The following is a 49,438-nucleotide window of genomic DNA, read 5'->3' as shown; positions in this document are numbered from 1 at the left end:
GTCGCCGTCCGCCCGGCGGCGGCGACCACCCCGCCCCAGAAAGGGGATATTCGCATGATCCGCAGCATCGACCGGAGACCCGCCCCCATTTTATCGGCAGCCACGGCGCTCCTCGCGCTGACCCTGGCCCCCGCCTCTCTCCTTGCGCAGCCCGCACCGGTGCCGGCGGGGTTCAAATCGCTGTTCGACGGCAAGACGCTGAAGGGCTGGCGCGGCGATCCCACGATATGGTCGGTGCGCGACGGCGCGATCACCGGCGGATCCGATCACCCCATCCCGCAGGACACCTTCCTGATCTTCGGGAAACCCTATGGCGATTTCGAGGTCCGCTACAAATATCGCTGGCTGACCGACCAGGGCAATTCCGGATTCCAGTTCCGCAGCGCCCAGGTCGACGGCAATTTCGCGATGACGGGCTATCAGGCGAATGTGACGCCGATCAATGTGCCGCAGGAACGGTTCGGCATGCTCTACAGCGAGCTCAACGACCGGCAGGAACTCGCATTGCTCGGCCAGAGAGCGGAGATCTCGCGCCGCGCGGCCGGCGGCGGCGGGCGCGGCCGCGTCGTCCGCAGCGTCAGCGAGATGGTCAATATGCGCGCCGACATCCTCGCGTCGATCCGCCCCAATCCCGAATGGAACGAGGTGGTCGTGATCGCGCATGGCAACCATATCGTGTCGGCGATCAACGGCCTGCTGGTCTTCGATGCCGTGGACCGCGATCCGCTGGGCGCCAGGGAGGGTTTGTTCGGCCTCCAGGCCCATTCCGGCCCGCCAATGACGGTCCAGTACAAGGACATCGTGATCAAGCCGCTAAAGGCCGCGCCGAAGCTGGAGGGCCGCTTCCGCAGCACCCCCAGCCCCGCGCCCGAGCCGCGGCGGACCTACAAGGATTCGACGCGGGCGGCCCTGCCCGATGTGGCACTGCCCGAATGACAGGAGAGCAAAATTGACCCGAACCACCCACCATGCCCGACTGAAATATGCCGCGCTGGCCGCATTCGCGCTGGTTTCCACATCGTCGCTTCAGGCGCAGCAATCGACCGCCGTCACAAGGCAGGCCCCCGTCCCCAAAGGGTTCGTCCCGCTGTTCGACGGCAAGAGCCTGAAGGGCTGGCGCGGCGATCCGAATGTCTGGTCGGTGCGCGACGGCACCATCACCGCCAGCTCGGACAAGGGGCTGACGCACAACACCTTCCTGATCCTCGACAAGCCCTACGCCAATTTCGAGATCCGCCTGAAATACCGCTTCGTCACCCGCGTCGGCAATTCGGGGCTCCAGTTCCGCAGCGGCCAGGTCGAGGGCAATCACGTGCTCGCCGGCATGCAATCGAACATCACGCCCGCCAATTTCAGCGCCTGCGGCCTGCCGTCATGCGGCGAGGAGCGTTTCGGCATGCTCTATGAGGAATTGAACCGGCTCGAAATGGTGCTGCTCGGCCAGCGCGCCGTCATCACGCGGCGCCAGGCCACGACCGGCGGCCAGGGCGCGATCGTCCGCACAGTGCTCGGCACGACCAACCCGCGTGAGGCGATTATCGCGTCGATCAAGCCCTATCCCGAATGGAACGAGGATGTGCTGATCGTCCATGGCAACCGCATCGTCCATGTCATCAACGGCCTTGTCGCCTTCGATGCCACCGACAATGATCCGCTGGGCGCCAAGGACGGGCTGATCGGCATCCAGGCCCATGCCGGCCCGCCAAGCACCGCGCAGTTCAAGGATGTCGTGATCAAGCCGCTGACGAGCTTCCCCGATATCAGCCGCCGTTTCGTGACGAAGCCGGGGCCGGCACCCGAACCGGTGCGGACGCAGCTGAATATCAAGCTGGAAAAAGCGGCTGCACCAGCTGGTCAGTAAGAGTCACCCGTCGCTCCAGCGAAAGCTGGAGCCTATGCGATATCGCCGCATATTCGGAGCAATCGGACATCGTATGGACCCCAGCTTTCGCTGGGGTGACATCGAATTTACAAAGGGCCTGAGCCATATTTTCCGCATCTCCGCACGAACCGTTCGGGCGGAGATGCGTGCCGATCAATCCGGCATCGGCGTGTCGGGCAGATTGACCTTGGTCGAATCCTTGTAGGTCCGCCGCGGTTCCGGCGCCGGGCTCGGCTTGGTGATGAAGCGGCCGGTGATGTCGGGAAACGCGGTCAGCGGACGGATCACCACATCCTTGAACTGCACCGTGCTCGCCGGCCCCTTGTGGAGTTGCCAGCCGAGCAGCCCGTCCTTGGCACCCATCGGGTCGCTGTCGGTCGCGTCGAAGGCGAGATAGCCGTTGACCGCATGGACGAAACGATTGCCGTAGACGATCAGCACATCCTCGTTCCATTCGCCGGCGGGCTTGACCGCCTTCAATATCTCATCGCGCGAATTGATCATTCCGGAGACGGTCCGCACGATCCGGCCTTGCCCGCCGCCCGCCGCCTGGACGCGCGTGATCTCCGCCTTCTGGCCGAGCAGCACCATTTCCTGGCGCTCGCCAATCTCCTCATAGAGCATGGCGAAACGCTCGGGGGATTTGGTGATCGGCGTGACATTGGCCTGCATGCCGACCATGATGTGATTGCCCGCCACCTGCGCGCTGCGGAACTGGAGGCCGGAATTGCCGGCCTCGGTCATGAAGCGATATTTGAAGCGGATCTCGAAATTGGCATAGGGCTTATCGAGGATCAGATAGGTGTTGTACGCGATCGGGGTCTCGGCGCTGCCGGTGATCGCGCCGTCGCGCACCGACCAGAATGTCGGATCGCCGCGCCAGCCCTTCAGAGTCTTGCCGTCGAACAGCGAGGTGAAGCCCTTGGGCACCGGCGCCTGTTTGGCGTCCTGGGCATGGAGCGGCGCCAGCGCACCGGCGGCCAGCGCGACGAAAGCCGCCGATTTCAAGATCGTCCTGCGATGCGTAGCGATCATTCCATCCTCCCTTGTGATGTGGTCCGCCCTTTCGGCGGTCGGGTCATTTCGATCGCAGGCCGAACGCCTGGATCCGGTCGGTGCCGACCAGTGCGACGCCGTTCGCGATCGTCGGTTCGTTATATTTGCCCGATGTGAAGAGCTCGCCGTCGCCGGTCTTCCACAGCAATTTGAAGGTCAGCGCGTCGAAGGCGTAGAGCACCGGCTTGGGCGCGCCTGCGCCGTAGAGATTGGCGGTGCGCGGCGCGTTGTTGTCGAGCACCCAAACAATGGCGTCGCGGCCGCCATTGCTGGTGACGACCGGGTTTCCGGGATTCTTGAAGGTCTGAGTTTCCTCCATGCCGTCGACGCGCAGGAAAGCCGGCTTGTCCTTTTCGGTGACCAGCTTCACCCGCGCCAGCCCCGGCGGCGCGTCGGTCGTCAGATTTTCGCCGATCTTCTTGCTGCCGCTGACGAAGACATAGCTGGTGCCGCGCGCGTCACGATAATAGGCGGCGGTGCTGCGGCTCTTGGCTTGGTCGAATGCGCCGAGATCGTCGGAAAAGGGCTTGAACAGGTTGATCGGCCCGCGCTTTCCGAATTCGGGCTGCGGCTCGGGCGCGAGCAAGGACGTGTCCTGCGACGGATCGTCGGTGCAGGGCTGCCGCTTGGTCAGGCCGCCGGGCATATGGTCGCGATCGAGCAGATAGATATTGCCCTGCTTGCCGCCGCCCAGTGACAGCAGATTGGGCGTGCTCGTGCTGCCCTTGGGCAGGTCGAACACGATGACGCCGCTGCTGCCGATATCGATGTCGGTCTTCGAAGCCTGGCAATAATTATAGGGCGTATAGGTGCCGGCGAGCGTCAGCCCCTTTTGCCGGTCGTCGACGAACTGCATGATCGTCTGGCCCCAGGCATTGTCGCATTCGGGGCAGACGCCCGAAAGCCCATAGAGCCGGCCGGGGATAAGATTGGCGCCAGTCGAGACATGGATGCGTCCCTGCCGGTCGAGCGCCGGCCCGCCCGAGGCCCACATGCCGCCCTGTTCCTGCTGGTTGGTCTGGATAGAGGTGAAGGCGGTCGCCACCTTGGCGGCTTTGGTGTCCACCACGACCAGCCAGCCCACGCCATCGGGGCCGAAAGTGAGATAGAGCCGTTCGCCGTCCTGGCTGAGGTTGAGCCCGCCGCGCTGCGTGTAGCAGGGCGTCCGACAGACCGCGCGCTTGCCGTCGGACGAGAAGCTCTTCTTGTCATCGGTCTCGGCGACCCATTTGGTCGTGCCGTTGCGGTTCAGCCCCGGCTGGTTCATCGTCGCGGCGTCGAAATCGATCGGCCAGCCCGCCATCTCCTCGCCGCTGCGGATGTCGAGCGCATGGACCTGCCATTTCGGATCGCTGCAGCTGGTCACGTAGAGCCGGTTGGTCTTCGGATCGATCACCGGTGTGCTGAGATTACCCTGCGTCCCTTTGCTGCATGGCGTCTCGGTCAGGCGCTTGCGCCACAGGATCGTGCCGGGTGCCACGCCGTTCGCGGCCGCGGTGCTGATCGCATAGGCATAGCCGGTGGTGGTGACCGCATAGGTGACCGCGAAGGTCTTGCCGGCATGGTCTCCGCCGGTCATCCTGACCGCGCTCATATAAAGCGGCGCTGCGAACAGCCGCGGCGGCGTGCCGTTGAAACTATCGAGCTGCGGCGACGACCAGAGCGGGCCGAACTTCGCGCTGGCGACCGATCTGGGCGTCAGGCGCCGCTCGTTCGCATTCCAGCCGCTGCGCTGCGGATCATTGTGATTGGTGAGCTTGTCGAGCGGCGATGATTTGGTGACCTGGGCCGATCCGGCCGTCGAAACAGCCGACAGGACGACACATAACAGCGCTGTCTTAAGCTTCATCCGATACTCTCCTTGGCGGCACCGATCATCGCCCATCTTCGTGGGTCCGAATCATTGCGATGCATGGACTGTGCCAAATCCCGACAGCATAGGGATAGGCTGCTGGCGCGGGCTTTGCGGTGGAACGTTGGCGTTACCCGTGTCACCTTGTGAATAAGGGAACATAATGGGTGACAGTCGAAGGGAGCAGAGTGCTCCGTTCTCTCACTTGTCAGTCCCGCGAAAGCGGGACGTTTGCATAAGTCGCGCTCTACCTGTCATCCCCGCTTTCGCGGGGATGACACTGCGAGGACACCTAAGCGGAACCTATCCTACGCCAAGCCGAGCCCTTACCGCCCCGCATCCAGCTTCGCGTACAATGTCTTGCGGCTGATCTTGAGCGATGCGGCGGCGACGCTCTTATTGCCCCCGGCCCGTTCGATGGCGCGATGGATGTCCTCGATCGTCACGCGCCGCGACAGGGCGTTGCCCGTCACGAACGAACGGCGCCCGCCATCGGGCTGGAAATGGGTGCCGCGCAGCACGGGACCGTCCTCGAGGATCGCCGCGCGCGAGATCACCTGGCGCAGCTCGCGGATGTTGCCGGGCCAGCTATGGTGTGCCATCTCCTCCTCGAACCGCTCGTCGATCGCCAAGGCGGGCATGCCGAGCTCGGCTGCGGTCTTCTGCAGGAAATCGCTGGCCAGCACCGACAGGTCGTCCAGCCGTTCGCGCAGCGGGGGGATGCTCAGCGTCACCGTGCTCAACCGGTAATAAAGGTCCGAGCGGAATTTCCCCTCCTGGACCAGTTCGGCGAGCGAACGGTTGGTCGCGGCGATCACGCGGACATTGAGCGGGATCGGATTGTCCGCGCCGACACGCACCACCTCGCGCTGCTGAAGGACGCGCAGCAAGGCCACCTGCGCGGCCGGGCTGAGGTCGGCGATCTCGTCGAGCAGCAAGGTACCGCGATTGGCCAGTTCGAACTTGCCGATCCGGCGGCGGTCGGCGCCGGTAAAGGCGCCGCGCTCATGGCCGAACAATTCGCTTTCGAGCAGGCCCGAGGGAATGGCGCCGCAATTCAGCGTGATGAAGGGCTGTTTCGATCGCGGGCTGAGTTCGTGGATCAGGCTGGCCGCCAATTCCTTGCCGACGCCCGTCTCGCCTTCGATCACGACATTGGCATCGAAGCGCGCCACGCGCTCGATCATCCTGACCAGATCGTGATAGGCGGCCGACCGCCCCAGCATCTCGCGCCGGCCCGGCTCCTCGGCATCGGGATCGACCAGCCTCAGCGTCTTGCAGCGCCGGACGAAATTGGACGTGATCGCCTGAACCGGCAGCCGCTCGAACACCGATCCGCCAGCAATGCCGTCGGCCTTCACCTGCCGGAACAATGTCGCGAAATCCTCGACGTCGGTGAACGGGCCGCCATAAATAAGGCACAGGGGGCGCGACGACGCCCCTTCGAGCGCTGCCAGCATGCGGTTGATATGGATCAGCGAATCCTGGAGCCGGTCGCGGCGATCGCCGATCGCGAACTGCAGCGGGGTCAGCCCCGCATTGATGATATAGGCGTCGACACCGACCGCGGCGAAGCGGCGGATATCCTCGACATTGAGCACGAAGGCAAAGGTCGCCATGCCCTGCTTGCGCGCCGCGCCGAGCAATTCCACCTCATTCGACAGGCCATAGCCTTCCTCTTCGAACGCTTCGCGGATCTTGCCGTCGATAAAGCCGACCGTCGGCCAGTTGGTCACACCCTGCACGCCCATGCGCCGCAAATGGGCAAGGCGCGCATCGACATCGATCGTCGGATCGCTCGCCATCACCCCCGCGACCACCGGCAGGCCGCCGGCATTGGGCAGGATATGACGCCGCAGCAATTCCTCGGTCTGCTCATTGGCATTGCCATAGGCGAGCAGCGACGCGAGCGAGCCATGACCCAGGCTGCGATAGAGCCCGGCATTGAGCGCGAGCAGCAGGTCGGCGCCGGCCTCGACGACATATTCGGCGATCTGCCCCGACCCCGCCGACACGGCGAGCACCGGCGACCCGCTATGCTTTGCACCCTTTGCGAGATCCCGGACAAGACTGTGCATCGCCTGGCGCTTCCTCCCCGTTTATTGTCACCTATGGCAACCATGTTGTCACAGGGTTACAAAAGTGACAACCGGATCGTACGAAAAAATGGGCCGGCGCGGCTATATGCTTTCGTCACGGCATTTGGCACGGTCCATGCATTGTTTCGATCGAGCCACAAATTGGCGATCGAACCCGCAAAGATGGGTGAGGGAGGAACGCGATGAGCAATTTGGCACCAGTCTATGTATTCGCCACGCTCGATACGAAGCTCGACGAAGCGAGCTTCCTCGCAGACGCCCTCCGTGCGGAGGGGGTTCAGGCCGTCCTGATCGACGTCGGCACCCTCAACCCGCCAATGGCGCAGCCCGGCATCGATCGCGCCACCGTCGCATCCTTCCATCCCGATGGCCCCCAGGCCGTGCTCGGCCACACCGATCGCGGCACCGCGGTCACCGCGATGAGCCGGGCGCTGCGCAGCTTCATGATCGACGCCTATCGCGCCGGTCGCTGTTCCGGCGCGATCGGCCTGGGCGGCACCGGCGGGACCGCGATGATCGCGACCGCGATGCGCGGATTGCCGATCGGATTTCCCAAGCTGATGGTCTCGACCGTCGCGAGCGGCGACACCAGCAGCTATATCGGCACCAGCGACATCACCATGATGTTCTCGGTCGTCGACGTCGCCGGCCTCAACCGGGTCTCGCGCCAGATCTATCGCAACGCGGCCGCGGCGATCGCCGGCATGGCCCGCCTCGCCCCCGCTTCGGACGAAGGCCAGCGCGCCGTGGGCATGACCATGTTCGGCGTCACCACGCCGTGCGTCACCAGCGTCCGCGAGATCCTCGAGCCGATGGGCTACGACACATTGGTCTTCCACGCGACCGGCGTCGGCGGACGGGCGATGGAGGAACTGGCGGGCAGCGACATGCTCGACGGCGTGCTCGACATCACCACGACCGAGGTCGCCGACGAAGTGGTCGGCGGCGTCTTCGCCTGCGGCCCCGCGCGGTTCGACGTCATGCTCGAACGGCGCATGCCCTATGTCCTGTCGGTCGGCGCGCTCGACATGGTCAATTTCGGCCCGATCGACAGCGTTCCCGAACGGTTTCGCGGCCGCAATCTCTACGTCCACAACAGCAGCGTCACCCTGATGCGAACGACGGTGGAAGAGAATATCGCCTGCGCCCGCTGGATCGCGCGCAAGCTGAACGCGCATCCCGATGCCGGCTTCACCCTGTTGATTCCGGAGGGCGGTGTGTCGGGCATCGACAAGCCCGGCGCCCCCTTCCACGATCCCGAGGCCGACGCGGCGCTGTTCGCGGAACTCGAAACCGCCGTGGTCCAGGGACCGACGCGCCGCATCGTCCGCTATCCCCATCACATCAACGATCCGGCGTTCGCGCAGGCCATCGTCGATGAATACCGCAAGGTTATGCACTGAAATCGCCTGTTCCATTATTCGGAGGCTCTATGCGTTGGAAACGTCAGGAAATTCTAAGTCGGTTTCGCCAGAAGATCGCGGCAGGCATGCCGATCGTGGGCAGCGGAGCGGGCACTGGCATTTCCGCGAAATGCGCAGAACAGGGCGGCGCCGACCTGTTGATCATCTATAATTCGGGGCGATTCCGCATGGCCGGCCGCGGCTCGTTGAGCGGCCTGCTCGCTTATGGCAATGCCAACGACATCGTTCTCGACATGGGCAAGGAAATCCTGTCGATCGTCGAGAACACGCCCGTCTTGGCCGGCGTCAATGGCACCGATCCCTTTCTGCTGACCGACCGCTTCCTGCGCGAGATCACCGAAATGGGTTTTGCCGGGGTTCAGAATTTCCCGACCGTCGGCCTGATCGACGGATCGTTCCGGCTCAGCCTGGAAGAAACGGGCATGAGCTACAGCAAGGAGATCGACTTGATCGCCGCGGCCAATGCCGCCGACCTGCTGACCACGCCCTATGTGTTCGACACCGAACAGGCGAAACAGATGACGCGCGCCGGCGCCGACATCATCGTCGCGCATATGGGGCTCACCACCGGCGGCCAGATCGGCGCCAAGACCTCGATGAGCCTCGACAAGGCGGCGGAACTGGTCAACCAGATCATCGACGCGGCGCGCAGCGAGCGCTCCGACGTCATCGTGCTCTGCCATGGCGGGCCGATCTCCTCGCCCGACGACGTCTCGATCGTCCTCGAGAAATGCCCCGATGTCGACGGTTTCTATGGCGCGACGTCGATGGAACGCCTGCCCGCCGAGATCGCGATCACCGAGCAGGTCCGCAAATTCGCCAGCCTGCCGTTGAGGCGGAAATCATGACCCGTCTGCGCACCGGCCTCGTCCGCTGGTCGGTTGCGGCCGGTCTCGCCGCGATCGCGACGCCATTGGCGGCCCAGCCGACCATCGTGCTGATCGGCGGCAAGAAACAGGGCATGGCGACGGGAGAGCATGATTTCCCCGACGGCGTGCTCAAGCTGGAGCGGCTGATCAAATCCTCGCCCGATTTCGCGAAACTCAAGCCGGTGGTGAAGACCTATCCGGTCGGTTTCCCGAAGAATCTCGCGGAGATCGACGATGCCAGCGTCGTCCTGCTCTATTTCGGCCCCGTCGCCGGCGCCGACGGCAAGAGCGTCAATCCCGCCCAGGATCCCGCTGTCCAGGCGCAGCTGACCAAGCTCGCCGCGCGCGGCGTCGGCTTCGTCGCGATGCACCAGGCCTTCACCGTGCCCGACACCGCCCGTGCCGCACCCTTTGCCGAACTGCTCGGCGGCGTCCGGGCGTCGGGAAGCGATTATGCGATGGAGGCGGCGCCCGTCACCGTCGTTGCCAAGGGGCATCCCGTCACCAGCGGCGTCGGCAATTTCGACTATCTCGACGAATATTATTCGGCGATCGACTTCGGCACGGTCACGCCGATCCTCAGCGGCCGCGCACATATCCAGTTCCGCAAGTCGGGCTCGGTCTATGAGGAACCGCCCAAGGATCGCGTGATCGCCTGGACGCACGAACGCGCCGGCGGCGGCCGCGCCTTCGCCTTTGCCGGCGGCCATTATCTGGCGTCGCTCGATCAGCCTCAGGTCCGGACATTGCTGCTCAACGCGATCCTGTGGGCCGCGAAGCAGGATGTGCCGCAGGCAGGCGCGGCCTCGACCATCCCGACCGCGCCGCGCATGGGCATGGCGCCTCCGCCCGCCCCGCAGATCGTCGTGCTGCCCTATTCTGACGTGAAACCCGAGGCGCAGCCCTGGGGCAAGCTCGAATGGTTCGCGTCGCGCGCGCTGGGCAATTCGAGCAAGGTCACCATCGGCCAGGCGACGATCTCGCCCGGCAAGCAGAACCCGGTGCACTGGCACCCCAATTGCGACGAGGTTCTCCACGTCCTGCGCGGCCACATCATGCACCGCGTGGGCGACAAGGAATATGAGATGAAGGCCGGCGACACCGTCGTCATTCCCGAGGGCGTTCTTCACAACGCCCGCAATATCGGGACCGAAGACGCCGTGCTCGCGGTCTCGTTCAACTCCGCCGACCGTGTTGCGATAGGAGAATGAGGATGTTCTCGTCACCGACGCACCCCAAACACAGAATAGATACGGGCCGACGAAGATTGCGACAGGGACTGCCCTGATCCGATCGGCCGACCAACGGGATTTGAGTCGAAGTAACCACTGAAGATCGTTGCCGGTGAGAGCGTGATTCCACCGGTGGGCGGAGCTTTGCCTAGAAAAACCAAGGGGCGGCTCCGATAAAACAGAAAAACGAGATGGAGGGGATAACATGACCTGTAAAATTCATCGCAAAGACTATCTGAAATCCGTCGGACTGCTCGCGCTGGCACTGGGCTGGTCCTATCCGGCCCATGCGCAACAGGCCCCCGCCCCTGCCGAACCGGAGCAGGACGAGGCCGCGGCCACGGTCGACCAGGCTGATAGCGGCACCAATGCCCCCGACATCATCGTCACCGGATCCAGCATCCGCGGCGCGCCCGCCGTCGGATCCAACCTGATCAGCGTCGGCCGCGACGCGATCGAGGACAATGCGGTCCAGACCGTCCAGCAATTGCTCAAGACAGTGCCCGCGATCTGGGGCGGCAATGCCGCCGGCCAGGGCGGTTTCGCCGCCAATGACTCCGCCGGCGCCTCGGTGCCGCAGATCCACGGCCTGGGCGGCTCCAACAGCTCGAGCACGCTCGTCGTGATCGACGGTCACCGCTTCCCGCTGACCGGCATCATCCGCAACCTGCCCGATCCGAACTTCATCCCGACCAACGCGATCGAACGCGTCGAAGTGCTCGCCGAGGGCGCATCGTCGATCTACGGTTCGGACGCCGTCGCCGGCGTCCTCAACTTCATCACCCGCCGCCGCTTCGAGGGCGTCGAGGCCAATGCCCAATATGGCTTTGGCGACGACTACAAGAACTGGAACGCCAATATCGCGCTCGGCCATCGCTGGGATACCGGCGGCGGCGCGATCTTCTACAGCTATACCGATCGCGGCAATCTGCTCGGCGCCGATCGTCCGCTCACCCTGCCCGACCAGCGCGCCCGTGGCGGCAGCAATTTCGGCAATTTCAACTGTTCGCCCGCCAGTTTCCAGCCGGCAGGCAGTTCGGCAATCTATCTATACCCTTATGCATCAGGCACGCCCAACCAGCAGGCCTTTGCACCGTGCGAACAGGCTAGTTATACAGACCTGATTCCCCAGGAACGCCGTCATTCGGTGATGGTGAAGTTCGACCAGCAGGTTGGGGACCGCCTCTCGCTCAACGCCGACTTCGTCTTCTCGAGCCGCACCAACGTCCAGCGCAATTCGGTCACGATCGCGTCCAGCACGGGGGCCACGCCGTCCGCGCAGTTGATCACCGCGACCGTCTTTGGCCCCGGCAGCGGCAAGGGTGGTCAGATCAATCCGTTCTTCGTCGCTCCAGCGGGCCTCGATCCGGTTCCCCATACCGGCACGATCCGCTTCGACGCCAACGAACTCTTCCCTGAAGGTGCGCGCGCCAAGGGGGTCAGCGAGACCTTCTACGGCTATTTCAACGCCGAATATAAGCTGAGCGACAAATGGCGGCTCGGCGGCTTCGTCATGGCCGGCGTCAACACCGCCAAGACCACGATCACCGGTTCGCTCTGCCAGAGCTGCCTGTTGCTCGCGCTCAACGGCACCACCAACGCCAATGGCAACCTCACCCAGCCATCGATCCCCAACACCAATGTGCTCGTCACCAACGTGCCGCTGACGACGGCCAATGCCGTCGATGTCTGGAATCCGCGCGCCACCAACCGGACCTCGCCCGAAGTGCTCAAGCGCCTGCTCGACAGCCGCAATTACCAGGCCGCGCGCCAGGTGATCCAGCAGTACAACCTCAAGATCGACGGTTCGCTGTTCGAACTGCCCGCCGGCGATGTGAAGGTCGCGCTGGGCGGCGACATGACCAAGTACAAGATCGATACCGAGGTGGTCGAACCCAACAATACCGGCCCGTCGAGCACCGGATCGAGCTTCAACGCCTTCCGCTATCTCCGCACCGTCAAATCGGCCTATGCCGAAGTGCTGATCCCGGTGATCTCGCCGGAAATGGAAGTGCCCTTCGCCCGGCGCCTCGATATCAATGTCTCGGGCCGCTATGATCACTATAGCGATTTCGGCAGCATCAAGAATCCCAAATTCGCCGCGACCTGGGAAGTCGTCGAGGGGCTGAAGATCCGCGCCAACTATGCGACCTCGTTCGTGGCGCCGCAATTCTCGACCTATGGGCCCGACGTGCTCAGCGGCATCGACGGCCGTAGCGTCGACACCTTCTTCGGCCCGCAGAACGGCACGCTCAACGTGCCTCTCGACAAATATCCCGAGGCGCGCGCGATCCCGGGCTGCAACACGCCCGGCCAGACCACCTGTATCCTCGGCACCGCGTCGATCGCGGGCATGCGCCTCGACGGCGCCAATCCCGACGTGAAGCCGGCCGAAGGCAAGACCTGGGCGATCGGCGCGGACTTCGCACCACGCTTCCTGCCCGGCCTGACCGCCAACCTGACCTATTGGCACACCACGCTGGAGGGCACGAGCGGATCGCCGCCACTGTCGATCGTGATCAACTCGGATGCGTTCCACGATCTGCTGAAGATCTATCCGAACGGCGCCACCGCGGCCGAGATCGAGGCCTATCGCGGCGGACGCCGTCAGCGCTCTCCACTCAGCTCAGGGCCGATCTATTTCGGCCTCGATTTCCGCAACTTCAATGTCTACACCGTCTATGTCGAAGGCGTGGATTTCGATGTCCATTATCGCCACAGCTTCGACTGGGGCTCCATCCGCGGCGGCATCGCCGGCACCTACAAGACCAAGTTCGACCAGACCGCGGCGCCGGGTGAGCCGGTGTTCAGCGTGCTCAATCGCAACCGTTTCAACGGCACTTTCCCGTCGATCCGCACCGATCTGCGCGCCGATCTCAACGTCGATGTCGGGCCGGTCTCCGCCTCGGTCTTCGCCAACTATACCGGCGGCTTCACCTTCTGGGGCAGCACCGCGCTCAACCCGGTCACCTCTTCGGGCGGCATCCCGAACGGTGGCGGCGACAAGGTCGGTTCCTACACCACGGTCGACCTGAACCTCACTTACAAGTTCGGCGACAGCCTGCCGGGTGAGCCCAGCGTCTATGTCCAGGTCGCCAACCTGTTCGACACCTACCCACCGTTCGAGAACACGGCCCAGGGCTTCGACAATTTCGTCGGCTTCGTGCTGGGTCGCACCATCAGCGCCGGTGTCCGCCTCAAATTCTGAGGCGTCCAAGGGGCCGCGGCGGATTCCTTTCCCCCCGCCGCGGCCCGATTTTCCGGGATCATCGATCAGGGGCCAGTGATCATGAAAAACATTCTTGCTCTCGCCGTCATCGCACTCGTCGCCGCCATATCGAGCGTGATCTGCGCTCGCCTCGAAATCCCGGTCTGGGTGATGTTCATCGGCTGGATCGCCTTCGTCGCCGGCGGCATGAGCGCCAGAACCGCGGCGCCGACCTTCGTCTGCGCCATTCTCGGCGTCATATTCGGCTTTGTCGGGGCGGCGATCATCGGTGGCGGCGCAGCGGCGCTTGGCGCCGATATCGCGCTGCTGCTGGGCGTGTTCGTCATCGTGTTCGCGGCGCTGCTCGCGCAATTCCTGCCCTTTGCGAGCCTGGTCGTATGTTATTTCATCGGCATGACGACCTTCTTCGCATCGGGCCTTCCGCCGGGGCTCCCCACCGGACTGGTGCTCGGATCCGGCCTGCTCATCGGCATTCTCTCCGGGCTGCTGGCGGTTATCGTATCGGGCGTGATCACGCGCAGTCCAGCTGCCGAAACGGCATGATCCGTTCAAGTCTGCTTAAACTTGAATATACCATGATGTGCCTGAAAAAAGAGTAGGAGTGAGTGATGTCGACTGCAGGGCGTACAGGCATTCTTGCGGCGCTGGTCATCGCGGGACTGGCGACCGGGCTGGTTTCGACCGGGCTGAAGGCCCAGAACCCCCAAGAAGATCCGAAAGCGGGTCCGGGCAAGGATCTGTTCGTCCAGCGCTGCCACACCTGCCACGAACTCAATACGGTGACCGTCCAGCGCCTGTCGGGCAATGACTGGCGCACGGTGGTCGAACGCATGATCCAGAACGGCGCGCAGCTGACCGAGCCGGAAAGCGAACAGATCATCACCTATCTGACCAAGATGTACGGGCCGGAACCCGCGCCGTCTTCGGCGTCCGCCCACTAATTATAAAACCGGTCGGTAAAGACCGGACTCGATATGCCCGGCGGCCTTTTGGGGGACCGCCACGCCCCGAGCGAAGCGCGCGCTTCGTCGCCAGCGATGGCGCGCGTGCGACGGACAGTGACCAGAACGAGAGTTGAGGAGCAGTTTCGATGACTTTAGCAGTTCAACGGGCGCGACCCGACGACCAGCCGGGCCGGCACATGTTCGCCAGGCCGGGCACCGCGCCCCTCCCCACCCCTTGTGGCGGTGGCAGTGGCGGCGGCAACATCATCCACACCGACAATCCCCGGCTCAGCTATGTCAGCCCGACCTGCGTCGAAAAGCTGAATGGCCGCCTGCGCGCGCAGACCGCCGAATGCGTGATGGAAACATTCGGGATCAGCGTGAACACCTGGCTGAAGATGCGCAAAGGCATGCCCATCCGCAAATCGGTGGCGGAACGGCTGCTGCAACGGGTCGGCGCGGATCTGTAACAATCGGGACCGTCCTCCCCGCGCCACCCTTTCCGGGAAGGCGAGGGCACCGGTGATGGCGATCTCGTCGCTAGAGTCTGATCCAGCCAGATGAGTTCATCCTGTCATTCCCCGCGAACGCGAGACGTTTGCATAAGTCACGCTCTATCTGTCATCCCCGCGAAAGCGGGGATGACAGATAGAGCGTGAAGCCTCAGAAAAAGAAGAGGGCCATTACGGCGCCAGTACAAAACCCCCAATCCTGCCAGTGACGACGAGCTTGGCAAATTGATCATTCAGGGATTTTTCTCCCGTTTCACCGCAATGACCTTGCCTTTCAACGCGTCGATTTCGCGTTGGCGCATTTCGAGATAGAGGGTGCGTGTCTCGACATAGGGATCGGCGCTTTCTTTTTGCAGGCGCGCAATCCCGGCATCGCGCTCGATGCGGTCATTGAGCTGCTTGATCACATTTGTCGGAATCGAATAGGCCGCGCGGTTGAAAGGCGCGCCGACCGCGGTCGGCAGGACAAGCAGGTCGATGCTGTTGCCGACCATGTCGCGCAATGTCGTCGGTCCGACGAGCGGGAGGTAAAAATAGGGGCCGGGATCGACGCCGTAAAATCCCAATGTATTGGCAAAGCCGTTGCGCCGATAAGGCAGGCCGAACGGCTTCGCCTTCGCGGCATCGAAAAGGCCCACGACGCCGAAGGTCGTGTTGACGGCGAAGCGGCCGAGGGTTTCGGCGGCCTTGCCGATCTTGATCTGCAACAGAAAATTCAGGAAATTTATGGGTTCGCTCAGGTTCCGCAACGCATTGCCAAGCCCATCGCGAACAGGTTCCGGAACGATGCCTTGATAGCCCGTGGCGACAGGGGCGACGAGCGCCTTGTCGACCGACTGGATCGCCCGATACGAAGTGACGTTGACGTCTTGCAGCGGATCGCCCGGCGGCGGCGCTCCGCGTGCCTTCACCACGATATCGTCCTGCGGTGGCGGTATTTCGGCCGGCTGCTCGCCACTGGTTGTTGCGGGCGTGCCCGAAGCGGGGGGTGGGATTTTTCCGGTGGTCGGCACCACCACCGGTGGCACCGGATCACCCGCAAGTTGCTGCAGCTCGATCTCGGGCGCGACATCGGAAAGAGCGGGGGGTGCCCCGGACAGCAAAAGAAGCGCGGCGGCGGCCGGGATACTCATCGCGCGTGCAGTCCTGCCGTCACGAGATTGGTGAGCATCGCTCCCATATGTCAAACTCCTACCCGGGGTATCAGCCCGAAACCATGATCAAAGGACGCCCCCTCCCTTCATCCAAAGCTGCTTAACCCGCTGTTGCGGGTCAGGCAGCATTGTCCTTTCTCCACCAAGAGGGAAGGGAAAAGAAGCTGTGCCTGCTGTAATTGCAGCGCCACGAGCGAAAACCCCTCAATTCTGCAAGTGACGGCGAGCCTGACACATTGAGCATATAGGGATTTTGCAGGTGGCACCGTAACACCAGGAGCGCGGTCTCGGGCATGACGCCGATGCCACCGGCCGCTCGTTCAAAAATATCTTCGCTTTTCAAATGGTTCTAACGAGTATACTGAACGATCATCACCACGACCATTTTCGGCGACGTGGCGACTGAGAGACACTGGAGTGCTCCCGCTATGGGAGCATCGCTTTTGTTTCAGTTCAAGCTCGAACCGCAAATCTCGCTATTGACGGTCATTCGAAACGGCACCTGGTCGTTGGCGACGGTCGCGTCCTATGAGGAGGCTCTTCGCATGGAGCTGGCAAAACTTCACCTCGCCGGTCGGCCAACGTCATTTATCATCGATATTCGATCGAGCAGCGCGCAGACCGCCGATGTCGCCGATGCGCTACGATCGATGGTTGCGGGTCTCGGTATCCTTCATGCCGATCGGACGGCCATCGTCACCACCTCCGGGATTGCCAAGCTGCAAGCCAGGCGTGCTGCCGATTGCAAGACCGAGATATTCACTTCCATGACGCTCGCCAGGGATTGGGTGATGAGCGCGATCGATCCTGAGTCGGTTACCGGAACGGTCTACGACGAGCCCAGCGCCGTGGAGGCCGAAGGCCCTTCCGTCCACATTTCCGGCCCATCCGATGTGGACATCATCCTTACTCCAGCCGCTGCCCTGGAAACGGCAAAGCGGATCGGGGATGCCGCAGTGGAAATCTTGATTGGGACGGCGGCGCTGACCCGGACGAGCGGCAAGCGCCTGGCGCCGTTGCCTGCGGGTTAGCGGAGCGATCGGGGTTTCATTCGGGCTTGGCAGTTACGACGTTGCCGTAATGATGGCCATTGTCGCCTTCATCACACCGCAGGTGCTGTCGCCCTTGAAGCGAACCGCCGCGCCCGCGAATAGGAGTGATGACAGTATCGGCGGATGAGGGCCGATGTCTGCAGACCGGCTGGCAGCCGACGAAGTGAATTCAGGAGCACGAACAGGGCCGCCAAACACAACACGGGCGGCCCTGAACGCTGTCCGACGGTTGTCGGTAGGCTGTAAGCGAATGAGCGGCGCTAAAGTTCATTGGAATTACGGTGCCACGTGCCCCCTAATTCTGCCGATGACGACGGGCTGGCAAATTGGCCGCTCAGGAATTTTTGCACACGACACCGTAACAGCCACTAGAACGCCACTTCCTTACCTTCGAAGTCGAACAGCTTGCCGCTATCCGGCACCTTCAGTTCCTCGATCACGTCCAGCAACTGCAGTGCGGCGCGCTCCGGGGTGAATAGCCGACCGGCCTGCACATTGCCCTGAAATGGCCGAGACAAAGCCGTATCGACCGTTCCCGGGTGCAGCGCGACGACGATCGCGCGATCGTTGCGGCGGCGTTCCTCGATCGCAAGGTTGCGCACCAGCATGTTGAGCGCCGCCTTCGACGCACGATAGCCATGCCATCCGCCGAGCCGGTTGTCGCCGATCGATCCGACGCGAGCTGACAATGCCGCGAACACCACCCGCCCGGTCCTGGGCATGATCGGCAGGAAATGTTTCGCCACCAGCGCGGGGCCGATCGCGTTGACGGCATAGACCTGGGCAAGCCAGCTCGGATCCAGATCGCCCAGCGCCTTTTCCGGCCCGTTGCTTTCCGAATGAAGCAGGCCAGTCGCGACGATCACCAGCCGGGGCTCCGGACCGGCGCCGACATGGACGGCCGCAGCGGCGATGCTGGCCTCATCGAGCAGATCGAGATGCTGCGCGCCGCTTCGCGAACGGGCGAAGCCGTGAACCGTCTGGAACGTGCCCTCTTCGATAAGCGCCGCTTCGAGCGCGCCGCCGATGCCACCGGAAGCGCCGATGACGACCGCAGAGGTATCAATCTCCCTGCTCATACGGCCTCCCTGCTCATATGGGTATCGACGTCGTTGGCAGCCATCATCTTCTCCGCTTACCGCTTGTCCGTGACGCTCCGCACGCATGGTCCGGAGCAGGCCGCGCGATACTATGAACGGCTGCTATCGGGAACATTGACAACCGTCATGACCGGCTGAGGTTGGAGCGCAAAGCAGCTGCCCCCTATGTCCGAAAACTATATTCGTTCGGACGGTGCGATCAGGACCGAGAGTTCGACCTGATTCCGTCCGCCGGTCTTGGCCTTGTAAAGCGCGTGATCAGCCGCCTGGAGAAGGCTTTCAGGCATGCGGATGGAGCCGCCGAGCCGGGCCACGGCTGCGGCGACGCCTATGCTGACGGTCACGAACCCGCTTGGACTGGCCTCGTGCGGGACGCCCAGCCCGGCCACCGCGGATCGGATTTCCTCGGCGATGGCGGTCGCGCCATTCGGACCAAGGCCGCCCAGGATGACGGCGAATTCCTCGCCGCCGTAACGACACGCCAGGTCATCCGGGCGCCGTCCAAATTTGTCCACGACCGCGGCCACGGCGCGCAAGCAGTCGTCACCGGATTGATGGCCGTAGGAATCATTGAACCGCTTGAAGTGATCGATGTCGAGGAGCAGCAATGCCATCTCGCCGCCTTCGCGCAGCGTCCGGCGCCACGCCCGTTCGAGCATCTCATCGAAGGCGCGTCGGTTCGCGAGTCCGGTCAGCCCATCTTTGCGGGCGAGTTCCTCCAATTCCTGCTCTAGGCGCTTGCGATCCGATATGTCGCGGATGACCAGGATCGTGTGGATCCCTCCCCCCTCACCAAGCTCAGAATGCGCGCTCGTCTCCGCCCATTTCAGCGACCCGTCGCCGCAAATCACGCGAACCTGATGGCGGATCAGACCCAGTTCCCCGGCGGCGTTGCGAGCGAACACATCCTGAAGGACCGGCAGGTCGGGTTCGTGGATCAGGTTCGTCCCATCCGTGCCGATCATTGCGCTTCGGTCCCACCCGAATACCTCGCACGCCGACGGCGAAACATAGGTGAAGAGACGATCGACCACATGGCAGATCACGTCCCCGCTTTGCTCGACCATCGAGCGGAAGATCTCCTCGTCCACGCCGCGGCTGGGTGCAGGCGGGCGACCGATGAGGCGACGAACGATCGTAAGAATCGACATCGGCAAGCAAACTCCAAGGCCTAGGGCGATTTGCAGTTCGATGGAATCGAACGACTCGAAAATCGCGGCAAAACAAAAACCTAGGGCATGCGATCCGCTTCCGGCGGATCACAGCATGCTCTACCCCCGGCATACGCCTGAACTGTTAACCGCTCCTTCGCCTTGCCGGTTGCCCGGCTCGCGGTCTGCCATATTCCTGAACGGCCGCAGCGATGCTGCTCCGTGCTTTCGATCAAATCGGTCCTTGCGCCGCTCCTGCGGATCATTTTCGGTCGAAAATCGACTATGCGAACCGAGCCGGGCAACCTCCGCGCCTCCCGATACGGCGCCTTCCCTTGGTGCAACCTTATGATCGATCGCGGCTCGTTCACCTCTGCGATCAATCATGGACAAAGGACATCATGCCGGCGCGAGGCAACCGAGGAACCACCATTGGCGTTGGCTTTTTAGGATCGATATCGTTCATAGGTGCCCGCGCGAGCCCGCCCTGTCTGGGATCGTGCGCCAGGTCCAAAGCGCGGCCAATGGCGCACTGGGTGTGGGAGAAAGTGATGAGCAATCCGTCAAAGGCGTGGGATGGGGAGCAGGTCCGGAAATGGCTGGAGCACCGGTTCGAGGCTTCGAAACTGGATCAGGCGGCGGCGGACAGGCGCGGCTATGAGGCACGGGACGAGTATGACAAGGCGGCGGCCGAGGAATGGGTCTGCCGCGCACTGAAAGCCCCGGATTGCACGAACGAGCAGGCCGCCTTCGTCACGCGCCTCAAGGAATTGATCGGCCAGGACGACTATCGGGCCACAGGCATCCATGACGATGCGCGGTTCGAGCGGCATGTTCGCGGTCAGCTCAGGACTCTGGCGAAGATGACGAAGGCGAATGAGGGGTTCGAGAAGCTGCGGCGCTATCAGTGAGCGCAGCGCGGCGACGTTCCGGTTCCTCATCCAACCGCCGATTTCGAGCGCGCCCTGGCAGCCACGATTTCCGAAATCCGCGCTGTACGTCCAAAGATGGGCGCGTAGCTGCCAGGCGGATTTTGGGCCGATTGCGGTCAGTCCGCTTTTCAGCCGCAAAAGTGGAAAGCCGATGATCAATTCCGCCGCGGATCGTAAGGTTTCGCAGCTCGCTGGACGAGACGTTCGCGATAGCGGGCATCGGTGCCGGACAGGTTCTCCGGCTTGAACAGCGTCTCGACCGGTCGCCCGAGAACCACCAGCAATGTGTCCCAGTCTTGCTTGCCGAGTTGCTTGTAGCGGTAGTCCACCCCCGGCGAAGCCAGCAATTGCTCTATTTCAGGGCGCGCGAAGGAGGCGGCGGGACCAATTCGGCGAAAGCCGCTACGCACGGCGTTGACCCCCTCGGTCAGGTCGCTGAATCCATATTTGCCGGGATCATAGACCGAGTATTCGCGCAGCAATCGCAATAGGTCGGGCACCGCGTCAACACCTCGGTCGCCCTGTCGCTTGATCAAGCCGGTGGCAAAATGGCTCACCGCCGGATCGGCGAGAATTTCGCGTTCTTCGGGAAGAAGCGTGGCGTAAGCGCCTTCGGGCAGCCCCGCCAGAGCATTGATCCAGCCGCGTGCCTTCTTCCTGTCGCTCGCCGCCAGATAGCGGCGGGCAGCGAACCGCCGGAGGTCGGCAGCTTCGTCATTTACCCGCGCAATGATCGCCCACGCCCCATCTGAGGATTCGACGCGCGGATCCTCGAAAATGCGGCCCAGTAGCTTGCGGTCGCTATCGCTGAGCGGCTGATCGTTCGCCTGAAAGGAATCCATCCATTGATTTGCCAGCAAAAATGCGGGGTCGCCCGGCCGCCTGAGAGGATCGTCAAGCGCACGCGCAAGCTCTTCACGCGTCTTCGCTTTCGCGGCCTCCATGTCCACATCGCGCGAGACGTTCGTATGGTCCAGCAACAGCCTGTCGACCGGAACTTCGGCCCACATTTTGCCATCCCCCAATCGCGTTCGCTGCCAGCCAAACCGAAAATTCTCGATTCCGCCCGACGCCCCAATGAACAATGGGGCGGCCGGGACGAAAATCGACAGGATCGACTGCCGCAGCACGACCTCGCCCTTGGCATTTGAAACAGAGAGCCTTTTGCGTTGCGGTGTCGAGGGTTTGAACGACCAATCCGGCCGTCCACGCCGCTTGCCGCCCTCCACGGCAGGCCCATCCTCTATCGAAATCGAAAAATCAGGTTCGGGCTTGTCCTCGCTGACACGTAAGACCTTGTCCTCCGAGAGCATCAGATTCCATTCGGCTTCCAGTGCGCGTTGTCCGGCGAGCGGATCGCTGGCGACATATTTCGTTTTTTCGAGCAGCCCGTATCCGATCGGTTTGGCGCGCTCGCCCGGCAGCGAGTCTGGCGATATCCGAAAGGTGGAGGAGGTGTTGCGAGCGGCGATGCGGACCGACGTAACGCCTGGGGTCTTTAGAAGCGCAGCGCACAATGCATCGCAACGCCCCTCGAACGGCCGGGTAACAAGAATGTCCCCCTTCAAGGTGATCGGCGCGCCTGTCAGAATGTCGGGCTCTTTCAGGTCGGCCAGCCAAGCTCGTGCGGAGATGAGGCCTGGCTGAGGGATCGCCCAGAAAAGCGCGAGCGTCGCCACACCCGACACCAGGTTCAGTGGAATTCCGGAGAGGAAGTTGCCAAGCAGCAGCCGAAGAAGCGCGAAGACGACGCCATAAATGAAAGCCGTCGGCATCATCACGAGGATGAGGCCCGGGATAATAAGGAACATGCCGATGACAACCAGCCATGGCACGGCCAACGCGATAAATGCCCCGACGCCGGTGACGATCAGGTAGGTTTTCAACCACATGCGAAGACGCCTACCGCGCCGCGATCAATAAACGGTTATCGGAGCGTCGCTGTCTTTTGGCACTTGTTTACCGCAGTCCATCGGCCTGTCGGGAACGCCGGTGCCGGCCACCGCTGAATCTGGCCGGATTCCGTGACAGTGCACTAAACCCCTTCGGGCACGACGCCCCCTTCAGCGGCATTAAGTGCACTGTCATCGGAATCCAGGCCCCGCCCTCGTCTACGCCTCTTCCTCCTCCCCGTCGGGATTGAGGTCGGTCGCGAGGCGTTCCGCGAACATGCCGAACATAACCAGGATCAGGCCGGGCAGCGAATAGCCCGAAGGGAGCAGCGTCATCGCCAATATCGCGCCCGCCAGCATCAGCAGGAAACGGGCATGCGGGCGCAGCCCCTCGCCCAGCGTTTTCAGCACCCCATCCGGTTCCATCGCCGATCCCTTCGCCCGAAACTGGCGCCGCCAACCTGCCCCATCGCGCCCGCACGCGCAATCATGGGCACCATTGGCGGCGGCGACGCGATCCGGCAGGATGGACCCAATGGAGGTTGCGCAGTGAGCCTGTACAGGCGCGGGGGGTGAGGGCCAGAGATCCGCTTCAGGTGCCGAACCGGCCCTGCCAGCGCCGCCGGCCGGACCAGATCGCCGCCGCGCCGGCATAGAGCCCGACCGCGAGCAGCCCCCATCCGAACGCGCGGAAATCGAACTGGAACGATCCCGCCAGGAACAGGGTCGAAAAGGCGCCGTACACCAGCGGCGGCAGCGCATAGGCGCGCTTCTCCGCCGCATCCATGTCATCCCAGGGCGGGGTGGGCAGCGGTTCCTCCGGCCTGGGCCTGGGGTTGATCTGCTCTTCCCATTGTCCGGCCCACATGCCGGCCACGAAGAGCATGAAGCCGCCCCACCAGTTTCCCGGCGCGAGCAGCAATACCAGCGCGCCGCCGGCCACGACGATCAGCAGGCTGATCGAGGGCCTGAGCCAGTTTTCCAGATCCGTCCGCCACCCCTCGCGTTCCATCGCTGATCCTTTCGCGCCGATCACGGTGCGTGCTCCCCGCAGGTTTGATGGCGGGCGGTGCCGCGATTGGCAATGGCGTGCCCGGTCACGGCCGCGCGGCTTGACTTTCCCGCCATCGAGACCATCTTCGGCGCGTCATGAACGACGCCGCTTCTTCCCTGCGCCTGACGCATCACGCGGGCCGGCTGCTCGAGGGCTAGCCGCCCCGGGCCCGCATGGCGCGGGGCCGGGGTGTCTCCTCGATCATTTTTTTTGAGCGGCGCGCCCGGACGGCGGCGCCCGGAACCGGACATGACCAGCAAGACCCATGATGAATCCGCATGCTCTGCGGAGCCCGACGAGCGGCGCCCGCGCGACTGGGCACGCGCGAAGCTGTTGCCGTTCACGCCGCGGCCGAAAGCCCCCTTCTCGCCCGATGATCCCCGGCCGCCGGAACCGCCGCGCGCCGCATAGCGGAGGGAACCCCGCCATGCCCGGCACCCCCACGGACCTTCCGGTCCATTGGCCCCATCTCGAAGACATGCTGGGCCTGGTCATCGTCGCGGCGGTGGTCGGGGCGTACAGCCTGTTGTTCGCCTTCACCCGCCGGCCGTGGCGCGGCTGGGCGATCACCGCCGCCATCGCCTTCGCCGCGATGACGGCGCTGATCTGGGCCAGTCCGCCTCGAGCATCGTGCGGAGAAAAGCTTGCCCTCGCGAAGGCGGGAGTGGAAACCGGTTTTCCACAAAAACGGTGCGACCATCCAGCCCGAGCATCGTGCGGAAAAGTGGGAACCGGTTTTCCGCACAAACGATGCGACCATCCAGAGCTGCCCAGCGCGGCGATCGGCGCGGAAATCCCCGACGGATGAGCTTGCCGGGTGCCCGCCGCGCCCTTTCCCTATAGTCCATTCATCCACCGCGCCCGCGATATCCATGGAGCCCCTCTTGCCCCTCACCCGTTTCACCCCGCTGGCCCTCAGCATCCTCCTCGCGCTGGTCGCGGGCCTGTGCCTGCCCGCCCGATGGGCCTGGCCGCTGCTGGTCCTCGGCGCGGGGCTGACGCTGATCGGGTTGTACGATCTGCGCCAGCCGCTCCATTCCGTCCGCCGCAATTATCCGATCGTCGGCCGCCTGCGCTGGTTCTTCGAGGAGATTCGGCCGGGCATCCGCCAATATCTGCTCGAGGACGAGCATGAACAGACGCCGTTTTCGCGCAGCCAGCGCTCGCTCGTCTATGCGCGCGCCAAGAACGAGGTGAGCGATCGCGCCTTCGGCACGTTGGTCGACGTCTACAGGAACGGCTATGAGTTCATCGCCCATTCGACGCTACCGGTGCCGGTGGCCGATCCGGCCGGCTTCCGCATCCGCATCGGCGGTGACGATTGCGCGCAGCCCTATAGCGCGTCGATCTTCAACATCTCCGCGATGAGCTTCGGGGCACTCAGCGCCAACGCCATCCGCGCGCTCAACGGCGGCGCGAAGCTGGGCGGTTTCGCGCATGATACCGGCGAAGGATCGATCAGCCCCTATCACCGCGAACATGGCGGAGACCTGATCTGGGAAATCGGCAGCGGCTATTTCGGCTGTCGCACCGCCGACGGCGCGTTCGATCCCGTCCGCTTCGCCGAACAGGCGGCCGATCCGCAGGTGAAGATGGTCGAACTCAAGATCAGCCAGGGCGCGAAGCCCGGCCGGGGCGGCATCTTGCCGGGGGAAAAGGTGACGGCCGAGATCGCGGAGACGCGCGGCATCCCGATCGGCAAGGATTGCCTGTCCCCCGCACGGCACAGCGCCTTTTCCACGCCGATCGAGATGATGGAGTTCATCGGCCAGCTTCGTCGCCTGTCCGGCGGCAAGCCCGTCGGCTTCAAGCTGTGCATCGGCCAGCCCTGGGAATTCATGGGCATGGTGAAGGCGATGCGCCACACCGGCATCCTGCCCGATTACATCGTCGTCGACGGCGCCGAAGGGGGCACGGGCGCGGCGCCGCTGGAATTCACCGATCATGTCGGCATGCCGATGCGCGAAAGCCTGTTGTTCGTGCACAACACGCTGGTGGGCGCCGGGCTGCGCGGCAAGATCAAGGTGGGCGCGGCGGGCAAGATCGTCAGCGCATTCGATATCGCGACGGTGATGGCGCTGGGCGCGGACTGGACCAATGCCGGGCGCGGCTTCATGTTCGCGATCGGCTGTATCCAGTCGCTCTCCTGCCACACCAATCGCTGCCCGGCGGGCGTCGCCACCCAGGATGCGATCCGCCAGCGCGCGCTGGTCGTTCCCGACAAGGCGGAACGCGTGTTCAATTACCACCGCAACACGATGCTCGCCCTGTCGGAGATGATCGCGACCGCCGGGCTCGACCATCCCAGCCGTCTCGGCCCCCACCATCTGGTCCGCCGCGTCAGCCTCACCGAGATCCGGCTGTTCTCGCAGCTCCACATCTTCCTTGAGGAAGGCGAACTGCTCGCCGGCGCATCGAACCGCGATTTCTACAGCGCCGCGTGGCGGCTGGCGCGCGCGGACAGCTTCGACATGATGCCGGCGGGGGTTTAGCGTCGGTCGTCAGAATTCGAGTCTGGATGCTTTCCGGAATTCCAGGACGCGTTCGATATACACATCACGCTCGCCATCACCCAGAAAGCGGGATGTATGCGGCATCAACCCGCGCCGCCCGATAAAGCGGACATAGAAGGCGCCATCCGGCGGCCCACCGCCTCTGACCGGCCTGATTCGCCGCGCCGGCCGATCGATCATGGCGCAGGTGCGATCCGCACATTCGATCGCTGCCCAGTCGCGCGGCGTGCTCTCCCTTTTACATGTCCGCCCGGCGCACTCCAGGAAGCGGCTATTCTCGAAATTGGTGAACCAGATTCCCGCGATCACCGTGCTGCTGCCGTAAAGCCGAAGATCGACAGGCGTGGACTGCGGCATCGCCGATGCGCTGAATGCCAGCGCCATCACCGCACCTACCGCCGTTTTCCGCATCGCCGACACCTCTCAGAAGACCCCATGACCGGCAAACCCCATCTACCGCCGCGCCACGCGCCGATCCGATTTCGACGATCGGCTTCTATAGACAGGCCCCGGCCTATTTTCTGACCGAAAACCCATAGGCAATATAGAGAAACACCTCGGTATTGCTGACCTGTTTCCAGGCGATGCCCTGATCCAGGCCGGTGACGTCCAGACTATATTCGGGGCCGTAAAAGCTGACGGCATGTTTGGATCCCGCGGCGATGCGGCGATAGATTTCGTCGCGATATTGTTCGGGATTGATGATCGTCAGCGCCAGGCCGCCCTTTTGCTGAATCTGCGCGCGGCCATTGGCGGGAACCGATTTGACGAACGCGCTGATCTTCTGCTGGGCGTTGCCGATCGAACCATCCAGTTTCGTCTTCACCTTCAGGCGCACGGTCGCCGTGCTGCCGTCATCCTCGAACGCCGCCGGGGCGGCATCGTCTTCGTCATCCTCGTCTTCATCGTCTTCGTCCGTGGCGGCATTCGCCTTACCCGCCAGCCCCGGAAACTGATCCTGCCAGTTGGCGCGCGTCACCTCGACCAGTTCGAACTGGCCGGTGACGAGGTTGAAGCCGTCGCGTTTCGCGCGATCGATCGCGTCGAGCAGCATGGCCTGCACTTCGCGCTTCCGCATCCCCGCCTCGCGTGAATCCGAAACGATCTCGATATTGCGCACCGCCGAGTCCGCCATCCGCCTGAGGCCGATGACGGGCGGATTGGGGCTCGCAAGCTGAAGGGGCGAAACGCTGTTGCTGAGCCTTTGCGCGGTCACGACGATTTCACTCGCGCTACCACCTTCCTGCGCGAACAGGGCGGGCGCGAAGTTCATGGTCGCGAACAGGGCCAGGCCGCCAAGGGCTGCGAACGGGATCGCTTTCATGCCGTCTCTCCGGGCAAGATCATTTGGGAAGGATGGTGTAGCGATAGGGCAGATACAGGAACACATCGGTGCTGCTCACCTGCGACCAGGAAATCTGCCCGTCGATACCGTTGACCTGCACGGCATAATCGGGGCCGAAGATCGCGGCATGGTGCCGGGCGTCGTCCGCCACCAGCTTCACGATGGCATCGCGATACTGATCGGGATTGAAGATGGTCAGCGTCAATGCGCCGGTCTTGTCGATCGCGCCGCGCCCCGTCCGCGGAACCCCCTTGATGAAGGCATCCAGGCGCTCCCCCGCGGCCACGGTCGATCCCGCAAGCTTGACCTTGACCATCACATTCGCCTGGCTCGTATCCACGCGGCCCGCGGAGGTCAGCGGCAGATCCTGGTAATTGCTCTTGGTAACCGGGATCAGCTCGAAATTGCCCGTCACCAGTTCAACCCCGGCAGCGGCGGCCCGCCCGAGCGCGGCCAGCAGCATCGCGTGGATTTCGCGCTTGCGGGTCTCCGCATCGCGCGAATCCGAGGAGAAGCCGACCTGCATCACCACGGAATCGGCCTGCCTGCGCAGCCCCACCACCGGGCGATCCTGCTGGGCATAGCGCGCGTTGAGCCGATTGGCGGTCACGACGACTTCACCGAGCCCCGGCGCATCCGCATCCTGTGCGGCCGCCGGAATCGCGACGCCGCCAAGCAGGGCCGCCGCCAGAAAAATCGCTGTTTTCATCGCCTTCCCCTCCGCGCCGGAAGTGTCGATCATTCGGGCGGAAATGGCAATGCGGGTGTAGCGCGGTGCCCGGATGCGGAAGCGGGGCATGCGCGGTTTCGCCGACATGCTCACAGCGCGATGACCTGCGACGCCAATGCCTCAACCGCGCATTTGGGGATTTATCGCCTGGCGCCGTAATTTCGTTCAAGTAACACCGCGAAACCTTGTTCATGTTTCGGCCAGTGAGATTGTGGTCATGGTCCGGGTCGGTTGAGACTTGCGAGGTGAAGATCATGACGCGTTTCCTTGGCTTGTCTGCCTCAGCAGCAGCGTCCGTTATCGCCCTCTCCACCATGGGGTCGCCCATATCGGCGGCGGACCAAGGATATCTCGCGCACGCGTACAGTTGCGAGGTTTTCGGCGGAGATGGCAAACCCTTCGATACATTCGATGTGACCATGAAGCCGCACGCGAATGGAGGCTTCGAATATGATGTCGAAATCTCGTCACCGAGGAACGGATCGCTAAAAGCGCCGACCACTGCCAAGGCTTTGGCCAGCGGACGCTTCGAAATCGTGAGCCGTCCGGCTGGCCCGAATGGCGAGCCCCCCCCCGCCTTTTCGCCCAGAACCGGGGTCAGGCTCGTTTTCGAAGACCTGCACGCCAGAAGCAGCGGCTATGCGGTCATCTACAAGGACGGGGCATCCTCGCATTTTGAAGTCGCAGGTTACTATCCGGCTGCCGCCGGCATTTGCACGCCCTCCAAGGTGCCGGGATCATGACACTCGTTCAAATTGCAGCCGATGCGGGCTTCAAGGTTCGGAGATCCAGATGATCTAACGACCGGTGGCCCGGCGCTTCAGATCGATCCTTGCTTTCCGAAACTCCGAAAGCAATATCTTGCCTATGAGGTTAAGCGCGAGCATCCTGTTATTGATGGTGGCAGCGTGTCAGAACGCTCAGCCTGAACGAAACAGCGCTCCAGAAAATAATCTGCTCTGCAAAGCACTTCCGGGCAAAACCGAGACCATCAAACCCACCGCATCGGGAATTCAATACTTCCCCCCTTCTTTCGGCAAGATCATGCACGCCTGCAATTTCAAGGGTTATCCCGAATGCTTTCCGGAGGTCAGTGCGTTTGAAAATGAATGGTATTCCAAGCACTGGGAATTTGCACAAGAACCATCCGTGTACCGTCTTTCAGGAAGCACTAAGTCTGCGCAAAACACCATCCTCAGATTTACGTGGCTTCCGACATTCAATCACCCTGTAATTATTCGATTTGAGATAACGCCCGGCTCAACGACCATGATCGCAAAAGAGCTTTCAGGTGCTGGTGGTACCATCAAACGACAGATGACGCGAAAGCTCGATTCTAAGGAAGCGCGCCGATTGACCCAATTTATGGCGACGGAAAGCCCGTTGGATGAACCGCCCGCGAAATGCGAACTCGGCGCTGATGGAAGTCAGTGGATCCTCGAACGCGCCAGTAACGGTGCTTATGACTATGCCAATCGATGGTCACCACAAACCGGATCGATGCGTGATTTTGGCATATTGGCTCTGCAACTGACCGGATGGAAATTCGAAGAGGTCTACTGATGACGAGTAATTACGGTGCCACGTGCGCCCCCCAATTATGCCAATGACGGCCGGCTTGGAAAATTCAGAATTTGGTTTTTTTGCAAATTCCGGTGCCAGTGCACTTCACCGGAATCGCTTGGCGGCGATCCTCCGGCCCCACACTGGATTCCGGGAGCGGAAGCAAGTCAGCATGTTACTTGATTCTTTGACTCGCAAACCAGGCGTTGGCGACGGTCGAGAAACGCTCGCCGACCGCCCCCTGAGTGTTGGCAAGCATTACAATGGTCGTCCTTTCGTCCGGATATGTATAGAGCATGCTGCTGAATCCTGGAATTTCGCCGCCATGGCCGATCAAACGCCTTCCGTCGCGGCTACCTGACTTTATTCCCAAACCATATTCCAGCGGCGGGTCGCCGCCCGCATCGGGCTCTTGGACTTGGCTGGTAGCACGTCCATCTTTCAGTTTTGACGGCTCGATCATCAGCGTAAGACTTTCGGGCTTCAGCACCTTTCCGCCAAACAGGGCTGCACTCCAGCGCAGTAAGTCCGCGGCGGTCGATCGCATTGCCCCGGCGCCGCCCGACACACTCACCGAGAATGCCCCGGGATATTCGAGCGCGTTCCGCAGCGGATAATGGCCCTTTGCGCGGCGTGGCACGATCGTGCGCTCATTGTCATAAGCTGTGTCTGAAAGGCCCAAAGGCTTCGCGATCATGTCCTGCAACGCGACCGCATAGGACTTGCCAGTCAATTTCTCGACGATCGCCCCCGCCATCACATAGGCGCTGTTATTGTACTGGTAATCCGTGCCGACCGGAAAGTCGTTCAGCCTCTCCTGCCCTGCAATGTACGAGATCATCTCGCCTGTGCTGTGCTCACGCCATGCCCGCGACCCCATGAAAGTCTTGTCGGTATAGCTATGGATACCCGATGTGTGGTCGAGCAGGTGACGAACGGTGATCCCCTCCGGATGCGGAAAGTCCGGAAAATATTTGCTGATCGGGTCGCTCAACGACAACTGCCCACGTTCGACCAGCATCAACAGCATCGCGCTGGTGAACTGTTTGGTGAGCGATCCGATGCGGAAGATCGTGTCAGGCTTGACGGGCTGGTCATCCTCCAGATCGGCCATGCCATAGCCCTTGATCAGGACGATCTTGCCATCCTTCATCACGCCGACAACGGCGCCGGCCAACTTTCGCGACGTGACCCAATCAGCCATCGCTGTGTCGATCACTGCCGTATCGATGGTGGTCGATGCCACCTGCTTCGAGCCCGCCATCGCGGGTGTGAAATATGCTGTATGCGCCAACAGCAAGATCGCAGGTGCGACCTCAAGCCAGCGCGCGATTTTCCGATTCTTCATATCGAGTATATCCCATAACTTTGCATCACCGACGTGAATGCTTTGCGCCGCCGGACTCGCGAAAGGGAAACATGAGCCGACGATCTGGGACCAAGGCCCAGATTTGGTTGCGCTCGCCGATCGCGAAGGCAGACTGCCCCCGCCCCATGCGGCGCCCGAACGTAAAGCGACTCTAAAAACTAGAATGTAACGCGGGCACCCGCCGATAAATATCTTCCGACCACATCATAGAACAAATTACTACTTGTACTAATAGGCGGCACTCGGTCGAATACGTTGTTTATCGTGCCAAACAGCGTGAATTTCTCCGCAACCCTGAACTGTGCACCGATATCCACATATGCTCGTGCTTTAATGTCGTTATTTATAAGCAACGGCTGCCCGTTCGTACCATTCAGCAGATGGTTGAACTTGCCTCCGCCGACATAGCGCACCCGCGCATCGAGGCCGATATGGTCATTCTGATACGCGAAACTCAGAACGCCGCGCCATTTCGGCATGGTGTTGGCTGTGGCGTTACCGACGTCTCCAGCCGTATCGACTGCCGAAATTCCGGTGTTGAAAATAAAGTCTTCCACATAGTTCGCAAGTGCGCGCACGCGAAGCGACCCCGGAATTTTCGCACTCAGAGCCGACATTTGGAAGGAATAGGAAGCTTCGATATCGACGCCCTTGCTCTGGAAGGAGGCAAGGTTCAAAACGTTGGATCGCACCTCCGTGACGGTTCCAGTGGCATCGCGCGTGATGCGAGAGCACGCATCGGCGCTTCCGAGCCGGCAGGCGAGGGTCAAGTTCGATGCCGACAAGGTCGAGATCGCTTTCGATATTTCGATGTCGTAATAATCGATCGCCAGATTGAATCCTGGGAAGAATTTCGGCGAGAACGTCGCGCCGAAGGTCACCGTCTTGCCGATCTCCGGCACGAGATCTGGATTTCCGCCGGAAAGCGTCCGCACCGACGCTGGCGCTGAATTGTAAGCGGGATTGGCTGCCAGACGTCCCGCTGTGTCCTGGTCCACAAGAGTGCCTAAGCCAACATTCTGCACACCGAACAGATCCGTGATGGAAGGTGCCCGGATGTCGCGGGAGCGCGTTGCGCGCAGCGTGATTGTTTCAAATAGCCTTACGGTCCCCCCGCCTTTCCAAGACCAAATACCGCCGCTCCTGCTATAATCCGAATAGCGAGCGGCGCCGTTGAGATCGATCTTGACCGTGCCTTCCAGGTCGAGCAGCGGGAGTGCAATTTCGCCAAACGCTTCCTTGACGTTAAAGCCGCCGCTGATCGGGCTGCGATATACGCCGACGATTGGTCCAAATGCACCGGCAAGATCCAGAGCGCCGCTGACCGACTTTTGCTCTTCAAAGCGGGCTTCGACACCTACGGCGATCGTAACCGGCCCAGCCCAGAGCGAGAACAGGTCGCCCTGAATGTCGGCTGCGACGGAATCGAGCTTGGTCGTCGTATCATTCCGCTGCATGCCCATCACGTACGCCAGCGCCTCAGGCGAGGCATTATAGCGGCCGAACAGATTGAGCGGCCGACAGGCGGGATCATCATTTGTGGAGATCGCATCCGCGTTGATCGCGCAGACTGCCTGGCCGTTGCTCGACACTGCATTCAGGGCATTGTTATACTTCGTGATGATTGGCGATCTTGTGCGCTGCTTGAATAGCACCTCGCCGTGGCTGTAGTGTGCGGCGAATTTCCAGTTGCCGAGATTGCCGTTGATACCGATCGCACCTTCTTTCTGCTCTCTGGTACCCGTGTATCCCAGCTCAAAGTCTCCATCAAAGAACTTGCCAAGAGTGAAGCTGGTCTGACCGGCAGCCGCAAGCTGATTTCGGATCGCTTGCGAAATAAAGGGATTGGTGGCCTGGAAGGTGATACTTGTGGGCAAGCCGAAATTGATGAGAAAAGGGCGCGGAGCCGACTTGGATCGACCGTAGCTGCCCTCGAACCATGCCGTGACCCCGCCCAGATCATAGCTCAGGCGTCCAAAAGCGGAAATCCGCTGAAATGGAGTCGTAACGGAAATTGCGTCATTCTGCGCCTGCCCGTCCGCACCGCCGATCATCGTGGCGGGAAAAGGCGTGGCGGCCGGATTTGCGGCGAGCGAAATACCGGAGCGGAACGGACGCAACGTGCCGTCTTCATTAAAAACCTGCCCGGCAAGAACGCCGCTGGTGATCAGGCCGGCGGAAGACTGATTGCCCGAATTCACATCGCGCACGATCATCTGTCGGGTATCTGTGGTGCTGGTCGGATTGACACGAACAATGGCGGCGCTTCCGAGATTGCGACGCGAGTTGCGGTCGGGGATCCCCTTATCGTCGACATATTCTGCTCCGAACAGAATGTGGCCCTTCCCGCCGGCGATCGAAGTACCGTAGGCTATATCTGCTCCATAGCGCATTCCGTCGCCGCGAGATGAGATTCCGGACGCCCCGCCAATGCTGAGGCCGTCCAGCTTGTCTTTGAGAATGATATTGACGACGCCAGCGACCGCGTCCGAGCCATAAGCCGCAGAAGCGCCCCCTGTTACAACCTCTACGCGCTGAACGAGATTGATCGGTACATAATTGAGGTTGTTGTTTCCAACGAAGCGCCGGCCGTTGAGCAGCGTCAACGTCCGTGCGGGGCCGAAGCCGCGTAAATCGACTGGAGCGCTCCCCGATGACGTGTTGCCGTTGGTCACCTGCGGCGTAGTCGTCGGACGAAACTGCGGCGAATCGTTCAAAACCTGAGCAAGGTTGGCACGTGCGCCCTGCCTGAGTTCGACCGAACCGATCACGGTTGTCGGTGTCGGGTGATCGAACCCCGCGCGCTCGATGCGCGAACCGGTGACCACAATCTCGCTTGCCGCCTGCTCGTCTCCCGCAGCATCGGCGGATTGCGTGCTTCGATCTGCTGCGGCATCGGCAACGGCCTGCCCAGCGTCCGCTGAACCGGGATTTTCAGCGGCGCCCCGCGCCGCTCTTGCCTCCCCCATCTGGCGCACTCGAAGCACAAGGCCGCCACGACCGTCACCGACGATTTTCAGGTTGGTGCCCGCAATCAGTCGGGCGACAGCATCCTCGGCGGTCATGTTGCCGTTGATCGCTGAGGCCTTTCGGCCGGAGACCAGCGCCGGAGAGAAAAGGATGTTCACGCCGGTCCTGCGAGCAACATCCTTGAGCGATTGCTCCAGGGGCTGCGCCGGAAGCTGGATCGTGGTTTTCGCGCGTGCGGTTTGCGCCATCGCCACGGCGGGCGTTTGCCCGATCGCCAAAGCCATCACCGTGGCGCTGCAGCCGATGGTCAGTCTCAAGGCGAGTTGCCCACTCTTTCTCATGTCCGTCCCCCATATGTCGCGCGCCTCTGCGTGCTTCATGGTGAGGACGGATCAGCTTCGATTTACCTCACTTGAAATCGTCTCGCCGCGCGGAACTGACGATCAACCGGGGTCCGTCGCGCCTCACGACCACCGGCAGCGCCACCGCAACAGAGTCAGCGAATGCCGCCGTGTCGCCGACTTCATAGACGCCGGAGATTTTCATCGCGGCCGCCCCCGGATCGGCAAACTCGATATGCGTGCTGCTGTAACGGTTCATCTCTGCCGCCGCCTGGGCCAGCGTATTGCCTTCGAACACCGCCTGGCCGCTCTGCCAGGAGGTCACTTTCCTGACGTCGGGCTCGTCGATCCGCGTTGGCTGCGCTGACACGGCCGTGAGCCGCTGCCCCGTTACAAGCCTCGCCACGTCAGCGGCCTGCGCGCCCGCCAATCCAACCTTCGCGTCACCCTTCACGACGGCAACGGCGATGGATGCGCCTTCGCGACGAATATCGATCAGCCCACTATCCGCGATCACCAGCTTTCCGGCGGCTTCGACCTGGAATGGCCGCTGTGTATCCACGGAAATGGAAAGGCTGATCCTGCCGCGTTCGAGTGAAACATGACGCGATCCGCCGCCCACGCGCACCCGCACACGGGTATCGGTATCCAGCATGATCTTGGATCCGTCGTCGAGCACGAATTCGCGGCGCTCGCCAATCCCCGTTTCGAGCACGCCCGCATAGGCGACATTCCAGGCGCCGAATCCCACAGCCGTCGCGACGACGCCACCGATGCCGGCGAGCACCCCACGCCTGCTCGGTCGCTTCCTGATAGGTGCAGTATCGATTTCGAACGGGCTGATCGCGCCCGCCGTTTCCCACGTCGCCGTCATCCTGTCGAAGACATAGGCGTTAGCCGGCTTCTCCCGGAGCCATGCGCGAAACTCGTCGTCATCCTGCGCAGTGCGCGTGTCGGAATGCAGCCGGGCGACCCATATCGCGGCTTCCGCGCGCGTTTCGGGATCCGGTCTCCAGCCATTTTCCAGGCCGCTCACCATCCCTCGCTCCAATCGGTCAGAAACAGCGTCGCGCGCGCGATATGCTTTTCCACCGCACTTTGACTGATGCCGATGCGCGCGGCGATCTCGCGGTATTTCAGCCCTTCGAGGCGGTGCATCATGAATATCTCTTGTGATCTTGGCGGCAGCTTCGCGATGCCCTCGCGAACCCGATCGAGCCGCTGCCGCGACGCCAACACTTCATCCGGCATCGGCGCCGAATCCCGGAGCAGCGCCCCATCATGGTCGATGTCGAAACTGTCATGGATCTGCCGATCCTGGCGTGCATGGTCGATCCCCGCATTTACGGCAGCCCGGTAAATGAAGCCGCTCGGCTCCTTCACCTCCGAATTCGCGCGCGTTCGATACAGCCGCTCATATGCCGTCTGAAGAAGATCCTCGGCATCGGCGCTGCGCCCCGCCCAGCGTTCGATCCGGCGAAGGAGCTTGGCCCAGCCGGTTCGTTCAGAGGGCATTGGGATCATGCGATCGCCACCTGGGACCACTCCGCTTTCAGGATTGTCGATGCCAGGCATCCTAACATAATCTGCGCCGCAATATCGTCGGTCCTTATCCCGCTAACGTGTGGACGGCTCAGCTTCGTTTTACCTCACATGAAACGGCAAAAATAATTTCATGGGGGCTGTCAGATGGCCATTGCCGGCCTCAAAGGGGGATTCCGGTGGCAGCGGACCAAACCCCTTCAGGCACAACGAACCACAATCCATTTTCAGCGGCGATCACGTGCACTGTTGTTGTCATCGAAACCCGGCCGGTCCGCATCCAAACTCTGATGGTTGGCGAGCCTCATGAGCGAACGGTCGGGCCAGGCCGAGCGATCGACCTGCGCGCAGAGGTGACATGATCGCGTTTGGCCGATTCATGGCCGGTAACTTTCGAGAAGCGGCGGCAAGAGCTCACCCTACCCCCCGGCCATAATCTGGCCGCATGAACCATTATATGACGTGCGTATTGCTTCGATACCGGGGCAATTGTTGACGTGGTGACTCTACTGTGCCTCGACAATCGATGAACCTTGGAAGTGCGGCCACCGCTCCCCTGGCCATGGAACTTGCCGCGCAGGGCTTTGTTCGTCTGTCGCCTGGCAAGATCGATTGGCTACCGACTCCTGGCTTGGATTCGAGCTGGGCGCGCTTCGCGGAATCGTGGAATCGTCTCGGTCTTGATCGATATATGGCCGATGGCGGTCGCTATCGCCGGCGCCGTCACGCCGCATTGGCGATCACGCCCGACGCGATCACGCGAAAGCCGCACCAGCCCCATTTTCAGAGCCGTGACTATAATCAGTTGAATGGAGATGTTCAGCGCTGGTTCGAACCCATGGAGGAGGCGATCGTCGATAGCCCGATGATGCAGCGACTGCTCCGCGGCGCGACCCTTTGCTTTGAGGGCGCCGGCGAAAGTGCTGCAGCCACTCATTGGCATGTCGAACTGCATCAATTTCGGATCGAGACCACAACGCAGAACCCGGGTCGTCCGACCCCGGAAGGCATGCATCGCGACGGGGTCGATTGGGTGCTGGTGATGCTGGTCGATCGATCGAACGCCGATGAAGGCGTGACCGAGATTCAGATTGCCGGTCGACCGGAGATTGACCGCTTCACCCTGGCAACACCAGGTGACGCCGTGCTTCTGGACGACCACAGGGTGATGCACGGCGTGACTCCGATCCGCCCCATCGATACGGACATGCCGGCGTATCGCGACGTCTTCGTCGCGACATGGACGGCGGAAAGCGACCTCCAGCAGATATGACATCGGCGTTCCCGGGAACGCGGGAACGACATAAATGAGTTGGTCCAGCGGACGCAGGCTGCGGACGAACCACAACCCACTTCAGCGACAACCAGGTGTACCGTCACCAGAATTCCGCCGATTTCGTCCTGGCAGCACGACCGCTTTCAGGATTTCTGATCTGCTCCGGACGGCCGAAACTCGGCGCATAGGTGCCGCGCAGATTTTGGGCCGGCAACGGACGTTCGGCTTTCAGGCCGGAAAAGCCGGTAGCGGACATGCGCCGGCCTGCGGCTCGTCGACTTCGCTACCCCAACACCTTCACTGTTGCGTCACAATAGGCCTCACCTCGCTGATCGCCGGTGAGCGCGCGATTTCTTCGCCAGTCATCCAGCTGGTCAATATCGAGAAGTAATCAGGCGCCTCGGGCCGTACTCGCTCCGTCTGGGCAGGGTCCATCTGTGCTTTGGGGTCCATCGAGGTTGCCATATGGTGGTCTGCACCCGCGATCACGCGCACGGTGATGCCGGAGCGCGGCCGGGCATTGATCCGAGCGACCGAGGTCGCCACCGGTACCACCGGATCGTTTGCACCGAACAGAATCAACGTCGGCACCTTGACCTGGTCAAGCGTTGGCAGGGGGTCGTATTCGATTTCCTTGCGCCAGCGCGATGTTGCCCGATCACCCACGGTATTGCTCATATAGAGTTGATCGAACCAGGGCTTGAATACTACGCGGTCAGTAAGCGACTGCGCCTTCGCGCGGTCCCCGTTCCCACGCATATAGTCGTCTACCGACTTGCGAGCCGCATGCATCTGTTCGATTTCGGCTTCGGAATAACCGTTGATGCGCATGTAATTTTCAGACCTGAACATCATCTGCACATCGGGCGTTACAAGAGGCGCCGCGATCGAGACGACGAAGCGCACGTCGGGACTGCGAGTGGCCGCGAGCAGTGACAGCCAGCCACCTTGGCTCAGCCCCCAAATTCCGATCCGATGAGAATCGATCCGCGGATCGGCCTTGAGCATCTGCACAGCCGCGATCGCATCATCGGCAAGCATCGCATAATCGCTGCCCTTCAAACTTCCGCCCGATTGCCCGCTGCCACGTCGGTCGTATGTGAGCACCGCAATGCCAAGCGGCGGCAGCATTTCGGTGAGGTGTCGGTAGAGCGGCATGTCGCGCAGCGGCTTCGAGGCGGTATGCGTGACGACGACCGCGCCCAAAGCCTGACCGCCATCGGGGAGATGCAGCGTGCCGCTAAGCGTCGCATCACCGCTGCGGAAGGTCCTGTTTTCCGTCACGATCCTCGTCGACGGTGCGGTGCTCCACGGCGGCGGGGCGGCTTCCTGCGCGCCGGCCAGCGAATGGACGGACGATAACAGCAATATCGCGGCCGCCCAAAAGACGTGACCGCTCTCGCCGAAGGTCCGCCTTGCGGGCCGCCCCGTCCTGCGCTCGGTGGCCCGCTGTCGCGCTCGCTTGCAGGCGCCGTCGCTCGGCCGTTCATGGATATCGCTCATATGCCCTGCTCATCGCCCCTATATCAGTCGGCTGTTATACGCGCGGCTGATCGACATGCCGGCGCGGTTCGTTCGCGCATCGCTCGGTCTGCGGCGGCCCAGCGGGTAATTGCACCGTGACCCGGAGGCCGCCAACGGAACCGGGTGCGAGCTTCATGATACCATCATGCGCCTGGGTAATGCTTTTGACGATAGCCAGGCCGAGACCGACGCCTTCGTGGCTGGTGCGTATTCGTTCGGCGCCGCGCTGAAACGGCTCGGCAAGTGTGCAAACCGATTGTTCGGTCAGCTTTTCGCCAGTGTTTTCGACAGTGAGCGTCACGCTACCAGGATGAACGCTGGTCTTTACCCATACAGTGCCCTGTCCAGGCAGGTTATGGACGATCGCGTTATGCACCAGGTTCGTAGCCAGCTGTAGCAGGAGCGCTTGTGAACCGGTGGTGATAGCAATGTTACCCGACGTCTCGATGGTAACGCCGCACTTTTCTGCGAGAGGAAGGAGCGTTTCGGTCGCTTCTTCCGCCAAGAGGGAAAGATCGACCTCTACGCGAGTGAAGGACCGCCGGTCGGCGCGGCTGAGCAGGAGCAATGCTTCCGTGAGGTCGATTGCCCGGCTGTTGACGGCATCGAGGCGCTCGACGAGTTCGTCGGCGTCGCGAGCCGGATCGTTACGCGCGACTTCGAGGAGGGTCTGCGTGATCGCCAGTGGAGTCCGCAATTCATGCGAAGCGTTTGCCGCAAATCGCTGCTGTTCGGTGACATGGGTTTCGAGCTGCGCGAACATCGCGTCAAAGGCATCGGCGAGTTCGCGAAACTCATCCCGACGGCCGGGCAGGCTGATACGATGGGAGAGCGACCCGAAGCCTGCCTGGCGGGTGGCATTCGTTATGCATGTCAGCGGCGCCAGCATGCGACCGGAAAGAATCCATCCTCCCACGAGACCGAATATCAGCAGGAAGACCAAAACGGCGAAGGCGGCCGGACCGAATATCACGGGACCAAAGTTGCTCGGGTCAAAGGCGCGCAGGAGGTTGGAAGGGTCAGGAAGGAAAATGCTGAAAGGTTTGTCTCGCAGAAGGAATAGCCACGCGACAGCGAGCAGCATGACGCCTGCCACCATGAGGAATCCGGCATAGCTCAGGGTAAGCTTTAGACGGACGCTCAAACCGGGGCCCCTATCCACCGCGCCCTCCCTCAGTTTCGGCCCCTGTCTGCGTGTCGATACGATAACCGGCGCCGGCCATCGTGGCGATAAGCCAGGGTTCGCCGAGCCGTTTACGCAGCGCTGAGACCGTGATGCGCACAGCGTTGGTAAACGGATCGGCATTTTCATCCCATGCCCGCTCCAGAAGCTCTTCGGCGCTGACCACACCGCCTTCGGCCGCGACGAGGACTTCGAGCACGGCAAACTGCTTGCGGGTCAGCGGGACATATCGTCCACCGCGGTAGACCTCACGGCGGAACGGGTCGAGGCGAAGCCCCGCGATCTCGCGGACTGGCGGCCTGTTATATGTGCGCCTGCGGTCGAGGGCCCTGAGCCTGAGCACAAGCTCTCGAAGCGCGAATGGCTTGGTCAGATAATCGTCGGCGCCCAGTTCGAAGCCCGAAGCCTTGTCGTCGAGCCGGTCGGCGGCCGTCAGCATGATGATGGGCATGCCGCTGCCGGAGGCAACGATGCTTCTGGCGATCTCGTCGCCCGACGGGCCCGGGATATCGCGGTCCAGGATGGCGGCGTCGTACGTGTTGATATCCAGCAGCTCGAGGGCCGTGTCTCCGTCGGCGGCGATGTCCGCGGCGATCGCCTCCAGACGCAAGCCATCGCGGATGGCTTCGGCCAGATAAGGTTCGTCTTCGACTATCAGCACACGCATAATAACTCGCTTCTACGGGCGCGAGCATATCGTCAGCGTATCGAAAAACACAGACGCGCCCGCAACATGCCATCGCGTCAACCAGAGGCATGACCTACAGCGAACCGACACGAACAGCCGCCCGCATAGTCCAATCGAGCACCGATCGGCCGCGTATAGCGCGGATGGATCCGGGGGAGACACCGCCGGGTCGCGGGAAGCGCGGCCTGATCCTGGCGACGCTGGCCGTGTTGCTGGGTCTACTCATGGCGCTGCATGCAAAGATACCGAACCGGATCGGACATCTCGGCAGCCTGGCGGAGACCTTTCTACCGTGGTTCGGCTTATTCATCCCGGTGCTCCTCTTCGCAGCCGTCCGGCGCCGTTCCGCCAGTGCAGCCGTCGCATTGATCCTGCCGGCCATCATCTGGATGAACCTGTTCGGTGGACAATGGGGCGACAAGTCCGACGTCGATAGCGACCTCATCCTGGCCACCCACAATGTCGGCGCCGGCAACCCAGATCCGGTCGGCACGGCGCGCGCGCTCGCTCGATCGGGGGCGGACATATTGGCGGTGCAGGAGATCACCGACGAGGCAAGGCCGCTCTACGAAAAAGGCCTGGCGAGAGCGTACCCCTATCACGTGGTGCGAGGTACCGTCGGCCTGTGGAGCAAGCTGCCGCTGTCGGAAACCCGGCCGGTCGACATCGAGATGGACTATGGGCCACTCGCGGCGACCAGACCGCCCGCCACCCAAATGCCCTGGAACCGGGCGCTGCGCAGTACGGTCGCCACGCCCCGCGGGCCGCTGGCGGTCTATGTCGCCCATCTCGGGTCCGTCCGCTTCGTACCCTGGGAGGGTTTTCGAACGGGCGGGCGAGACCGGGGTGCAGAAGCGCTCGGCAAGGCCATCGCTGCGGAACCGAACACGCGGATGGTTCTGCTCGGTGACCTGAACGGCGCCATCGATGACCGCGCGTTCAACGCCATCACATCACAGCTGCGCTCGGCCCACGAGGCGGTGGGCGGCGGGTTCGGCTTCAGCTGGCCAGCCAGGTTCCCGGTGACGCGGATCGATCACATCCTGGTCAGGGGTTTGAAGCCGACAAGATCTTGGGTGCTGCCCGCAACGGGTAGCGACCACCGGCCGGTAGCGACCGGCATCGACTGGTGAGCCCCCCGTAATCCCACCTCCCGCCAAGGCCGCAAGCTGCATTCTTGAAGAAGGGATTCCCATGTTGGCAGATCCGCCCGCGATCGTCGCTTCGAGCCAGGCAGAAACCGACGCCGGCGTGATCGAAGTCATCGGCACACGCCCCGAACAGACCCAGAAAATCGATCGCAGGAGCTATCGGGTGAAGCCGAATCTCCATTCGGCGCAGGCAGATACCCTGCAACTTCTCCGTGGTCTGCCGGCAGTGACGATTTCGCGCGACGACGAGATCATGTTGCTCGGCGCGCCCAATGTAGCGGTCATGGTCGACGACCGATCGATCCAGGGAAATGTGACGCAATATCTCAAAACGCTGCACGGCAGCGATATCGAGCGGATCGAGGTTATCACCAACCCGTCCGCGCAATATTCACCGCAAGGCACCGGCGGGATCATTAACATCGTCTTGCGGAAACAACGTGACGACGGCGCAACGGGATCGGCATATGGCGAGGTTTCGAGCCTTGGCAACGGCAACGCCGGCGCGACGGTCAAGTATAAGCAGGGACGATGGAGCTTCGAGGTGGAAATGCGCGCCAATGGCGGGCAAACGGAAGGTTCGAGCTACACGCTTCATCGAACGGTCGGGAACTATCCAGACTCGGCGTTCACGACCAGCGTCGAGAACGGTGTCGTCGCCAAGTTCGCCCGCGGCGCCTTTCTGAGCACCAAGGTCGCCCGCGAGATCAACAGCAAGACCGACATCTATGCCAAGATCATCGGCAGCCTCATTCGGTTCAGCGACAACAGCAACATTGCGGTCCGCGAAGCGAATTCGGATTCCCGATCCTTCGAACGACAGCGCCAGTCCTCCACAGCCAGCTTCGCGGCATTCGAACTCGGATTCGATCACAAGGGCGAGACCGAAGGCGAGACGCTGAAGGTGACCGCCAGCGTGCTGGGGAACCCGGTCAGACATAGCCGGCTCGTCGGCGATCTGGACGAAGACGGCCGCTTCACGATCGATCGGCACGAGCCAAACCGGACCGTGGATTTCCAGCTCGGCTGGGTTCATCCGATCGGCAAGAGCCAAATCCTGTCCATGGGTGCTCAATGGTCGGCGGAAAAGCACGAGCTGCGCTATCGTTTCGAAAACGACAGCATTGCCCCGTCGCTGGGGCCGGACCAGATCGACCAATTCAAGCTGCTTGCCGGAACACTGTCGGCCTATGCGACCTTCCAGCAACAATTCGGTGCCTGGGCCGTGATGCCGGGCATCCGAATCGAGCGGAATAGTCGCAAGATCTCGAGCCCCGGCCGGCCAACCTTCGAGACGAGCCGGACGAGATTATTTCCGACGATCCATATCCAAGGTCCTTTGAGCAACGCGCTCGATCTCACCTTGAGCTACAGCAAGCGGATCGATCAGCCCGGAGTCAACAGGCTGCGCCCCTTTCCGATCATGGTGAAAGTCAATCTGGCCGAGAATGGCAATCCGACGCTCAAGGACCAATCGACCGACGCCTATGAGATCAACCTTCATTATAGCCGCAAAAAATTCGACGCCGGTCTGATCATCTATCACCGTGAAACGAGCGATCTGTTTTCACCGCGCTTCCTGGTCGATCCCAATGGCGCGACCGTGATGACGCCGATCAATGCCGGTCGCCGCATCGATCGCGGTGCGGAGTTCGACGTCAGCACGCCTCTGGCGACGCGGATCAAGGCAAGCGCGAGCATCAATCTGTTCAACAGCCGCGTGCCCATCGATCCGTGGCAAGGTAGCGCGAGCGCCGAAACCTTTCGTTACACGGGCAATGCGACGATCGAATGGAGCGGTCTCGGTCGCGGCAATTTGCCTGGTGATATCGCCCAACTCCAGTTCTTCTACGCAAGCCCTTCGCGTTCCTACCAGGTCCGGCTTGGCGGTTCCTCCTCCGCAACACTGTCGTACACACACAGCTTCAGTCGAACCTTGTCGCTGACCGGAACGCTCAGCGGCCTTGGTACGACGAAGAGCTACCGCCGACTTGTCGCGGAGCGGGTACGGGAGGACCTCGAAAGTCGAGAGCGCGGCCCCGAGTTCAAGGTCAAACTCGTGAAGACGTTCGGCTCCAGCAAATGATGTCTCCGCACGCTGAGGAAGGCTGATGTCGATCATCGTGCGGAAGGTAAACCTCACTCACAACCATGTCTCTGGGGTTCGTGTCGACATTCATCGCACTTAAATGGAACCTCGCATGGGCCATCATCCGCCGCGAATTTGCTACGTAATCAGATGCGGAGATGGCTCAATCGGGAATTTTGTAAAAAAGGAGAGCCCGTATGGCTGGAAAGACGTTCAGGACCACGATTGTCAGAGATGGCTCCGCCTGCTTCATCCCGCTGAATTTCGATCCGAAGCCCATTTTCGGTAGGATCCGCGCGCCGGTAAAGGTCACACTGAACGGTTACACATATCGCAGCACCATTGCGCATATGGGAGGGCAATTCTGCCTTCCGCTGCGCAAGAGAAACAGGGAGGCCGCGTGCCTGGAAGGTCGAGAAACTTTGGACGTTACGCTTGAACTCGATGCCGATGAGCGGAGGGTCGAGATCCCAACCGACCTTGAAAGCGCACTCACACCTGTTGGACGAGAGAGATGGGATGCGCTGAGCTTTACGCGCCAAAGAGAGCATGCCGAAACGGTAACCGGAGCAAAAAAGGCAGAAACGCGAGAGCGGCGTATCAAGGAAATCAGCGATCGCCTAAATTCGTCACCAGAGCCCTGAGTTTCCCGGCAAGTAGGAACACGGGTTCTTCCGGCGAGCCTTCCGAGGAATTCCGACAGGATCGGAAGTGGCCTTCCTACTCGTTGCAGCTGCAAATGCCACACGGCCCCGCGCATATCGACCGCCGCCGGACCAGGCCAATTGCGTCCAGGCCGCTTCTGGGCCGTTTGGAGACGGTCGGCTTTCGGCGATCAAACAACGAAAGCGGACACTCCAAGGCAGTTAGGCGCGTTCGCTTTCGGGATCGCGAGCTGGGCGGTTTTGGACTCCCGTTTTCCGAAGGAGCATTACGGCCGCCACGGCAAAGTAGAGTGCACCAAAACCCGCATAGGGCGCGACATCGGCGACGTTCAGACTGGAAGCGGGATCGTTCGCCTTCGCTATGAAGAACAGACCCGCCAATGCCGACTGCGCGCCACTCAAGATCATCGGCCATTGGGCAGCCGCACTCCGCCACCGCCGCGCGGCGGTCGAAAGTTGGAGAATGCCGGAGAGCGTTGCCCAAATCCCGATCACCGCGATTACGGCATGAAAGTTCCGTGTTGCAGCGACAGCAACCGCCAGCGCGACAATGGCGCTCACGAACACATTGACCGTTTGTGTGGGGTTGCTGCGGAGGCCGCAGCTGCGCTGTGCATCGATATAATTGGCAAGGCTGTCCCATGCGGGATACGCAATGATCAAAGCGACGCCAAGCGCCGGGTGAGAGTTTGCGATCGCGAGAGCCAAGACGACCCACAAGGCCGAAAAAAGCGCGCGTATGATGTAATAGCGCTTCAGCCAGTCGCTGTTCGGAGGCAAGGTTTCACTATTCATTGTCATGTGGGCTTTCAGTTGAAGCGCGAACGCGGCTGCGCAGCGAGCAGGGGATCAGATTGAGTGAATTCTGCGCCGGTAGACCCTCCCGGCGCCGCGAAATATCTTCAGCCTAGGCGGCGGCCGGAAAGTCGATGGCCGGAACTGACGCCGGTTATGAGAAAGGTCTTGGGGAGAACTGCGGCCATGGTCTAACTCCACTGGATAGGATCAATAACTATATCATGATATAGATAGTGGCATGACGCGTATCAAGACCCCCTCTGACGCCACCGCCATGCGGGGCGAGCCTGTCCGCCAGCGCGTCATCGACGCGGCGGAACGATTGCTTCGCGAAGGCAAGGCCGAATTCTCGATGCGTCACCTCGCCTCCGAGGCCGGCGTCAGCTTCGCGACGCCTTTCAATCAGTTCGGGAGCAAAGCGGCGATCATGCAGGCGCTCGCCGAACGGCGGATCGAGCTCATGACAAAGCGCTTCTTGGAGCATCCTCCCCTCTCCAACGCAGCCGACCGGGTTCTGGTCGCCATCCGAATAGCTGCAGAAGGCATGCTCGAAGAACCGCGAGTCAATCGCGCAGTAATGGGCTGGATCGGAACTGCGGGCCCGGCGCCAGGCCGCGCACTGGAGCTGTCGACAAATCTGTGGCGGCTCGCCCTCGGCGACGGCAGCGGCCTGGTTGCCGTGAGGAAAGACGAAGCGCTACGTACCTTGCCGCGGCAGCTCGCATTTGCCTTTCGCGGAACGCTGTCCTTCTGGACGGCAGGCGAGCTTGCCGATGAAGAGCTGACTGCAACCGCTCAAGAAGTGGCGAGCGGGCTGCTGCAGAGCTTCGCCGGAAATCCGCAGCGGTGACGAGGCGGAAAGATCGATAAGCGATCGTTCGAAGAGATGCCGGGTTTTGCCCCGCTATTACAACGCGTGAGGACATAACATGGAGTGGGGCGACGTCCGCATCTTTCTGGCCGTACTGCGGTCTGGCACGCTGGGCGGCGCTGCGCGCTCGCTGCGCCTCAGTCATCCCACTGTTGGCCGGCGTCTCCGCACGCTCGAGGAGGCGACTGGCCACACGCTGTTTCAGAGAACCGCTGATGGACACGTCCTCACGGAGGAAGGGCGCTCCATCGTCGCTCTGGCGGAGCAGATGGAAGAGGGTGCGCTCGCCATGGAGAGACGGCTTGCCGGGCAGGAGCAGCAGCTTCGTGGCTCCCTGCGTATATCCTCGGCCGATTGGTTCGGCGCCTATGTCCTGCCGCCAATCGTAGCTGAATATACGAGCGCCTATCCGGGCGTCGATGTCGAGATCCTGACAGGAACGCGCCTCTTCAGCCTCGCTCAGCGTGAGTCGGACATCGCCTTCCGCATCGTGCCCTTCGACACCTCCGACATCGTGCAACGGCGGCTCGCCCGGTTGAACTACGGCGTATACATCGCCGCCAACGCGCCCGAACCGGTGTTCGGCGACGGGACAGGCTTCCGTCTGATCACCCACGACACATCGACGGGCCAGTTCCCCGATATTGCTTGGCTCGTAGAGAGCTTCCCCAACGCAGAGCCAATCATGCGTTCGAACAACCGGAACGTTCAGGCGCGTATGTGCAAACAGGGTGTCGGCATCGCCGTGCTTCCCCGCGCAGTCGGCAACCAGATCCCGGGGCTGCGTCAGCTCGACCTTCCGTCGGAGCCGCCCGGTCGCGACATCTGGATGGGCTACCATCGCGATCTGAAGCACCTTCAGCGCCTGCGTGCTTTCATCGGAATCGTGGAGAGTCACCTGCAAGTGGTGCTGCCCTGATCCGGCGCCTTGATGCGCTACCTCGGACGCGGCATAGCCGATGCGAACCCCTTTTCGATCCCTGCTCAGCCCTCGTCCTGCCACCGGCGTATATCCGTCTGGTCATGATAGGGCATACGATCCGGCGTAGTGATGAATTCCATCGTCGTGCCCCAGGGCGTGCGGCAGTAACAGACCTTATTGCCAGGACCCTTTTCGGTTTCATAGGGAATTGCGCGCGGGGCCGTGAGGGGCTTGCCTCCAGCCCGTTTGAAGCGCTCGACCGATCCGTCGATATCGTCGGTGTAGAGAGCGAAGTGCGTGATGCCGAAGTCGCTCGCCCGGATCGGCTGAGCTTGTTCGGGGCCGTGCATTTCGAAGAGCTCGATATCGGGACCGGTTCCGATCTTGACCATAGCCTGCGCACGCACGACCGTTCCGGGAAAAGCGCCAACGGCCCGCTCAAACTCAGGTCCCTGCCGCGGCGAATCCTCCGGTCCGAAGGATTGATAGATCAGCTGGCCACCAAAAGCTTCTACCAGGAACGATTTTGCGGCTTCGATATCGGGCACGGTAATGCCGATATGATTGACGCCGCGAATAACAGGTGCAGTCATGTCAGTTATCCTTTCTCATTGGTCCATCCGCCCGGCACACGATAGCGCGGGCGCCGCGTTTCGATTGACCTGGAGGAAATCGATCAGAGCGGCCGCGACGTCATCCGGCCGCTCGTCAGCGACATAGTGGCTGCACCGTGCGATTGACCCGCCCGTCACATTGGCGGCGAACTCCTTGAGCATCGGCACCATCTGTGCACCGAACCGCTGATCGCCACCGAGACCTAGTACCGGCATGTCGAGCGGCTGCTTCTTGTACTCGAGCGCGGCCGCATGGTCGGCGGCGAGGGTCCGATACCATTCCATGCCGCCACGCGTGCGGCCGGGAAGCGCCATCGCCTTGGCGTAGATCTCGATGTCTACCGGATTGAAGTTACTGTGATCGTAGAACCGCTCCGCCATGAAGGCAGAAATATAGTCATATTCGCGGCCATGAATCATGCGCTCGGGTAAATCCCGGTCCATATGGAAGCCGAAGTGCCACAGCCTTGCGGTCGTCGCCTCCCATCCCGTCCAGCCGGGAAGCGGAACGTCGAGGACGGCCAGATGGGTAACAGCGTGCCGATAGATGGCGGCCTGCGGCAAGGCGACCATTCCGCCGATGTCATGGCCGCACACAGCGTAGCGTCGATGCCCGAGGGCAACCATCACTTCATGCGCGTCACGCGCCATCGTCGTCTTGTCATAGCCAGCCTGCGGGCAATCGGAAAAGCCCGCCCCGCGCAGATCGATGGCTACCACGCTCAAATGCTCGGCCAGCAGCGGCATCACCTTGTGCCATTCCCACCAGGTTTCCGGCCAGCCGTGAAGCAGAAGGACCGGCGGGCCAGAGCCTCCCGTGACCGCGTTGATCTTGATGCCGTTCACCAGCATCAGCTGCTGGCTAAACCCGTTCAAAGCTGCGATCATGATCCTCTTCCAAACAGTTGTTGACGTTCAGACAGAGCTCGCGGCCCGCGTTCAGGCTGGTCGAAATCAGTGGCGATCGTGATATCGCGCCAAGCGTCGATATCGCGGCGGAAGGCAGCCAGCTTGCGCTCCGCGATCGCGTGCGCGGCCGGGCCGAGCGGCATATGAAGCGGAGCGTCATCGGCGTCGACGGCCTGCAGTATCACCGCAATCGCCTTGTCGGGATCGCCCGCCTGATTGCCGTCGTTGGCGTCGCGATAGTGCTTGCGCGAGCTCGCGGTATATTCCGGCATCTCCTTAGCCGCGATCGTGACAGAGCGGCCGAGGAAGTCTGTGCGAAACGGCCCGGGCTCGACGATCAGCACGCGGACACCGAAGGGTTGAAGCTCGCTTGCGAGCGCTTCGGAAATCCCTTCCACGGCGAACTTTGCGGCGTGGTAATAACCTCCGCCGCCGCGGCCCTCGATGCCCGCACCGGACGACATGTTGACGATCGTTCCGCCCGAGCGGCGCAGGACGGGCAGCGCGGCGCGGGTGGTTTCGATCAGACCAAAGACATTCACCTCGAACATTGGCCTATATTCTTCGGACGTGCCTTCCTCGATCGCACCAAACAGTGCGTAGCCGGCATTGTTCACGAGCACGTCAAACCCGCCGAAGGTCTCGACCGCCTTTGAGACCGCTGCCCTAGCCGCCACCGCATCGGTCACGTCGAGCGGCAACATGATCATGCGGCCGCCAAAAGGCTTGGCCATGTCCTCAATCGTCTCGATATTGCGGGCCGTCGCGATGACCCGGTCGCCGCGCTGTGCTGCTGCGAGCGCGAGCCGACGGCCGAAGCCGCTCGAGCAGCCTGTGATGAACCAGGTTTTCATATCGTCTTCTCCGAGTTACTCTCGAACGACGCAAAGCTGTCGCCGCAACGAGCCGTAATATCGGCCATGATTGGCCATCCCCCGCCC

Annotated in this window: 45 protein-coding genes; 22 read left to right on the top strand and 23 right to left on the bottom strand. The window is 62.1% G+C overall.

The window, feature by feature from the left end; genetic code table 11:
- Positions 1 to 936, top strand: a 936-nt coding sequence (locus AC3WN8_RS27210) for a 3-keto-disaccharide hydrolase (RefSeq protein ID WP_492672650.1), incomplete at its 5' end; no start/stop codon positions are given.
- A 13-nt stretch (positions 937 to 949) separates the two neighbouring features.
- Positions 950 to 1,861 carry a 3-keto-disaccharide hydrolase gene (locus tag AC3WN8_RS27205; protein WP_492672649.1) on the top strand — a complete coding sequence of 304 codons (912 nt, stop codon included), beginning with the start codon at positions 950 to 952 and terminating at the stop codon, positions 1,859 to 1,861.
- 174 nt (positions 1,862 to 2,035) lie between these two features.
- On the opposite strand, the gene AC3WN8_RS27200 is transcribed toward AC3WN8_RS27205, so the two are convergent.
- The 3 genes from AC3WN8_RS27200 to AC3WN8_RS27190 all read right to left on the bottom strand — a co-directional run bounded on the left by AC3WN8_RS27200 (position 2,036) and on the right by AC3WN8_RS27190 (position 6,868).
- Entirely contained in the window at positions 2,036 to 2,917 is an 882-nt protein-coding gene (locus AC3WN8_RS27200; protein ID WP_492672648.1) for a 3-keto-disaccharide hydrolase, read from the bottom strand.
- Positions 2,918 to 2,960: 43 nt separating this feature from the next.
- Positions 2,961 to 4,787 carry a hypothetical protein gene (locus tag AC3WN8_RS27195; RefSeq protein ID WP_492672647.1) on the bottom strand — a complete coding sequence of 609 codons (1,827 nt, stop codon included), beginning with the start codon at positions 4,785 to 4,787 and terminating at the stop codon, positions 2,961 to 2,963.
- Positions 4,788 to 5,116: 329 nt separating this feature from the next.
- Positions 5,117 to 6,868 (bottom strand): phosphoenolpyruvate hydrolase family protein, encoded by a 1,752-nt coding sequence (locus AC3WN8_RS27190; RefSeq protein ID WP_492672646.1) that lies wholly within the window; start codon positions 6,866 to 6,868, stop codon positions 5,117 to 5,119.
- A 203-nt stretch (positions 6,869 to 7,071) separates the two neighbouring features.
- Between AC3WN8_RS27190 and AC3WN8_RS27185 the strand changes: the two genes are divergently transcribed.
- The 7 genes from AC3WN8_RS27185 (at position 7,072) to AC3WN8_RS27155 (ending at position 15,057) form a co-directional block, all read left to right on the top strand.
- Positions 7,072 to 8,292, top strand: coding sequence for a Tm-1-like ATP-binding domain-containing protein (locus tag AC3WN8_RS27185; RefSeq protein WP_492672645.1), 1,221 nt, complete (start codon positions 7,072 to 7,074; stop codon positions 8,290 to 8,292).
- A gap of 29 nt (positions 8,293 to 8,321) precedes the next feature.
- A complete protein-coding gene (locus AC3WN8_RS27180) occupies positions 8,322 to 9,161 on the top strand; it encodes a phosphoenolpyruvate hydrolase family protein (RefSeq protein WP_492672644.1) in 840 nt (279 codons plus the stop codon).
- Entirely contained in the window at positions 9,158 to 10,393 is a 1,236-nt protein-coding gene (locus AC3WN8_RS27175) for a ThuA domain-containing protein (protein WP_492672643.1), read from the top strand. Before AC3WN8_RS27180 ends, AC3WN8_RS27175 begins: the two co-directional genes overlap by 4 nt.
- Before the next feature lie 226 nt (positions 10,394 to 10,619).
- Positions 10,620 to 13,622, top strand: a complete 3,003-nt coding sequence (locus AC3WN8_RS27170; protein WP_492672642.1) for a TonB-dependent receptor domain-containing protein — start codon at positions 10,620 to 10,622, stop codon at positions 13,620 to 13,622.
- An 81-nt stretch (positions 13,623 to 13,703) separates the two neighbouring features.
- Positions 13,704 to 14,186, top strand: coding sequence for a DUF1097 domain-containing protein (locus AC3WN8_RS27165; RefSeq protein ID WP_492672641.1), 483 nt, complete (start codon positions 13,704 to 13,706; stop codon positions 14,184 to 14,186).
- A 65-nt stretch (positions 14,187 to 14,251) separates the two neighbouring features.
- Complete coding sequence (locus AC3WN8_RS27160; protein WP_492672640.1) at positions 14,252 to 14,584, top strand: hypothetical protein; 333 nt, start codon at positions 14,252 to 14,254, stop codon at positions 14,582 to 14,584.
- 149 nt (positions 14,585 to 14,733) lie between these two features.
- A complete protein-coding gene (locus tag AC3WN8_RS27155) occupies positions 14,734 to 15,057 on the top strand; it encodes a hypothetical protein (RefSeq protein WP_492672639.1) in 324 nt (107 codons plus the stop codon).
- Between the two features lie 275 nt (positions 15,058 to 15,332).
- Here the strand turns inward: AC3WN8_RS27155 and AC3WN8_RS27150 are convergent, their stop codons facing one another.
- Positions 15,333 to 16,232: an MlaA family lipoprotein gene (locus AC3WN8_RS27150; RefSeq protein WP_492672638.1), complete on the bottom strand. Its 900-nt coding sequence runs from the start codon at positions 16,230 to 16,232 to the stop codon at positions 15,333 to 15,335.
- 449 nt (positions 16,233 to 16,681) lie between these two features.
- Between AC3WN8_RS27150 and AC3WN8_RS27145 the strand changes: the two genes are divergently transcribed.
- Positions 16,682 to 17,284, top strand: coding sequence for a hypothetical protein (locus tag AC3WN8_RS27145; protein WP_492672637.1), 603 nt, complete (start codon positions 16,682 to 16,684; stop codon positions 17,282 to 17,284).
- A 389-nt stretch (positions 17,285 to 17,673) separates the two neighbouring features.
- On the opposite strand, the gene AC3WN8_RS27140 is transcribed toward AC3WN8_RS27145, so the two are convergent.
- Positions 17,674 to 18,384 carry an SDR family NAD(P)-dependent oxidoreductase gene (locus tag AC3WN8_RS27140; RefSeq protein ID WP_492672636.1) on the bottom strand — a complete coding sequence of 237 codons (711 nt, stop codon included), beginning with the start codon at positions 18,382 to 18,384 and terminating at the stop codon, positions 17,674 to 17,676.
- A 197-nt stretch (positions 18,385 to 18,581) separates the two neighbouring features.
- On the bottom strand, positions 18,582 to 19,556 hold the full coding sequence (locus AC3WN8_RS27135) for a sensor domain-containing diguanylate cyclase (RefSeq protein WP_492672635.1): 975 nt from the start codon (positions 19,554 to 19,556) through the stop codon (positions 18,582 to 18,584).
- Positions 19,557 to 20,107: 551 nt separating this feature from the next.
- On the opposite strand from AC3WN8_RS27135, the gene AC3WN8_RS27130 reads away from it, so the two are divergent.
- A complete protein-coding gene (locus AC3WN8_RS27130) occupies positions 20,108 to 20,467 on the top strand; it encodes a hypothetical protein (protein WP_492672634.1) in 360 nt (119 codons plus the stop codon).
- 176 nt (positions 20,468 to 20,643) lie between these two features.
- Here AC3WN8_RS27130 and AC3WN8_RS27125 read toward each other — a convergent pair whose 3' ends face one another.
- The 3 genes from AC3WN8_RS27125 to AC3WN8_RS27115 all read right to left on the bottom strand — a co-directional run bounded on the left by AC3WN8_RS27125 (position 20,644) and on the right by AC3WN8_RS27115 (position 23,392).
- The gene (locus AC3WN8_RS27125) at positions 20,644 to 22,380 is read right to left on the bottom strand and encodes a hypothetical protein (protein WP_492672633.1); all 1,737 of its coding nucleotides are present in this window, start codon (positions 22,378 to 22,380) and stop codon (positions 20,644 to 20,646) included.
- Between the two features lie 219 nt (positions 22,381 to 22,599).
- On the bottom strand, positions 22,600 to 22,806 hold the full coding sequence (locus tag AC3WN8_RS27120) for a hypothetical protein (protein ID WP_492672632.1): 207 nt from the start codon (positions 22,804 to 22,806) through the stop codon (positions 22,600 to 22,602).
- 166 nt (positions 22,807 to 22,972) lie between these two features.
- A complete protein-coding gene (locus tag AC3WN8_RS27115) occupies positions 22,973 to 23,392 on the bottom strand; it encodes a hypothetical protein (RefSeq protein WP_492672631.1) in 420 nt (139 codons plus the stop codon).
- 291 nt (positions 23,393 to 23,683) lie between these two features.
- Between AC3WN8_RS27115 and AC3WN8_RS27110 the strand changes: the two genes are divergently transcribed.
- From AC3WN8_RS27110 to AC3WN8_RS27100, 3 genes are all read left to right on the top strand, one after another.
- A complete protein-coding gene (locus AC3WN8_RS27110) occupies positions 23,684 to 23,845 on the top strand; it encodes a hypothetical protein (RefSeq protein ID WP_492672630.1) in 162 nt (53 codons plus the stop codon).
- 16 nt (positions 23,846 to 23,861) lie between these two features.
- Positions 23,862 to 24,242 (top strand): hypothetical protein, encoded by a 381-nt coding sequence (locus tag AC3WN8_RS27105; protein ID WP_492672629.1) that lies wholly within the window; start codon positions 23,862 to 23,864, stop codon positions 24,240 to 24,242.
- A 64-nt stretch (positions 24,243 to 24,306) separates the two neighbouring features.
- Entirely contained in the window at positions 24,307 to 25,926 is a 1,620-nt protein-coding gene (locus AC3WN8_RS27100; protein ID WP_492672628.1) for an FMN-binding glutamate synthase family protein, read from the top strand.
- 9 nt (positions 25,927 to 25,935) lie between these two features.
- Here the strand turns inward: AC3WN8_RS27100 and AC3WN8_RS27095 are convergent, their stop codons facing one another.
- From AC3WN8_RS27095 to AC3WN8_RS27085, 3 genes are all read right to left on the bottom strand, one after another.
- On the bottom strand, positions 25,936 to 26,358 hold the full coding sequence (locus tag AC3WN8_RS27095; RefSeq protein ID WP_492672627.1) for a hypothetical protein: 423 nt from the start codon (positions 26,356 to 26,358) through the stop codon (positions 25,936 to 25,938).
- Positions 26,359 to 26,461: 103 nt separating this feature from the next.
- Positions 26,462 to 27,271: a hypothetical protein gene (locus tag AC3WN8_RS27090; protein WP_492672626.1), complete on the bottom strand. Its 810-nt coding sequence runs from the start codon at positions 27,269 to 27,271 to the stop codon at positions 26,462 to 26,464.
- Positions 27,272 to 27,290: 19 nt separating this feature from the next.
- A complete protein-coding gene (locus AC3WN8_RS27085) occupies positions 27,291 to 28,001 on the bottom strand; it encodes a TonB-dependent receptor (protein WP_492672625.1) in 711 nt (236 codons plus the stop codon).
- Positions 28,002 to 28,276: 275 nt separating this feature from the next.
- Here AC3WN8_RS27085 and AC3WN8_RS27080 point away from each other — a divergent pair, with 275 nt between their 5' ends.
- Complete coding sequence (locus AC3WN8_RS27080; RefSeq protein ID WP_492672624.1) at positions 28,277 to 28,765, top strand: hypothetical protein; 489 nt, start codon at positions 28,277 to 28,279, stop codon at positions 28,763 to 28,765.
- A gap of 64 nt (positions 28,766 to 28,829) precedes the next feature.
- On the top strand, positions 28,830 to 29,585 hold the full coding sequence (locus tag AC3WN8_RS27075; protein WP_492672623.1) for a hypothetical protein: 756 nt from the start codon (positions 28,830 to 28,832) through the stop codon (positions 29,583 to 29,585).
- A gap of 175 nt (positions 29,586 to 29,760) precedes the next feature.
- Here the strand turns inward: AC3WN8_RS27075 and AC3WN8_RS27070 are convergent, their stop codons facing one another.
- From AC3WN8_RS27070 to AC3WN8_RS27055, 4 genes are all read right to left on the bottom strand, one after another.
- On the bottom strand, positions 29,761 to 30,933 hold the full coding sequence (locus tag AC3WN8_RS27070; protein ID WP_492672622.1) for a serine hydrolase domain-containing protein: 1,173 nt from the start codon (positions 30,931 to 30,933) through the stop codon (positions 29,761 to 29,763).
- A 179-nt stretch (positions 30,934 to 31,112) separates the two neighbouring features.
- Positions 31,113 to 34,265, bottom strand: coding sequence for a TonB-dependent receptor domain-containing protein (locus tag AC3WN8_RS27065; RefSeq protein ID WP_492672621.1), 3,153 nt, complete (start codon positions 34,263 to 34,265; stop codon positions 31,113 to 31,115).
- A 67-nt stretch (positions 34,266 to 34,332) separates the two neighbouring features.
- Complete coding sequence (locus AC3WN8_RS27060) at positions 34,333 to 35,304, bottom strand: FecR family protein (protein WP_492672620.1); 972 nt, start codon at positions 35,302 to 35,304, stop codon at positions 34,333 to 34,335.
- Entirely contained in the window at positions 35,298 to 35,789 is a 492-nt protein-coding gene (locus AC3WN8_RS27055; RefSeq protein WP_492672619.1) for an RNA polymerase sigma factor, read from the bottom strand. The genes AC3WN8_RS27060 and AC3WN8_RS27055 overlap by 7 nt, the downstream gene beginning before the upstream one ends.
- 544 nt (positions 35,790 to 36,333) lie before the next feature.
- Here AC3WN8_RS27055 and AC3WN8_RS27050 point away from each other — a divergent pair.
- Positions 36,334 to 37,080: a 2OG-Fe dioxygenase family protein gene (locus AC3WN8_RS27050; protein ID WP_492672618.1), complete on the top strand. Its 747-nt coding sequence runs from the start codon at positions 36,334 to 36,336 to the stop codon at positions 37,078 to 37,080.
- A gap of 300 nt (positions 37,081 to 37,380) precedes the next feature.
- Here the strand turns inward: AC3WN8_RS27050 and AC3WN8_RS27045 are convergent, their stop codons facing one another.
- The 3 genes from AC3WN8_RS27045 to AC3WN8_RS27035 are packed head-to-tail and all read right to left on the bottom strand — an operon-like array spanning position 37,381 to position 40,457.
- Positions 37,381 to 38,586: an alpha/beta hydrolase family protein gene (locus AC3WN8_RS27045; RefSeq protein ID WP_492672617.1), complete on the bottom strand. Its 1,206-nt coding sequence runs from the start codon at positions 38,584 to 38,586 to the stop codon at positions 37,381 to 37,383.
- Positions 38,587 to 38,620: 34 nt separating this feature from the next.
- Positions 38,621 to 39,706 carry a sensor histidine kinase gene (locus AC3WN8_RS27040; protein WP_492672616.1) on the bottom strand — a complete coding sequence of 362 codons (1,086 nt, stop codon included), beginning with the start codon at positions 39,704 to 39,706 and terminating at the stop codon, positions 38,621 to 38,623.
- Between the two features lie 55 nt (positions 39,707 to 39,761).
- Positions 39,762 to 40,457 carry a response regulator transcription factor gene (locus AC3WN8_RS27035; protein WP_492672615.1) on the bottom strand — a complete coding sequence of 232 codons (696 nt, stop codon included), beginning with the start codon at positions 40,455 to 40,457 and terminating at the stop codon, positions 39,762 to 39,764.
- Positions 40,458 to 40,621: 164 nt separating this feature from the next.
- Here AC3WN8_RS27035 and AC3WN8_RS27030 point away from each other — a divergent pair, with 164 nt between their 5' ends.
- The 3 genes from AC3WN8_RS27030 (at position 40,622) to AC3WN8_RS27020 (ending at position 44,362) form a co-directional block, all read left to right on the top strand.
- Positions 40,622 to 41,611 carry an endonuclease/exonuclease/phosphatase family protein gene (locus AC3WN8_RS27030; RefSeq protein WP_492672651.1) on the top strand — a complete coding sequence of 330 codons (990 nt, stop codon included), beginning with the start codon at positions 40,622 to 40,624 and terminating at the stop codon, positions 41,609 to 41,611.
- 61 nt (positions 41,612 to 41,672) lie between these two features.
- Positions 41,673 to 43,715, top strand: coding sequence for a TonB-dependent receptor plug domain-containing protein (locus tag AC3WN8_RS27025; protein WP_492672614.1), 2,043 nt, complete (start codon positions 41,673 to 41,675; stop codon positions 43,713 to 43,715).
- Between the two features lie 200 nt (positions 43,716 to 43,915).
- A complete protein-coding gene (locus AC3WN8_RS27020) occupies positions 43,916 to 44,362 on the top strand; it encodes a YdeI/OmpD-associated family protein (RefSeq protein ID WP_492672613.1) in 447 nt (148 codons plus the stop codon).
- A 222-nt stretch (positions 44,363 to 44,584) separates the two neighbouring features.
- Here AC3WN8_RS27020 and AC3WN8_RS27015 read toward each other — a convergent pair whose 3' ends face one another.
- Positions 44,585 to 45,184 carry a DUF308 domain-containing protein gene (locus AC3WN8_RS27015; protein ID WP_492672612.1) on the bottom strand — a complete coding sequence of 200 codons (600 nt, stop codon included), beginning with the start codon at positions 45,182 to 45,184 and terminating at the stop codon, positions 44,585 to 44,587.
- 235 nt (positions 45,185 to 45,419) lie between these two features.
- Here AC3WN8_RS27015 and AC3WN8_RS27010 point away from each other — a divergent pair, with 235 nt between their 5' ends.
- Together AC3WN8_RS27010 and AC3WN8_RS27005 are read left to right on the top strand one after the other, a co-directional pair.
- A complete protein-coding gene (locus AC3WN8_RS27010) occupies positions 45,420 to 46,031 on the top strand; it encodes a TetR/AcrR family transcriptional regulator (RefSeq protein ID WP_492672611.1) in 612 nt (203 codons plus the stop codon).
- A gap of 79 nt (positions 46,032 to 46,110) precedes the next feature.
- Positions 46,111 to 46,971, top strand: a complete 861-nt coding sequence (locus AC3WN8_RS27005; RefSeq protein ID WP_492672610.1) for a LysR family transcriptional regulator — start codon at positions 46,111 to 46,113, stop codon at positions 46,969 to 46,971.
- A gap of 65 nt (positions 46,972 to 47,036) precedes the next feature.
- On the opposite strand, the gene AC3WN8_RS27000 is transcribed toward AC3WN8_RS27005, so the two are convergent.
- The 3 genes from AC3WN8_RS27000 to AC3WN8_RS26990 are packed head-to-tail and all read right to left on the bottom strand — an operon-like array spanning position 47,037 to position 49,351.
- A complete protein-coding gene (locus AC3WN8_RS27000) occupies positions 47,037 to 47,567 on the bottom strand; it encodes a VOC family protein (RefSeq protein WP_492672609.1) in 531 nt (176 codons plus the stop codon).
- Positions 47,568 to 47,582: 15 nt separating this feature from the next.
- The gene (locus tag AC3WN8_RS26995; protein WP_492672608.1) at positions 47,583 to 48,476 is read right to left on the bottom strand and encodes an alpha/beta fold hydrolase; all 894 of its coding nucleotides are present in this window, start codon (positions 48,474 to 48,476) and stop codon (positions 47,583 to 47,585) included.
- Positions 48,473 to 49,351: an oxidoreductase gene (locus AC3WN8_RS26990; RefSeq protein WP_492672607.1), complete on the bottom strand. Its 879-nt coding sequence runs from the start codon at positions 49,349 to 49,351 to the stop codon at positions 48,473 to 48,475. Before AC3WN8_RS26990 ends, AC3WN8_RS26995 begins: the two co-directional genes overlap by 4 nt.
- Positions 49,352 to 49,438 lie beyond the last annotated feature (87 nt).

The sequence above is a fragment of the Sphingobium sp. FW305-3-2-15-F-TSA7 genome (genome assembly GCF_058787155.1).
Note: the sequence above shows the minus strand (reverse complement) of the source record. Positions and strands in the feature narration are given on the sequence as shown.

What these genes read in the sequence shown, in the direction of transcription:
- AC3WN8_RS27200 (WP_492672648.1), bottom strand. Translation starts at nt 2,917, where the DNA reads ATGATCGCTACGCATCGCAGGACGATCTTGAAATCGGCGGCTTTCGTC.
- AC3WN8_RS27195 (WP_492672647.1), bottom strand. Translation starts at nt 4,787, where the DNA reads ATGAAGCTTAAGACAGCGCTGTTATGTGTCGTCCTGTCGGCTGTTTCG.
- AC3WN8_RS27190 (WP_492672646.1), bottom strand. Translation starts at nt 6,868, where the DNA reads ATGCACAGTCTTGTCCGGGATCTCGCAAAGGGTGCAAAGCATAGCGGG.
- AC3WN8_RS27185 (WP_492672645.1), top strand. Translation starts at nt 7,072, where the DNA reads ATGAGCAATTTGGCACCAGTCTATGTATTCGCCACGCTCGATACGAAG.
- AC3WN8_RS27180 (WP_492672644.1), top strand. Translation starts at nt 8,322, where the DNA reads ATGCGTTGGAAACGTCAGGAAATTCTAAGTCGGTTTCGCCAGAAGATC.
- AC3WN8_RS27175 (WP_492672643.1), top strand. Translation starts at nt 9,158, where the DNA reads ATGACCCGTCTGCGCACCGGCCTCGTCCGCTGGTCGGTTGCGGCCGGT.
- AC3WN8_RS27170 (WP_492672642.1), top strand. Translation starts at nt 10,620, where the DNA reads ATGACCTGTAAAATTCATCGCAAAGACTATCTGAAATCCGTCGGACTG.
- AC3WN8_RS27165 (WP_492672641.1), top strand. Translation starts at nt 13,704, where the DNA reads ATGAAAAACATTCTTGCTCTCGCCGTCATCGCACTCGTCGCCGCCATA.
- AC3WN8_RS27160 (WP_492672640.1), top strand. Translation starts at nt 14,252, where the DNA reads ATGTCGACTGCAGGGCGTACAGGCATTCTTGCGGCGCTGGTCATCGCG.
- AC3WN8_RS27155 (WP_492672639.1), top strand. Translation starts at nt 14,734, where the DNA reads ATGACTTTAGCAGTTCAACGGGCGCGACCCGACGACCAGCCGGGCCGG.
- AC3WN8_RS27150 (WP_492672638.1), bottom strand. Translation starts at nt 16,232, where the DNA reads ATGAGTATCCCGGCCGCCGCCGCGCTTCTTTTGCTGTCCGGGGCACCC.
- AC3WN8_RS27145 (WP_492672637.1), top strand. Translation starts at nt 16,682, where the DNA reads ATGGGAGCATCGCTTTTGTTTCAGTTCAAGCTCGAACCGCAAATCTCG.
- AC3WN8_RS27140 (WP_492672636.1), bottom strand. Translation starts at nt 18,384, where the DNA reads ATGAGCAGGGAGATTGATACCTCTGCGGTCGTCATCGGCGCTTCCGGT.
- AC3WN8_RS27135 (WP_492672635.1), bottom strand. Translation starts at nt 19,556, where the DNA reads ATGTCGATTCTTACGATCGTTCGTCGCCTCATCGGTCGCCCGCCTGCA.
- AC3WN8_RS27130 (WP_492672634.1), top strand. Translation starts at nt 20,108, where the DNA reads ATGAGCAATCCGTCAAAGGCGTGGGATGGGGAGCAGGTCCGGAAATGG.
- AC3WN8_RS27125 (WP_492672633.1), bottom strand. Translation starts at nt 22,380, where the DNA reads ATGTGGTTGAAAACCTACCTGATCGTCACCGGCGTCGGGGCATTTATC.
- AC3WN8_RS27120 (WP_492672632.1), bottom strand. Translation starts at nt 22,806, where the DNA reads ATGGAACCGGATGGGGTGCTGAAAACGCTGGGCGAGGGGCTGCGCCCG.
- AC3WN8_RS27115 (WP_492672631.1), bottom strand. Translation starts at nt 23,392, where the DNA reads ATGGAACGCGAGGGGTGGCGGACGGATCTGGAAAACTGGCTCAGGCCC.
- AC3WN8_RS27110 (WP_492672630.1), top strand. Translation starts at nt 23,684, where the DNA reads ATGACCAGCAAGACCCATGATGAATCCGCATGCTCTGCGGAGCCCGAC.
- AC3WN8_RS27105 (WP_492672629.1), top strand. Translation starts at nt 23,862, where the DNA reads ATGCCCGGCACCCCCACGGACCTTCCGGTCCATTGGCCCCATCTCGAA.
- AC3WN8_RS27100 (WP_492672628.1), top strand. Translation starts at nt 24,307, where the DNA reads ATGGAGCCCCTCTTGCCCCTCACCCGTTTCACCCCGCTGGCCCTCAGC.
- AC3WN8_RS27095 (WP_492672627.1), bottom strand. Translation starts at nt 26,358, where the DNA reads ATGCGGAAAACGGCGGTAGGTGCGGTGATGGCGCTGGCATTCAGCGCA.
- AC3WN8_RS27090 (WP_492672626.1), bottom strand. Translation starts at nt 27,271, where the DNA reads ATGAAAGCGATCCCGTTCGCAGCCCTTGGCGGCCTGGCCCTGTTCGCG.
- AC3WN8_RS27085 (WP_492672625.1), bottom strand. Translation starts at nt 28,001, where the DNA reads ATGAAAACAGCGATTTTTCTGGCGGCGGCCCTGCTTGGCGGCGTCGCG.
- AC3WN8_RS27080 (WP_492672624.1), top strand. Translation starts at nt 28,277, where the DNA reads ATGACGCGTTTCCTTGGCTTGTCTGCCTCAGCAGCAGCGTCCGTTATC.
- AC3WN8_RS27070 (WP_492672622.1), bottom strand. Translation starts at nt 30,933, where the DNA reads ATGAAGAATCGGAAAATCGCGCGCTGGCTTGAGGTCGCACCTGCGATC.
- AC3WN8_RS27065 (WP_492672621.1), bottom strand. Translation starts at nt 34,265, where the DNA reads ATGAGAAAGAGTGGGCAACTCGCCTTGAGACTGACCATCGGCTGCAGC.
- AC3WN8_RS27060 (WP_492672620.1), bottom strand. Translation starts at nt 35,304, where the DNA reads ATGGTGAGCGGCCTGGAAAATGGCTGGAGACCGGATCCCGAAACGCGC.
- AC3WN8_RS27055 (WP_492672619.1), bottom strand. Translation starts at nt 35,789, where the DNA reads ATGATCCCAATGCCCTCTGAACGAACCGGCTGGGCCAAGCTCCTTCGC.
- AC3WN8_RS27050 (WP_492672618.1), top strand. Translation starts at nt 36,334, where the DNA reads ATGAACCTTGGAAGTGCGGCCACCGCTCCCCTGGCCATGGAACTTGCC.
- AC3WN8_RS27045 (WP_492672617.1), bottom strand. Translation starts at nt 38,586, where the DNA reads ATGAGCGATATCCATGAACGGCCGAGCGACGGCGCCTGCAAGCGAGCG.
- AC3WN8_RS27040 (WP_492672616.1), bottom strand. Translation starts at nt 39,706, where the DNA reads ATGGTGGCAGGCGTCATGCTGCTCGCTGTCGCGTGGCTATTCCTTCTG.
- AC3WN8_RS27035 (WP_492672615.1), bottom strand. Translation starts at nt 40,457, where the DNA reads ATGCGTGTGCTGATAGTCGAAGACGAACCTTATCTGGCCGAAGCCATC.
- AC3WN8_RS27030 (WP_492672651.1), top strand. Translation starts at nt 40,622, where the DNA reads ATGGATCCGGGGGAGACACCGCCGGGTCGCGGGAAGCGCGGCCTGATC.
- AC3WN8_RS27025 (WP_492672614.1), top strand. Translation starts at nt 41,673, where the DNA reads ATGTTGGCAGATCCGCCCGCGATCGTCGCTTCGAGCCAGGCAGAAACC.
- AC3WN8_RS27020 (WP_492672613.1), top strand. Translation starts at nt 43,916, where the DNA reads ATGGCTGGAAAGACGTTCAGGACCACGATTGTCAGAGATGGCTCCGCC.
- AC3WN8_RS27015 (WP_492672612.1), bottom strand. Translation starts at nt 45,184, where the DNA reads ATGACAATGAATAGTGAAACCTTGCCTCCGAACAGCGACTGGCTGAAG.
- AC3WN8_RS27010 (WP_492672611.1), top strand. Translation starts at nt 45,420, where the DNA reads ATGACGCGTATCAAGACCCCCTCTGACGCCACCGCCATGCGGGGCGAG.
- AC3WN8_RS27005 (WP_492672610.1), top strand. Translation starts at nt 46,111, where the DNA reads ATGGAGTGGGGCGACGTCCGCATCTTTCTGGCCGTACTGCGGTCTGGC.
- AC3WN8_RS27000 (WP_492672609.1), bottom strand. Translation starts at nt 47,567, where the DNA reads ATGACTGCACCTGTTATTCGCGGCGTCAATCATATCGGCATTACCGTG.
- AC3WN8_RS26995 (WP_492672608.1), bottom strand. Translation starts at nt 48,476, where the DNA reads ATGATCGCAGCTTTGAACGGGTTTAGCCAGCAGCTGATGCTGGTGAAC.
- AC3WN8_RS26990 (WP_492672607.1), bottom strand. Translation starts at nt 49,351, where the DNA reads ATGAAAACCTGGTTCATCACAGGCTGCTCGAGCGGCTTCGGCCGTCGG.